The following is a 57,011-nucleotide window of genomic DNA, read 5'->3' as shown; positions in this document are numbered from 1 at the left end:
CCTGGCCCTCGGCGGCTGGCATCTCAGGAACCGCCGCCACCCCAACTGGCGAACCAATTCGCTGGCCCGCTTCTACGTCACCCTGGGCTATCCGCTGGTCGCGGTCGCGGTGTACCTGCTGGTGGTCGCGACCGGCACGGACAGCTGGGACTGGGCACTGGGCAGCCTCTGGGCGTTGATCGCCGCGGTGTGTTTCGTGCTGGGCTTCCAGCACCTCAACGCCCCGCCGCCCGCTGACACCGCGACGTCGACGCCAAGCGGGATCAGTGCCGAGCGGGCCGCAGGTGTGTCACGTCCCCGGCAGCCACGGTGATCCGCTCTCCCGCCGTGTCGATCAGCAGCCGGCCGAACTCGTCGACGTCGACGGCGCGCCCGACCACCTGCTGATCGCCGGGCAGCAGCGCCTTGACCTCGGTTCCCAGCGTCGCACTGCGGCGCCGGTAGTCGGCGAGCAGCTCCTCGTCGGCCCCCTCGGCGTCCCGCCATGACCGGACCCGGCCGGCGAGTTGAGCGAGGAATTCGATCAGCAGTGCCGTGCGGTCGACGGCCGAGGCTCCCAGCATGGACAGCGAGGCCGCGACCGGATCGGGCACCTCGTCGGCGGACAGCGTCACGTTGATTCCAGTGCCGATCACCACGATGGGCGCCGGTGAAGCCACCTCGGCCAGGATTCCGGCGAGTTTCCCGGTCTCGGCGAGAACGTCGTTGGGCCACTTGAGTTTCACCTCGATGCCGGTGACGGCGGCCACCGCGTCGACGACGGCCACCCCGGTCGCGAGCGGCAGCAGACCCCACGCCGAGGACGGCACGCCCGCGGGGTCCACCCCCACCGACACCGCGACCTGCGATCGCGGCGGGGTTGACCACTGCCGGCCGTTGCGGCCGCGGCCCGCGGTCTGATGTTCGGCCGCCAACACCGCCCCGGCGATGTCCTGCCCCGCTCTGGCCCGGGCCAGCAGATCCGCGTTCGTCGATCCGGTCTCGGTCACGACGTCGAATCGGCGCCACAGCTTGTCCGGCCCGACGATCCGGGCCCGAACCGTGTCGGCGTCCAGGGCGGGGCGATCACTGAGGTCCACGCTCCGCAGAGTACTGCGGGGACCGGCAGGCCTTAACAAGCACCGTCGCGGGTCAGCACGGCCCGCACGGTCTGCCACACGATCCGCAGGTCCTGCACCCAGGACCAGTTGTCGACGTAGGAGTGGTCAAGCCGGATGCGCTCCTCATCCGAGACGTCGGAGCGCCCCGACACCTGCCACAACCCGGTGATGCCCGGCTTCACCAGGGCCCGGCGTTGGACGAAGTGCTCCACCGTCTCCCCCTCCCCGGGGACCAGCGGACGCGGGCCGACGATGCTCATCGATCCGGCCAGGACGTTGAACAGCTGCGGCAGTTCATCGACGCTGGTCGTGCGGATGACCCGGCCCACGCGGGTGATCCTCGAGTCCGAGGCCGATTTGAAGAACACCGCGTCAGACCCACCGGAGCCCGTGGCGCCCCGCTCGGAGGCCTTTCTGGCCTCGGCGTCGACAACCATGCTGCGGAACTTGATGATCCGAAACCGCCTGCCGTGCTGGCCCACTCGCAGTTGGCGGAAGAACACCGGGCCGCCGTCCTCGAGTTTGATCGCGAGTGCGGTGGCCGCCAGCAGCGGAAGCACGACCGACAGGGCCGCGGCGCCGAACACCAGATCGAAGACGCGCTTGCCGTACATCGACGGACCGTCGCGGCGGGGTCGTTCGATGTGGAACAACGGCAGGTTGTCGATCGGGCGCACCTTCAGCCGTGGACCGGCGATGTCGGTCATGCCCGGGACGACGATGATGTCGACCCCCAGGGAGTCCAACCGCCACGCCAGCTGGCGCATCTTCTCGTGCCCGAGATGCTCCACGGCGGTGACGGCCAGCGTGTCGGCGCCGGTGAGGCGCAACGCGACCTCCACCGAATCCTCGTCCCCCAGCACCGGCAGCGCTCCGGACTCGGTCACCAGATCTCTGCCGGGGCCACCGTCGTAACCCGGGATGCAGACGCCGACGGCCGTGTACCCGCAGTCCTTGGACCGGACCAGGCTGGTGCACAGAACACGAACCTGTTCGGGCTTGCCGAGCACGAGGACTCGCGTGATGAACTGCCCACCGGCGCGGCGGCGAGCGAGGTCGTGGCGCAACAGCTTTCGACCGATGAGCAGACCGATCAGTCCGACCGGAAGCGCGATCAACAGGTATCCGCGCGAAAGCTGGGTCTGCAGAATCAGACTGGCGACGGCTGTGACGCCGAAGACCCACCCGGTGGCCGAGACCACGCGCCGGTACTCCTCGCCACCCACACCGATCAGCGAGACGTCGCGCGACTGCAGCACCCCCAGGGTGATGAGCCATGTGCCGGCCAGGGCCACCGACAGAACCGTCGCGCGCTGCCAGCTCACGTGGCCGGAGTGTTCGGTGCCCAGGACATGGAATCGGCCCACCTGCGCCAGTGCGACCGCGGCGATCACCACGACCGCGTCGACGGCCACGACACGTCGGCGATGAGTGACCTGCCACGTGCGCGCCTCGCCCGAGCCCGAGGTCGCGGTCGTGAGCTGCTGTCGCACTCTCTGGGTGGGAAATGTCCCCACAGGATCGGCCCCCCAGATCGGGACGTCAGGAGGAAGAGCAGCCATGAGAGGAGGCGCTTTCATTCGCTGTGACAGATTCAGCTAATACTTACACGCACCTGAGAGGCGGTCCACGGCAGCAAACACGTAGTGATCGATGTCACAAATTGTCGTGTATGCATATTCGCTGTAATACATGCGTAAGCAATTAAATGCAGGCCAGACAGTTGTTCTCCAGCTAACTATTCATAACTGTTGATCCACTCTGTTCGACACTGATCCCACATGCCCACGGCGCAGCGATCCCGGAACGGGGATTCAAGCACTTTTCAATGAATGTGCGGAATGCGGTTTTCAGACCACCCGTGACGTGACGTCGTTGAGCACAGCCGCCATGCGCTCGCGGAACCGCTGCCGCGAGAAACCCTCGGCCCAGGCGCGCACCTGTCCCGGGTCGTAGGCTCTCGGGTCGAACTGCGCCATCGTCACCGCAAACCGCTCGACCACGCCGTCGTCGTCACCGTCGGCCACCAGCACACCGGTCCGTCCCGGGATGACGGTGTCCACCGCGCCCCCCGCGCCCAGTGCGATGACGGGTGTCCCGGTGGCCATGGCCTCGACGGGCACGATCCCGAAATCCTCCACGCCGGGCATGAGCAGCGCCCGCGCGCGGCGGTACAGGTCGAGCAGTTGCGCGTGCGGCACCCGCCCGAGGAAGACGGTGTCGGGTCCCGCGAGCGCACGGCAGGCGTTCATGGCGCGCCCGTCGCCGACGACCACCAATCGCACTCCTGCCGAACGCGCGGCCCGGATCGCCAGATCGGGACGCTTGTAGGGCACGAGGCGTCCTGCGAGAAGGAAGAAGTCCTCGCGCGCGATCGACGGGTCCGGGGTGAAGCCCGCGGTGTCGACGGGAGGCGGAACCACCACTGACTCGCGTCCCCACCACCGCTGAATCCGGTCGGCGACGGCGGTCGAATTGGCGACGATACTCGTCAGCCGCCCGGCTGCGGCCAGTTCACCGCGCCGCGCGATCCGGGCCAGTCCTGCGAGCATCATCGCGCCCGCGGCACCGCCGGCCTCCTGCGCGCGCAGCGTCGGATCCCAGGCCCACCGGGCAGGGCTGTGCACGTAGGCGATGACCGGCGCCGCGGTGGCCAGCGCGGCCTGAACCGCGAACGCGTGATGGCTCACGACCACCACGTCGGCCCGGCGCAGGTCCATGGTGCGGAAGGCCCGCGGCAGCAGGGGCGCGAGCGGGGCGTAGCTCCCGAGCATGCGGTAGGCGGCGTTGAGCCGGGTGGCCTCCGGAGTGCACGGAAGACCCTGCGGCACAGCAGACCCCCGTGCTATCGGGACGTGCACGCTGGCGTGCGGCCAGGTCAGCCAGAGCTGCTCGACGACGTGTTCTGATCCCGCGATCTCGGTGAATCGCTCGTGCACGATCGCGATGCGCGGTTCGGTCACGGCACCTGGCACCTCCGCGTCATCTCGGACACCAGGTGGTAGGCCGGCTTCTCCGAGAAGTCCAGCCGCAGAAGCCCGAAATGGTCCTCGACGTCGTCGGGGTCGGCGCCGCGGTCGCGCGTCTGGTGGATGAAGATCGGGCCGAAGTACGTCGCCGACCGGATCCGCTCGATCGCCTGTCTGATCGCTCGTGCCTGGTCAGCCTCCGAGACCGCGGCATCGCTCTGCCCGCCCGTCGGCGCACCGAACTCGGTGAGCCAGATCCTCTTGGCCCCGTCGCCGTGGTCCTCCATGATGCCCCGCATCAGCGAAATCCGCTGGAAGGCATTCCAATCGGCGGTGCCCGGCGAATCCGGAAGTGCCGGATAGGTGTACGGATGCATGCCGACGGCATCCCAGGCGCTGCGGTCGCCGACGCGATACAGCTGCTCGAGGAATGTCGTCGGCGCGATGCTCTGTCCGTCGTCCCCGGCCGGCGCGAGTCCGGCCGTGATGAGCGTGACGCCAGGCACCCGGCCCCGGATGTGCTCAGCGGCCGCCGAAAGCATCGCCGCGTACGCCGCGACGTCCGGTTTCGGACGCGCGAAGGTGGGGATGTTGGGCTCGTTCCAGATCTCCCATGCGGTGATCCGGCCCGCGTAGTGCGCAGCGGCGTCGCCCGCGAATCGCCCGAAGGTGGCGGGGTCGGCGGGCAGCGCCCACTGATCGCCACGCGCGGTGGGGTCCACAGCCCAACTCGGCGAGGACAGCACCACGCCGAGCACCTGCATGCCGCGCTCCAGCGCCGCGTCGACGACCCGGTCGGTCTGACTCCAGTCCTGCTGGCCTTCAACACGTTCCACCGTCGACCATTCGGCGCCCACCCGGATTCTGCGAACGCCGGCCGCCCGCATGAGGTCCAGTTCCCGGGCCAACTCGGCATCGGACAGTCTCATGAGTTCTGCGCCTCCGGCCACGCCGATGTCCTCTCCCGGAGCGGCGCAGTTCACCGGATCGGCCTGCGAAACCGGAACCACGGTGTCGGTGAGCAACAGCGTCGAGGCGATCAGGATCGCCAGGTGGCACACCGTCACCGAAGTCCGAAGCCGGCGCCGCTGCGGACTCACCGGGCCACCTCGCGGGGCGCGGATTCGCCGACGGCGGCGGAGCCCTCAGCACTGGAGCTCAGCGGAATACAGCCCACCGCGCCGAGCAGCAGCCACGTGAAGTAGTCCATCGGGAAGATCTCGAGATAGGTCGAGACCAGCGAGGCCACCGCGGCGGCGGCGCGCAGCGCACCCACCCCGACGGCCAGACCGGCGTCGGCCGGCCGCGCTGCGGAGCGGGCGACGTGAAGGGTCGAGACGGCCGCGGCGACCAGGAACATGACGAAGAACCACAGGCCGAGAGGACCCAGTTCGATGAGCATTTTCATGTAGTAGTTGTCGGGCTGATAGGGCAGCCCGATCGAGTACGCGACCGCGCCGTCGATTCGGGTGGCGAAGCTCTCCGGCAGTTGCAGGGCGTCGGTGACGATCTTCTGCGCGGCCGATCCGGCCGAACCCAGGCCCGCGCCGAGCGGACGATCCAGAATGAGCGACCAGGTGACCCCCCACCCCTGTGCCCTCGTACTGAAGCTGTCCGGGGAGAACACCGTCGCCAGCGCCCCGCGCGGTGCGAACACCAGCACCGCGGGCACGGCCACCACCGCGGCGGCGGCCGCCGCGGCCAGCAGTTTCCGGTGTCTGAGCACGCCAATCCACAGAAGCCCGACCGCCAGGCCGACGAAACTGGCCCGTACCACCGACGCCGCGAGGCCCGCGACAAGGACGGGCAGCAGCCACAGGAAGACCTGATTGCGTCGTCTTCGCGGATCGTCGAGTGCGACGGCGACCCCGATGAGGATCGTCAGCATCAGGAAGAGCCCGTAGCCGAACGGTTGGACGAATGTGCCGAAGCTCCGCAGCGAGTCCCCTGCGAACCGAACCTGCTGGCCGTACTCATAACCGAGGCCCAACAGGAACTCCGCGCCGAGAACCTGTTGGGCGACACCCCAGAGCGCGTTGAGCGTCCCGCCCACCATGATCACCGTGACCAGGCGGTCGCGGTCCGCCGCCGACAGCGGTGCGAACCACAGGGCCACGACGACCAGCAGGTAGCAGAAGGTGATCTTGATGGGGATCCAACCCAGGCTGCCGTGGGTGAGAACCGCTGAGACACAGCCGATCACGACGAGCACAGCGATCGCAGGCCACCACGGCACGTTGAGCCGCGCCGGTGCCCGCAACCCGCTCCTGGTCACTGCCGCGGCGACGGTCACCAGCAGCAGGGCCTCCTTCCACCATGCCGGGGCAGCGTCGGGCAGGATGATCAGCAGGCCGTTCAACGGCGTGAGCGCCGCCAGGATGAGCAGGCCTCTCTGCGGGCGATGCAGGATGAACAGGCTCGCGACGGCCAGCGCCGCCGACCCCACACTCAACACCGCAGTGCAAGCTGTTCGAGGTAGACGTCGACGTAGTCGGCAGTCATCCGCTGCACCGAGAGGCGATCGGCGCCGAATGCCGCGCGCGCTGCCAGATCACGCCGCACGTCGTCGGAATCCACCACTCGCCGAACACATTCGGCCAGAGCGGCGCTGTCCCCGACCGGGAACAGGAGTCCGGCCTCGCCACCGTCGAGCGCCTCCGGGATGCCGTCGACGTCGGACGCGATGATCGGCACTCCGCACTCTCGGGCCTCGGAGAGCACCAGCGGGAAGGGATCCCGTCGGGACGCCAGCACCATCACGGTGGCCGCGTTGAGGTACTTGGCCGGTTCGGCCTCCAAGCCCACGAAGTGGATTCGCCCCGCGCAGGGCAGCGTCCGGGCGTGCGCGACCAGGTCCGCCCAGTCCGGGTTCCCGACGAACCACAGGGACAGATCGTCGTACTCGTCGGCCAGGGTCGCGAAGGCCGCGACCACCACGTCGGCACCCTTGCGTTCGGAGACCGCGCCCAGCACGACGACGGACCGGGGTCCAAGGTCGATCGGCGCCACGTCGGCGGCCGACCGGCGTCGTGGTGTCCCGATGGTGCCGTTGTGGACCGTGCGGTTGCGGCTCACGGGAATTCCACGTCGGGCCATGGCGGTGCTCACCGCCCGACTGACCCCCACCGTGGCGTCGGCCAGACCCATCAGCGCTGCCCCACGCTGGTATTCGTTGTGCACCGTGGTGACCAGCCGCGCGGTCACCGAACGGCGGGCGACGATGTCGCGCCACCGCACCGCGTACGACAGCACCGCCGGCGTCAAGGTGTGCGAGTGCACGATGTCGGGGCCGAACTCGGTCAGCAGGGCCGCGACCGCGCGCCAGGCCCGCAGCAGCGCCACCGGAGTGCGCTCGAATCTCACCGTGTGGTGCCGCGCGCCGAACCCCTCGACCAGGGACACGAACGCCCCACCTCCGGACACGACCATCACCTCGTGACCGGCGCTGGCCTGCGCGCACGCGAGATCCACTGCGACGTTGACGATTCCGTTTCCGGTGTCGCAGAGTTCGTTGAGCAGGTGCACGATCCTCACGTGTCGGCGCCGATCTGCACCCCGGCCTCAGCCTCGCGCACCGAGGTCGCCTCCGAGGTGACCATCACCAGCCGGCGGGGAATGCCGAGTTCGGCCAGCGTGCGGGCGGCGTGGTCGACACCGACCCGCTCGCCCTCGCCGCTGCGGGCCACGATGATCACCAGGCCGATGGCATCGGTGAGTTTGGCGGGCCATCCGGAGTCGATGTGCTCGACGTCGACGAAGGCGACCTCGTCGCCGTCGTCCAGCCACGTCCGTACGGGTTCCTCGGCCTCCGGCGTCACGACGAGCATGGTCTTCTGGCCTCGCCCCGAGCGGCGTGCGAGGAGACCGGCTGTGACGGGCGGGAACCCCACCGCGGCGGCGTCGCGCACCTCGAGGGCGATCCGTCGTGTCCGTGCGATCCGGTCGGCGCTGGCCTCGGTGAGCCGACGGCCGAACCGGCCGCGCAGGAAGACCAGCGCCTCAGCGGTCACGATGAACACCACCACCACCGTGAACAGGACCACCGATGTCGACAGCGGAGCCGACGGCGCCACCGCGTCCACGTCGGGTGCCGAAAGCACCGACAGTCCGTTGACGCCGGCCTCCCGGATCCTGTTGATCTGCGCGCCCAGTTCGTCGGCACGCGCGGCCAGCGCCGCTCGTTGCGGATCGCCGTCCGCGGTCGGATCGCGGTAGCCCCAGGTGCGGAGGAACTCGTCGTCTATGGCGGCGATCTGCTGCGCCACGCTGGCCAGTTCCTCGCTGGGTGCCGCGATCGCGCGCTGCAGCTCGTCACGCCGTTGTGCGCGAGACTGCCCGTCGAGTGCACGCACGGTGGTCAGCGCGAGCCTCAGCGCCTCGGCGCGATCCGGCGAGGACCCGGAGACCTCAAGCAGCAGAGGGGACTTCGACACCGTGACCAGCACGCTGTCACGCACTCGATCAGGGTCCCAGTCGATGCCCATCTCATGCGCCGTGGCCTGACGAACCTCCTGCGACTCGGCGAGGGCCAGATACGGTGCGGTCATCTGATAGAGGTAGGCGTCGCCGCTGACGACGGGGATCTGCGCATCGATCTGCGCGATGACGGTCGCGGTGTAGGTCGGCTTCACGCTCAGCAGGTAGCCGACGGCCGCGAGTCCGACCACCGCCGCGACCACTCCGGCGGGCACAGCGGCCCGGACCAACCGGCGCAGATGCCCGATCACATCCGGCGCGCGTCCGTCGTCCAACGGGTTGATGACCACTGCCCCACCCCTCTCGTCATGCCCTCAGTCGTCGACTCCGCGCCCACGACTCCCCACCCAGCGACTTCAGGCGGCATCATTTTGTGCAGAGATGTGCAACTATGGCAAATTATTAGGCCATCTTGGCTGTCCGCCTCCGATGCCACTGTGCACCAGTAGGCGCGTGTAATGAACGGACGAGTCAGCTCCAGGCAAATTCTTCGGATCCCACGCACGCACGCCGCGACGAGCGGCCAGCGAAGCGTTATGATCGGCTCCGCGTCGCCGGGGAGGCCAGGACGCAGGCCCGTCACCACCAGAATCGGGGTGTTCCATGACTTCCGCCGACGCAATCGTGTTCGGCGCCCTGGCAATGCAACCCGGTGGCGGCGGCGTCAGTACGTATGCCAGGGAAATGCTGCGCCACCTCGCTCCGCGACTGCCCGCGTCAACCACCGCCCGCGCGGTCGTCCAGCATCGCTCGGCCGCTGACGTCCCCCGAGGCATCGCCGCGGACACCGTCGCCGACAGCCACGGCATCGGGCGCGCGGTCCGCGCGAAACTGCCCGTCGCGCGCGGTGCCCTGTTCCACAGTCTCGACGCCGACCTGCCTGCCTGGGGGCCGGCGGCGACCGTCTCCACGGTGCATGACCTGTCGGTGTTCGACACCCCGTGGGCGTTCTCCCGGATCCGGGCACGGGGTGAACGAGCGCTGGTGTCCGACGCGGTGCGCCGGGCCGACGTCGTGATCGCCGTATCGGACTTCACCGCGCAACGCATCGCCGACCGGTTCGGCCGGGACAGCATCGTGACCCCCCTGGCACCCGCGTCGTGGGCCTGCCCGCCGAAGGACTCCGCCGTCGAGTCGGTCCGGGCGCGGTACCACCTTCCCGATCGGTTCGTGCTGCAGGTCGCGACCGTCGAACCCAGAAAGCGCCCACACCTGGTCGCGGAGGCGGCTCGCCAACTCGGCGTCCCCTGCGTTCTGGCCGGGCAGGGGTCGGACGGCCCGCACGCCCCGCGCGACGCCATCGGGCTGGGATTCGTGCCCACCGAAGACCTTCCGGCGCTCTACGCGGCGGCGACGGTGGTGGCCTACGCCTCCGTGTATGAGGGGTTCGGGCTGCCCCCGCTGGAGGCCATGGCCTGCGGGGCGGTGGTGGTCGCCAGTGCCGTCGGCGCGCTGCCCGAGGTCGTCGGCGACGGCGCCGTACTGGTCGGCAGCCCGCGGCTGCGCGAGTGGGTCGCAGCGTTGCGTCCGCTGCTCCTCGACGCCGACGCCCGTGTCGCGGTGCAGGACAACGCCGTGCGCGCGGCGACCACGCTCAGTTGGTCGGCCACCGCGGCCGAGACACTGCGTGCCTACGACAAGGCCGGGGTGACGTTGTGACAGAGCAGGTCGACGCCTCTGTGCAGTCGGCACGTGCGGTGCGCAACACCATTTCAATGGTGCTGAGCCGCATCGCGATCGCCGTCATGGGGTGGGCCGGCACAGTGATCATCGCCCGGATGCTCTCGCCCGACGAGTGGGGGAAGTTCTCCTTCATCTTCGGCGTGCTGGGACTGATGTCGATAGTCACCGACCTTGGCGTCGGCCGGGTGGTGCTGGCCAAACTGATCGACGGCGAGGATGAGGACGAACGCGGTCGAGTGGCCACGTCGTTCATCGTCCTGCGCCTGCTGCTTGGTCTCGCCGGTTATCTGATCGCAGTGCTGTTCGTGCTGCTGTCCGGATACTCCGCGCACGTCGTGTGGGCGACCGCGGTCGCCGGAATCGTGGTGGTCATCTCCACGCCCAGTCACGCGCTCACGGTGATGTACCAGAGCAGGTTGCGGCTGACCTACGTCGCCGCCGCCGAAATGCTGGGCCAGTTGGTGCAACTGGTGTTCACGATCGTGGCCGCACTCGTGGCACCCATTCTGCTCGTGTTCGTGATTCCTGCGATCGCCAACGAGGTCGTCGGCATCGTGGCGAAGCTGCGTGGTCTGCGCAGCGGCCGGCTCGGGCCGAGTCCGACTGGGCGGCTTGAGGTCTGGCGGTGGAAGGAGATGCTGCTGGAGGCGGTGCCGCTGAGCATCGGCTTCGCCTTCATCGAGATGACCTCGAAGATCGATCTGGTCATGCTGGCCCATCTGGACAGCTTCGAGTCCGTCGGGCTGTACTCGATCGGGTACAAGTTCGCCGACTTCGTCCTGGTGTTCGCACTTGCGGTCGTCACCCCGTTCACGACGGTGATGGTGGCGTCGTGGCCCAGGGATCCCGCCGGGTTCCGGCACGCCGTGCACCGGGCCACCGCCATCATCGCGGTGTTGTGCGCGGCGGGCACGGCGGCATTCTGGCCGAGTGCGCAGAACCTGCTGAGCCTGCTCTACGGCGAACGATTCGCGGCCGCCTCGTTCTCGACCAAGCTGATGGTCATCGGCGCGTGCCTGGCGGCGCTGGCCCAGCTGGGCCTGATGGCCCTGGTCTCGGCGGGCCGGCATCGGATCTACCCGTGGGCGTCCCTGCTGGCACTGGCGGTCAATGTCGCACTGAATCTCGTTCTGATTCCGCGGTTCTCCTACCACGGTGCCGCATGGGCCACCCTGGCCAGCTCAGCGGTCCTGGTCATCGCGATCGGCGCGGTGCTTCGCGGCAGCGTCGACGTGCCCGGAGTGCTGCCGCTGCGCCCGATTCTGGGCACGTCCGCGATCACGGCGGCCGTCATCACCGTCAGCACCGTGACACCGACGTTCAACACGGCACCGTGGCTAGCCGTCGCGCTCGGCAACGCGGCCGCCACCGTGCTGGCGGCCCACGCCTTCGGCTTCACCGGCGGCCTGTCCCTCCGGCGACTGCTGGCGCGCAACGGATCACGGGCCGACGCATGACGGCCACCGTGGCGTTTATCTCGCACACCGACAGCGCATCGGGGGCCGAGGCCGTGCTGTTGGACCTGGCCCGCCGCGCCCAGGCTGACGGGCACGCGGTGGTCGTGGCCTGTCCGACCGGGGAGCTCAGCGCGCGACTGCCCACGGGCGTCGGCCATCTCCCCCTGCCGAAACTGGGTCTGTCGGCGGACACCGGGTGGCGCCGGGGTGTCGCGATGCTCGTCCTGCTGGCCCGATGGGTGCGGGCGGCCGTCGCGCTGCGCGGACTGTGCGCCTCACCGTCGACTGCTGTCGTGGTCAACTCCCTGTTCGCGCTCCCCGCCGTTCGGCTGACCCTGCGGCCCCGCAGCAGCACGTGGCTGGTCCATGACACCGTCACCGAGCGCAAGCAGCGGTTGATCGTGCGGTTCAGCGCCCGCGCTCTGCGGTCCGCCGTCGCGGTGTCGCATGCCACCGCGGAACCGTTGTGTGGCTTCGGTTTTCCGGTCAACGTGGCATACAACGGGGTGGCCGTCGGGCCGCGCGGCAACCTCACTCACTCCGATCCACCGGTGATCGGGGTGCTGGCCAAACTGACACCCTGGAAGGGGCATCGCGTGCTTCTGGCGGCACTGTCGGAGCTGCCAGGGGTGGAGGTGGAGTTCGCGGGCGACCACTTCCCCGGCGAGCAGGACTACGTCGACGAGCTGCATCGCCTCGCCGATGCTCCCGAGGTCGCCGGGAGGGTCCGCTTTCTCGGCCGCAGCGACGCGGTGGCCTGCCTGGCACGCTGGACGGCGCTGGTGTCACCCAGCACCGGACCGGAGGCCGGGCCACTGGGCGTCTTGGAAGCCATGGCCGCGGGCACGCCGGTGATCGCCACCGATCATGGCGGCTCAGCCGAATACCTCTCCGGCGGTGCCGGAGTGCTGGTGCCTCCCGGAGATCCCGGCGCACTGGCGGTCGCGATCCGCGCCGTGCTCGGCGACGCGGCACTGCGGGAGGCGTTGGCGGCCGAGGCGTACGCGCGGGTGCGGGACCGACACGATCACACCGTCACCGCCCCCGAGATGCTGAGGCTGCTGATCCCGGACCGTTCACCGGTCGCCACCATCACTGGAACGCCTTGACCCGCAGCCTGCGCAGCATCGCCGACGCCACGCGCAGATCCCCCGCGAGGACGTCCCGCAGCCGGATCTGCTCACGCAGTTCCCGGCCGATACCGTGGTTGAACCTGACGATGTCCCGGAACTTGCTGTACGAACTGCTCGAACTGGACGCGTTGTACGCGGAGGCTCGGTTGATGGCCAGGGAGTCGGACTGCCCGTACCAGGACCCATTGACGCACAGTCGAACCCACAGGTCGATGTCGAAGGTGTAGTGGAAGTCGGGTCGGAACCCCGCCGATCGGCGAAAGTCCTCGGTCCTGAACATCAACGCCGCACTCGGACCGATCTCATCGGGAAGCCTGCGCACCAGCTCGCGCATGGCCTCACGCCCGGTGTGGAACCCCAACAGCCTGCTCGCGCCCCGCGATTTGGACAACACCACTCCGTCGTCGTCCACCACGTCGAAGAACGAGCACGTGGCCGCGACCCCGGGTTCGAGCATGATCGGCACCTGACGCGAGAGGCACTGTGGCGCAATCAGATCGTCGGCGCACACCAGTTTGAAGAAGCGCCCACGCGCGGAGTCCACGGAGCAGTTCCAGTTCTGGGCCATCGGCAGCGTGGTGCTGTTGGTGCGTACCCGCAGTCGGGGATCCCGACAGCCCGCCAGGATCTCGGCGGTGCGGTCGGTGCTGTTGTTGTCCACCACCACGACCTCGAAATCGTCGAAGTCCTGCGCGAGGATCGAGTCCAGTGTGGCCTCGAGCGTGCGTTCGGCGTTGTAGGCCGGAACGCACACCGACACCAGCGGAGACCGCCCTCCGCCACTCACAGGTTCCCCCTGCCCATGTCGGTCCTCCCGAACCGCCGGCACCGTTGCCGAGCCGATGTCAGCTGACTGCCCCCTTCGGCGGGACGATACCGTGCACGGCGCCGAATGTCTCGGTATGCGTGCTCATTCGCGCGAAGCGCTGCGGCGCTTCGGGTCGATCAGACAGTGCCGGGCACTGGTTGCTGCCGCGCCGGCACCGGTGGCGTGCGCCGCAGAATCAGCGCAGCAGGGCGCGGCTCATGACGACGCGCTGGATCTGGTTGGTGCCCTCGTAGATCTGAGTGATCTTGGCGTCGCGCATCATCCGCTCGACCGGGAAGTCGACGGTGTAACCCGCTCCGCCGAACAGCTGCACCGCGTCGGTCGTGACCTCCATCGCGATGTCGGAGGCCAGGCACTTGCTCGCGGCGGAGATGAACCCGAGATTGTGCTCACCGCGCTCGGCGCGCGCCGCTGCGTGGTACACCATCAGGCGGGCCGACTCGACCTTCATCGCCATGTCGGCGAGCATGAACTGCACCGCCTGGAACTCGCTGATGCTCGTGCCGAACTGCTTGCGGTCCTTGGTGTATGCGATCGCCGCGTCCAGCGCGCCCTGCGCGATACCGACGGCCTGCGCGCCGATGGTCGGGCGGGTGTGGTCCAGAGTGGCCAGCGCGGTCTTGAACCCCGTGCCCGGGTCGCCGATGATCCGGTCACCCGGGATGCGGCAGTTCTCGAAGTACAACTCGGTGGTCGGCGACCCCTTGATACCCAGCTTGCGTTCCTTGGGACCGACGCTGAAGCCCTCGTCGTCCTTGTGCACCATGAACGCGGAGATTCCGTTGGCGCCCTTGTCCGGATCGGTGACCGCCATGACGGTGTACCAGCTGGACTTGCCGCCGTTGGTGATCCAGCACTTGGCGCCGTTGAGGATCCAGCTGTCGCCGTCGGCCTTGGCGCGGGTGCGCATGCCGGCCGCGTCGCTGCCGGCCTCGCGCTCGGACAGCGCGTAGGAGGCCAACGCCTCGCCGGAGGCCAGCTGCGGCAGCACCTGCTTCTTCAGTTCGTCGGAGCCGCGCAGGATCAGGCCCATGGTGCCGAGCTTGTTGACGGCGGGGATCAGGGACGCCGAGGCGTCGACCCGTGCGACCTCTTCGATGACGATGCACGCCGCGACCGAGTCCGCACCCTGACCGCCGTACTCCTCGGGGACGTGGACGGCGTTGAATCCCGAGGCGTTCAGCGCCTGGAGCGCTTCTTCGGGGAAGCGGGCGTTCTCGTCCACATCGGCTGCGTGCGGAGCGATCTCCTTCTCGGCGAGTGCGCGGATCGCGGCGCGCAGCTCCTGGTGCTCCTCGGGAAGTTGGAACAGGTCGAACGACGGATTTCCGCCCCATGCAGCCATGATGAACTCCTTAATACCAGCGGGTAACTTTACTCGCCCGCCTTCTGGAAGACCATTCCCGCTGCTCAGCGCAGATTCTCGGAGTCACCCTGATCCGGAGTCAGTCACCGCCGAGGAGACGCGCCCGCAACGCCGCGTCCTTCTCCAGCACCATCGCCTCGAGATCGGCCTGGAACGTCGTCATCTTGGCGCGCAACGCCGTGTCGCTCGCGCCGAGTATCCGCACCGCGAGCAGACCCGCGTTGCGCGCACCGCCGATGGACACCGTGGCGACCGGAACCCCGGCCGGCATCTGCACGATCGACAGCAGTGAGTCCAGTCCGTCGAGGCGTGCCAGCGGCACGGGGACTCCGATGACCGGGAGCGGCGTCGCCGACGCGACCATGCCCGGCAGATGCGCGGCCCCGCCGGCGCCCGCGATGATCACCTCGACACCGCGGTCGGCCGCGGTGCTGGCGTAGTCCAACATCCGGCCCGGCGTGCGGTGCGCCGAGACCACCCCGACCTCGAACGGCACCTCGAACTCCGCCAGCGCCTCAGCCGCGTCCGCCATGACGGTCCAGTCGCTGTCGCTGCCCATGATCAGCCCGACTCGGGGGCTGGTGCTCATTGCAACTCCGTTCCATGTTCGTTCCAGTTGTCGGTCCACTGCGCGTGCGAGAGCCAGTGCGATGCGCGGTTCGCGCGTTCGCGCACGGCGGCGATGTCCTCGCCGGGCCTGCCGACAAGGTTGACATGGCCCAGCTTGCGGCCCGGACGCTCCCCCTTGCCGTACATGTGGACCTTCGCGTCGGGCATGCGCGCGAACAGATGATGGATGCGTTCGTCGACGCTCATCGTCGGAGTCTTCGGCGCGCCCAGAACGTTCGACATCACGGTCACCGCCGCACGCGCCGAGGTCTCCCCCAGCGGGTAATCCAGCACCGCACGCAGGTGCTGCTCGAACTGGCTGGTCACGGCGCCGTCCATGGTCCAGTGGCCCGAGTTGTGCGGGCGCATCGCGAGTTCGTTGATCAGGATGTCGCCGTCGGCCGTCTCGAACAGTTCGACGGCCATGACACCGACGACACCGAGTTGCTCGGCCAGGCGCAGGCCGAGCTGCTGGGCCGCGGCGGCCACCTCGTCGGGCAGTTCCGGCGCCGGCGCGATGACCTCGACGCAGATCCCGTCGCGCTGCACGGTCTGCACGATCGGCCACGCCGAACCCTGACCGAACGCCGACCGGGCCACCAGGGCGGACAGTTCGCGGCGCATGGCCACCCGCTCCTCGATCAGAATCGGCACACCGTCGGCGAGATACCGCTGCGCCACCTCGCGCGCCTGCTCGGCAGTGTCGAGAAGCACCACACCACGGCCGTCGTAGCCGCCGCGGATGGTCTTGATGACCGCGGCACCGCCGACCTCGCTGCTGAACGCTGCCGCCTCGTCGGCGCTGGTGACCTCCGCGAAGCGCGGCACCGGAGCCCCCAGATCAGAGAGCCGCCGCCGCATGACGAGTTTGTCCTGCGCGTGCACCAGCGCCTCGGGCGGAGGGGACACTGTCGCGCCCTCGGCGACCAGCTTGTCCAGGTACTCGGTGGGGACGTGTTCGTGGTCGAAGGTGACCACGGTCGCGCCCGTGGCCACCCTGCGCAGGGCCTCGTAGTCGGTGTGCGAACCGAGCACCACATCGGGACTGACCTGGGCGGCGGGATCGGAGGGGTCCACGGCCAGGACTCGCAGGGTCTGGCCGAGGGCGATCGCGGCCTGGTGGGTCATCCGAGCCAACTGGCCGCCGCCGATCATGGCGACGACCGGAGTGGACGAAGAACGGGTTTCAGAAGCTCGTGGCACGTCAACCATGGTGGCATGACCTGCGTCGTAACCACGATTCCGCACCAGCCTGGGTGCTTCCGTACACTGGCTTATCGTGTCCTTTGCTGATGCCACGATCGCGCGCCTGCCGCGGCCGATTCGGCCGTTCGCCGAGCGCCATCACGAGCTGATCAAGTTCGCGATCGTCGGCGCAACGACTTTCGTGATCGACTCGGCGATCTTCTACACGCTCAAACTGACCGTGTTGGAGCCCAAACCGGTCACCGCCAAGATCATCGCCGGCATCGTGGCCGTGATCGCCTCCTACATCCTCAACCGCGAGTGGAGCTTCCGTAACCGAGGTGGCCGGGAGCGTCATCACGAGGCGCTGTTGTTCTTCGGCGTCAGCGGCGTGGGCGTGCTGCTGTCGATGGCCCCGCTGTGGATCTCGAGCTATGTGCTGATGCTGCGTGTACCGATGGTGTCGCTGGCCACCGAGAACATCGCCGACTTCATCTCGGCTTACATCATCGGAAACCTTCTGCAGATGGCCTTCCGATTCTGGGCGTTCCGTCGTTTCGTCTTCCCCGACGAATTCGCCCGCGACCCGGAGAAGGCGCTCGAGTCGACCCTGACCGTCGGTGGCATCGCCGAAGCTCTCGAGGACGAGTACGAGACCCGGCACCGGGATTCCGACGGGGTGGTGACGCCGCTGCGCCGAAGCCGACGCTGGCGCGCTCGTCAGCTGGGCGACTCCTCGGAACCGAGGGTGTCGAAGACTTCGTGATAGAGCAGGGCGTGCACCTGCTCCACCCGGGGGATGTCGTAGAACTCCAACGGGTCCTGGCTCGCTGACTCGATGATCAGCGTCCCGGTGCGGAGCATGCGGTCGAGCAGTCCGTGCCGGAACTCCACACTGTTGACGCGAGCCAACGGGATGTCGATCCCGCTGCGTGTCAGCAGGCCGTGCCGAAACATCACGCGCCGGTCGGTGATCACGAAGTGGGTGGTCCACCACGTCAGAAACGGCCACACCGACAGCCAGCCCACGATCACGAGCCAGATCGCCAGGATCACCAGCGAGACCACCAACGTGGCGGTGGGATCCCACTGCAGTGAGTTGACGTAGGCCGCCCCGAACGACGCCAGCGCGGTCATCACCAGCAGCACCAGAACGGGACCGATCAGGCGCTTCCAGTGCGGATGGCGGTGCAACACCACCTGCTCATCAGCGGCAAGGACGTTGTCCGGGTATCCCACGTGGGGAGTTTAGCCAGAGGACGGCGTCACCAGCAGTCGATGTGGGAACGGGTGACGCCGACACCCACCCAGGTGTCCGGCGTCACCGTCTCACCGGCCTCCGGTGCCTGCCAACAGACCTTCCAGAACTCGTAGACCTCCTGGTCCTGATGCACGCCGTTGATGTTCTCGGTGTTCAATTCGAACTCCGCTCCGGCAGCCGCCTCCTTCAACGCGTCGTCGGCGTCCTGAAGGTTCATCTCCTTGATGTCCGGCATCGTCCAACCGCTGTCTTCGGCCGCGGCGTCCTCCGGCTGCGCGTGCGCAACGGCCGACACCATGAGCGCGGCCGCCGCCGCACCCGCAATGGCACCGAGAATCCTCATCATTCGCGCCCCCCATAATCACTCGATCCGGCGCCAGCGCCCCCCAGCGCGGACAGGTGCACAGATCGTATCGGCTGGCCCGCCCCGGAACCACATTTCTAAGGGAGTGGTAAGGGCCAACCGCGACGGGCGATGACGGTCCCGATAACATCAACGGCTATGACGAGCGTTACCGAGCCTGAAAACGACACGGTCGATATCCACACCACGGCGGGCAAGCTCGCCGAACTGCGCAAACGCGCGGAGCAGGCGCAGCACCCCGTGGGTGAAGCCGCGGTCGAGAAGGTGCACGCCAAGGGCAAGCTGACCGCGCGCGAGCGCGTGCTCGCGCTGCTCGACGAGGGCTCGTTCGTCGAACTCGACGCGCTGGCCAGGCACCGCAGCACCAACTTCGGGCTCGAGAAGAACCGCCCCGTCGGCGACGGCGTGGTGACCGGCTACGGCACGATCGACGGGCGCGACGTCTGCGTCTTCAGCCAGGACGCCACGGTGTTCGGCGGCAGCCTCGGCGAGGTCTACGGCGAGAAGATCGTCAAGGTCCAGGAGCTCGCCATCAAGACCGGCCGCCCGCTGATCGGCATCAACGACGGCGCCGGCGCCCGCATCCAGGAGGGTGTGGTCTCGCTCGGCCTGTACAGCCGGATCTTCCACAACAACATCAAGGCCTCGGGCGTCATCCCGCAGATCTCGTTGATCATGGGTGCCGCGGCCGGTGGCCACGTCTACTCCCCCGCCCTCACCGACTTCGTCATCATGGTCGACCAGACCAGCCAGATGTTCATCACCGGCCCGGACGTCATCAAGACCGTGACCGGCGAGGACGTCACCATGGAGGACCTCGGCGGCGCGCACACGCACATGGCCAAGTCGGGCACGGTGCACTACGTCGCCTCCGGCGAGCAGGATGCGCTGGACTACGTCCGCGACCTGCTGAGCTACCTGCCGCCCAACAACTACGCCGAGCCGCCGCGCTACCCGGCTCCTCCGCATCCCGGTGCGGTCGAGGACAATCTCACCGACGAGGACCTCGAGTTGGACACGCTGATCCCGGACTCGCCGAACCAGCCGTATGACATGCACGAGGTCATCGCCCGGATGCTCGACGACGACGAGTTCCTCGAGGTCCAGGCGGGCTACGCGCAGAACATCATCGTCGGCTTCGGCCGGGTGGACGGCCGTCCGGTCGGCATCGTGGCCAACCAGCCCACGCAGTTCGCCGGCTGCCTGGACATCAACGCCTCGGAGAAGGCCGCCCGGTTCATCCGCACCTGCGACGCCTTCAACATCCCGATCCTGCTGCTGGTCGACGTTCCGGGCTTCCTGCCGGGCACCGATCAGGAGTACAACGGCATCATCCGGCGCGGCGCCAAGCTGCTCTACGCCTACGGTGAGGCCACCGTCCCGAAGATCACCGTCATCACGCGCAAGTCCTACGGCGGCGCGTACTGCGTGATGGGCTCGAAGGACATGGGTGCCGACGTCGTGGTGGCCTGGCCCACCGCGCAGATCGCGGTCATGGGCGCATCGGGTGCGGTGGGCTTCGTCTACCGCCAGGAGCTGAAGAAGGCCGCGGCCGACGGACAGGACGTCGACGCGCTGCGCCTTCAGCTTCAGCAGGACTACGAGGACACGCTGGTCAACCCGTATGTCGCGGCCGAGCGCGGCTATGTCGACGCGGTCATCCCGCCGTCGCACACCCGCGGCTACATCTCCACGGCGCTGCGCCTGCTGGAGCGCAAGATCGTCCAGACCCCGCCGAAGAAGCACGGCAACATTCCGCTGTGATGCGGAACGTTGCACCCTGACCGCTTGCGAGGCAAGGACTTTCACCATGGACCATGACGCCGACATCACCGAGGTCAGCGACGCCCGCGACCTGACGATCGACGATCCGGCACCGCCGGTTCCGGAGCTCAGGATCCTCAAGGGCAACCCCACCGACGAGGAGGTGGCCGCCCTGGCCACCGTCCTGGCCGCGGCCTCCGGTGGTCAGCACGAGCCGGGCCCCCAGGAACTCAACCTCTGGGGCCACCCGGTGGACAAGCTGCGGTACTCGATCACCAGCTGGCAGCGGGTCACGCTGCTGGAACGGACGCACATGCGCCGATGACCCGGGTCGTCCTGGGTTCGGCCTCAAGCGGGCGACTGTCGGTGTTGCGCAACGCCGGCGTCGACCCGTTGGTCATCGTCTCCGGTGTCGACGAGGACGCCGTCATCGCGGCCCTTCCCGACGCCACACCGCCCGCCGTGGTGGCTGCGCTCGCCGACGCCAAAGCCGACGAGGTGGTCACGCGACTGCCTGCCGATGTCGCAGCGGACTGCGTGGTGATCGGCTGCGATTCGATGCTGCTGCTCGACGGGCGCCTGTGCGGCAAGCCGGGCACGGCACAGGCCGCGCGCAGCCAGTGGGGCGCGATGGCCGGACGTTCGGGTGAGCTCCTCACCGGTCACTGCCTGATCCGCACCGTCGACGGCCATGTTCATTCGAGGTGCACCGAAACAGGCAGCACGACAGTGCATTTCGGAACTCCGAGCGAGGCCGACCTGGACGCCTACATCGACCACGGGGAGCCACTCGGCGTTGCCGGCGGGTTCACCCTGGACGGCCTCGGCGGCTGGTTCGTCGATCGGATCGACGGTGACCCGGCCAACGTCATCGGCCTGAGCCTGCCGCTGCTGCGGCGCCTGTTGCATCGGGCCGGGCTGTCGCCGTCGGCGCTGTGGCGGGTCGGCGACTGACCGCTTAAGCCCGCGGAACCCGCACCGTCACGGCCAGGGCTCGATGGTCCGAGCCGGGCACGTCCACCACCTCGACGGAACTCGCCCGGCATCCGCGCGTCAGGACGTGGTCGATCCCGGAGAAGGGCGGCATCGGCAGGTGGGCCGGAAAGGTCCACGCCACCCCCGAACCCGCCTGTCTCGCGGCGTCTTCGTAGCCGTCGGCCAGCAGCTGCCGAAAGTTGCGCATGTCCACGGTGGCGTTGAAGTCCCCGGCGACGATCACGCAGCGTCCGTCCGCGACGTCGGCCAGTCTCGAAAGTTCGGCCCGGATCTTCTCGAGATCGTCTCTCCACTCCCGGACCGACCTGGTCACGGGGTTGGCGGTGTGCACGACGAACAGGAGGACCGGCAGCCGCACACCGGGCACCGTCACCTGCGAGGTCAGCGCGGGCATCGTGAAGTTCGTCAGCAGCCTCGACTCGGCCATCCGCCCGCGGGCCCACAGGCCGACGCCGACCGACAGCGGGCCGGGATGCGTCGCGGCTTCCGGGAACTGTGCATCCATGCCCGCCGCCACCAGGGCATCACGCATCGGGCGCGTGAGCTCCTCCACCGCGACGACGTCCGCGCGGTCCCGCGCCACGGCCGCGAAGGCCCCGGCGTCGGCGCCGCCGCGACGGAGGTTGGCGGTCAGCACCCTGACCGGCACCCCGTCGTCCCCGTCCCGACCGTCAGGGATGTACAGCGGGGCGTAAGACGCCACCAGGACGGCCACCAGCACCCCGGCCGCCGCAGCCCACCACCACCGGCGCGCCGCCAGGAACAGAACGGTCGCCGGTACCGCAGCGGCCACCAGGATCGGCCAGAGGGCACACAGCACGGCCGCTGCGGCGCTGCCCACCGGGACGAATCGGAAGGGCACCGCCACGGTCGCGATGAGCAGCAGGACGGCCCCCGTCACCGTCAGGAGTGCACGCATACGCCTCGCCGTCTCGAGAAACCGGCCCCACCGTACTCGCGGCCCGCGGCACACGCAGACCGTCCACCGGTAGGCTCATTCCCGTGCCTCTGCCTGCAGATCCCAGCCCTGACCTCAAGGGCTATGCCCACCCCGAACGCCTGGTGACCGCCGACTGGCTCTCAGCCCACCTCGGCACCAAGGGCCTGGCCATCGTCGAGTCCGACGAAGACGTCCTGCTCTACGACGTCGGCCACATACCCGGCGCGGTCAAGATCGACTGGCACACCGACCTCAACGACCCGGCGGTGCGCGACTACATCAACGGCGAGCAGTTCGCGGCGCTGATGGACCGCAAGGGCATCAGCCGGGACGACACGGTGGTGATCTACGGCGACAAGAGCAACTGGTGGGCGGCCTACGCGCTGTGGGTCTTCACGCTGTTCGGGCACCCGGATGTGCGCCTGCTCAACGGCGGGCGCGACCTGTGGATCTCCGATGGCCGCGACACCACGCTGGACGTGCCGACCAGGACCTCGACGGGGTACCCCGTCGTCGAGCGCAACGACGCTCCGATTCGCGCGTTCAAGGATGATGTGCTGGCCTCGCTCGGTCGCGAGATCCTGATCGACGTGCGGTCGCCCCAGGAGTACACCGGCGAGCGCACGCACATGCCCGATTACCCCGAGGAGGGCGCGCTGAGGGGCGGCCACATCCCGTCCGCCGTCTCGGTGCCGTGGGCCAGGGCCGCCGACGACCACGGCCGGTTCCGTTCCCGCGCCGAACTCGACGAGATCTACCGCTTCGCCACCGAGGGCGAGCCCGGTCATCGCGTCACCGCCTACTGCCGCATCGGGGAACGGTCCAGCCACACCTGGTTCGTGCTGACTCACCTGCTGGGCCTGGACAACGTGCGCAACTACGACGGCTCGTGGACGGAATGGGGCAACACCGTGCGGGTGCCCATCGTGACCGGTGACCAACCGGGACAAGCACCGACGTCATGAGCATGCCTGCCGCCCTGGCCGAGGTCGTCTCCGACTTCGCCGAGGTCGACGGCCAGGACAAGCTGCAACTGCTGCTCGAGTTCGCGCAGGAGCTCCCCGCGCTGCCCGCCGACCTCGAAGAGGCCGCCATGGAGCCGGTCCCGGAATGCCAGTCGCCGCTGTTCCTGCATGTCGACGCCAGCGATCCCGCACGCGTCAGGCTGTATTTCAGCGCGCCCCCCGAGGCGCCGACGACACGTGGCTTCGCCTCGATCCTCGCCACCGGACTCGACGGGCACTCCAAGGACGAGATCCTGGCCGTGCCCGACGACTTCTACACCGATCTCGGCCTGGCGAAGCTGATCAGCCCGCTGCGGCTGCGGGGAATGTCGGCCATGCTGACCCGCATCAAACGCCGGCTGCGCGAGGCCTGATCCGCCCATCCGGACGTGGCGCGACACTGGCGCGTCGGTGTGTTCTGCGCCACAACCGAGTCGGTGGCGGGTCCGCGGCGAGAAGCGCGACACCGGTGCTCAGGACCATGGCGGCACCGAAATCGCGCCGAACCGACCGGCCGCTGAAGAAACCTACTCACCAGTAACCGGCACCGCCTCACCGGACACGATTCGCGGCGCTTAAACTGCCCCAGATAGATTCTTAAAGACGTTTCTTAGACATGTGGGCGGCCAGGCCCTAATCGTTGAGTCACAGTAGGAGGCACAGGTGCCCAGTCACGCCAGTTCGACCATCTCCAAGGTCCTGGTAGCCAACCGCGGCGAAATCGCCGTCCGTGTGATCCGTGCGGCCAAGGACGCGGGACTGCAGAGTGTCGCGGTGTACGCCGAACCCGACGCTGACGCCCCTCACGTCCGGTTGGCCGACGAGGCGTTCGCCCTCGGCGGGCAGACCTCCGCGGAGTCCTACCTGGTGTTCGAGAAGCTGCTCGACGCGGCCGAGAAGTCCGGCGCCAACGCGATCCACCCGGGTTACGGCTTCCTCTCGGAGAACGCCGACTTCGCCCAGGCCGTCATCGACGCCGGACTGATCTGGATCGGCCCCAGCCCGCAGTCCATCCGTGACCTCGGCGACAAGGTGACCGCGCGTCACATCGCCGCTCGCGCCCAGGCCCCGCTGGTTCCGGGCACCCCTGACCCGGTCAAGGACGCCGACGAGGTCGTCGCGTTCGCCCAGGAGTACGGCGTGCCGGTCGCGATCAAGGCCGCCTTCGGCGGTGGCGGCCGCGGCATGAAGGTCGCCCGCTCCATCGAGGAGATCCCCGAACTGTTCGAGTCGGCCACCCGTGAGGCCGTGGCGGCCTTCGGTCGCGGCGAGTGCTTCGTCGAGCGCTACCTCGACAAGCCGCGCCACGTCGAGGCCCAGGTGATCGCCGACAAGCACGGCAACGTCATCGTCGCGGGCACGCGTGACTGCTCGCTGCAGCGCCGCTTCCAGAAGCTGGTCGAGGAGGCCCCGGCGCCGTTCCTGACCGACGCGCAGCGCAAGGAGATCCACGAGTCCGCCAAGCGCATCTGCAAGGAGGCCGGCTACTACGGCGCCGGCACCGTGGAGTACCTCGTCGGTCAGGACGGCCTGATCAGCTTCCTCGAGGTCAACACCCGCCTGCAGGTGGAGCACCCGGTCACCGAGGAGACCGCGGGCATCGACCTGGTGCGTCAGCAGTTCCGCATCGCCAACGGCGAGAAGCTGGACATCACCGAGGATCCGACCCCGCGCGGTCACTCGTTCGAGTTCCGCATCAACGGCGAGGACGCCGGTCGCGGCTTCCTGCCCGCTCCCGGCCCCGTCAACCGCTTCGATCCCCCGACCGGCCCCGGTGTGCGCCTGGACTCGGGTGTGGAGACCGGTTCGGTCATCGGCGGACAGTTCGACTCGATGCTGGCCAAGCTGATCGTCACCGGCGCGACCCGCGAAGAGGCGCTGGAGCGCTCTCGCCGCGCCCTGGCTGAGTTCCACGTCGAGGGCCTCGCCACGGTGATCCCGTTCCACCGCGCGGTGGTCAGCGATCCGGCGTTCATCGGCGACGACAACGGCTTCTCGGTGCACACCCGGTGGATCGAGACCGAGTGGGACAACACCATCGAACCGTTCACCGGCGGCGGAGCCGTCGATGCCGAAGAGGCCGAGCCGCGGCAGAAGGTCGTCGTCGAGGTCGGCGGCCGCCGCCTCGAGGTCTCGCTGCCCGGCGACCTGGCGATCGGCAACGGCGGCGCGCCCGCCCACGGCGCGATCCGCAAGAAGCCCAAGGCCCGCAAGCGCGGCGCCCACGGCGGTGCGGCCGCCTCCGGCGACGCCGTGACCGCCCCGATGCAGGGCACCGTGGTCAAGGTCGCCGTCGAGGAGGGACAGACCGTCGCTGCCGGTGACCTCGTCGTGGTCCTGGAGGCCATGAAGATGGAGAACCCGGTGACCGCGCACAAGGACGGCACCATCACGGGGCTGTCGGCCGAGGCCGGCGCCGCGATCACCCAGGGCACCGTGCTCTGCGAGATCAAGGACTGACGGCACCACCGAACACCGCGACTGAGCCGCCCAGGGTCCGCCCTGGGCGGCTCAGTCATTGGAACCGGGTCGTGCCGAGCTCCGCGCCGTTGCCGGTGACCAGGCTCCGCTCCTGCAGCGTGGTGCCGAAGTACCGGGCCTCGGCGCTGACCGTCACGGGCGTGTCCGCGTGCTGACGGGCCAGCACGACCCGGGCCAGATCCGCAAAGCTCATCGTGTCCGGGCCCCCGATGTCGACCACGCCGTTGCGGGGGCTGTCCTGCGCAGCCCGGGCCACCGCGGCCGCCACGGCGGCCGCGGCGATCGGCTGAATCAGGGCGTCCGGCGCCCGAACCTCACCGTCGATCGTCATCTCCGCGACGATCGCCTCGGCGAACTCCTGGAACTGAGTGGCCCGCACGATGGTGTACGGCAGCCCCGATCCGGTGATGATGCGCTCCTGTGCCACTTTCGCGCGCATGTAGCCGCTGTCCGGCAGGCCATCGCATCCCACGATGGACAGCGCGACGTAGTGCCCGACGCCCTGGTCCGACGCGGTGGCCACGAGGTTGCGCGACGACCTGGTGAAGAAGTCCAGCACCGCGTCGTCGGCGAAGGACGGTGAGTTGGTGACGTCGACGAGCACGTCGGCGCCGGCCAGGGCGTCGGCCAGACCCGCCCCGGTGAGCACGTCGGCACCGGTGTTCCGGGAGGCCGCGACGACCTCGTGGCCGCTTCCCTTCAGGATGTCGACGACGCTGCCGCCGATGAGGCCGCTGGCCCCGAGCACCGTGATCTTCATGCCAGTCCCCCCTCACGGAAAAGCGCCCCGCCCCAGTGACGATACGACTCGAATCCGCATGAGACGCTGTCGTCCATGGATCCCGTCGAGATCAATGCCGGCGCTTGGTATCTGCGAGCACTGCGCGCCGACGATCGCATGGATGACCGACCGGCACTGGCCGAGATCGGAATCACGGACCCGGACTACGTCGCGCAGTCCGAACGGCACTGGTCGGAGGACTCTCGATACACCTGGGCCGTGTGCGAGCCGACCACCGGAGAGATGCTCGCCGAGGCCGCGCTCGACGTCCACACCGGCGAGATCGTCCTGCGGGCGCGCCCCGGACACGATGGGGTCGCCGACACCGCGACACAGGCCGTGGGGCGATTCGCCGGTGCGCTCGGCATAAGCTGACCCCCATGCCGCAACGACCGCACATCGTCACCGTCACAGGCGCCGCCGGTCAGATCGGCTACGCGGCGCTGTTCCGGATCGCCGCGGGCGCCATGTTGGGCCATGACACCCCCGTCCTGCTGCGCCTGCTCGAACTCCCGTCGGCGGTGCGCGCCGCCGAGGGCGTCGTGATGGAACTCGACGACGGCGCCTTCCCCCTCCTGGCCGGGACCGAGATCCACGACGACCCGCGCCGGGCCTTCGACGGGGTCGACATCGCGCTGCTGATCGGCGCCAAACCACGCAGCAAGGGAATGGAGCGGGCCGATCTGCTCAGCGCCAACGCACGGATCTTCGCCGCCGCGGGGGATGCGCTCAACGCCGGCGCCGCATCCGGCGTGCGGGTGCTGGTGGTGGGCAACCCGGCCAACACCAACGCCCTGGTGGCGGCCGCGCACGCACCCGACATCCCGGCGCAGCGGTTCACCGCGCTGACCCGGCTGGATCACAACCGGGCGGTGGCGGCCCTGGCCCGGCACACCGGTGAACCGGTCACCGAGATCTCGCGGATGACCATCTGGGGCAATCACTCCCCCACGCAGTACCCGGACCTGTTCCACGCCATCGTCGCGGGCCGCTCGGGGGCCGACTACGCGGCCGACACCCATTGGCTCACCGACGACTTCATCCCCACCGTGGCACGCCGCGGCACCGCGATCATCGAGGCCCGCGGCGCCAGTTCGGCGGCGTCGGCGGCGAACGGCGCCATCGACCACGTCGACGACTGGGTGCACGGCACACCCGACGGTGACTGGACGTCGGTCGCACTGCCATCGCCGGGCGCCTACGGCGTCGATGAAGGCCTGGTGTGCTCGTTTCCGTGCCGGTCGGTCAACGGGCAGTGGGAAATCGTGGAAGGCCTTGACATCAACGCGTTCTCACGGGCGCGCATCGACGCCTCGGTTGCCGAACTGCGCTCCGAACGTGACGCCGTGGCCGCGCTTGGTCTGCTGCCGACCTGACTACCGTTCGTCGATGTCTTGACCCGTGGCGATGTCGTCGCATCCGACTTCGACGACATCGCCACGCGCCCTGAGGAAGTCGCGAGCACCGTGGTCACCGTGCAGACTCCCGCACACCGCGGGCCAGTGCCGCGCCGCGATCACCACGGGATGTCCTGGGCGCCCGCCGAACACAGCGCGAGCCAACCCGGACTCACCCTGGCCGGCCCGCAGCACCCGGGCGACGACGTCGGCACCGACATCCGGTGTGTCGATGACGTGCAGCACCGCGACGTCCGCCCCATCGGCCGCGCGAAGCCCGGCGCGCACCGAGGCGCTCATGCCGTCCGCCCAGTCTGCCGCAGTGACGGCGCGCGCCGGGGCGGGGACGTCGACCTCGGCGGCGCCCAGCACCACGATCACGTCATCACAGCCACCACGAGCCAACGCACGCACCGCCCGCTGGAGCCAATCACCGTTTTCCGCAAGCACTTTCGGCATGCCGTAGCGTGTTCCCGCGCCCGCGGCCAGCAGTACGCCGGCGACCCGACTCACTCCAACTGCTCACGAAGCCGAGCCAACGCGCGGGCCAGCAACCGCGAGACGTGCATCTGGGAGACGCCCACCCGTTCGGCGATCTGGGTCTGGGTCATCGATTCGAAGAACCTCAGCACCACGACCGTGCGCTCGCGTTCGGGCAGGGATTCCAGCAACGGCCGCAGCGCCTCCCGGTTCTCGATCTGATCGAGCGCCAGATCGACGTCGCCGAGACTGTCCGCGATCGCCGGGGCGTCCTCATCGCCTCCGCCACCACCACTGTCGATGGACAGGGTGTTGTACGAACTGCCCGCGACCAGACCCTCGACCACCTCGTCGCGGTCCATCTCCAGTTCCGCGGCGAGTTCGCTGGCGGTGGGGGCACGGCCCAGCCGCTGAGACAGTTCCGCGGTGGCGCTGCCGAGTCGCAGGTGGAGTTCCTTGAGCCGGCGCGGGACCTTGACCGACCAGCTGTTGTCCCGGAAGTGGCGCCGGACCTCGCCCATGATCGTCGGCACCGCGAACGACACGAAGTCCGACCCGGCGTCGACATCGAAGCGGATGACGGCGTTCACCAGACCCACTCGGGCGACCTGCACCAAGTCGTCGCGGGGCTCGCCGCGGCCATCGAACCGCCGGGCGATGTGGTCGGCCAGGGGCAGACAGCGTTCGACGATGCTGTCGCGCTGACGCTGAAACTTCGCGGAATCGGCCTTCAGCTTCGCCAACTCCCGGAACATGTCGGGCACATCGGCATATTCAGAGGTCGATCGTGAAGACGATCCGCGGGATGCGGCTGGGCTCACCTGCCCGGGCTCACTCTTCTCGTGGTCAACGCGATGCCGAACACCTGCTCGGTCCCATTGACCGGACTGCCGTCGGTGAAGGTGCGCACGTCGTCGGTCAGCGAGGTCAGCACATGCCAGCTGAAGCTGCCCGGGGTGAGGATCTCCTCGACGTTGAGTGTCACGGTGGACACCTCCACCACCACCTCGTCGGGCAGGGGGTCGATGACCAGAACCAGAGTCGCGCCGGGGCCCGCCGACCTGATGAGACGCGTGCATGCCTCGTCGACGGCCAGCCGCAGATCGGCGACGGCATCGAGGTCGAGGTCCTCGAACGTGCCCATCGCACCGATCACTGTGCGCACGGCCGCGAGGTTCTCCAGCTGGGCGGCGACCCGCACTTCGATGGCGCTCGCACTGCGAGCGGAGCGGGTGTCGATGCGCGCCTCGGCGCCTTCGGCATTCGTCATGTGCTGGCCTCCCGGCGGTGTCGGGTTGAGGCTACCCCAGGCACTGGACCCGCCGGCCATACCTGTGACCTCGGGTTTTGGCGGGCATCTGAGTGGGTGTTGGGTGCGCGTGTCATCGTCGCATCACATACCCCGGATTCATGGGAGGCCAAACGCCGAATTCCGCGGTCTCGCTCACACCTTCGCGCTCAGCCTCCGAGGGCAGGACCGGCGATCGGCGGGAGCCCCATGGTCAGGGTCAGCAGCATGACCATCATCAGGAACCAGCCCGCGCCCTGCCAGCCCCACCACGTGCCCTCGGCACGCCAGACCCGGTAGGTGCGCACAAACGCCCACACCGCAGAACCGAACAGGATGGCCGGTGCGAGCAGCCCGAGCAGCGTCCGCTGCGTGGCTCCGCAGGCCACGGTGTCGACGTCGGCCGCCGGGCCGTTGCATGTGCTGGCCCACAGGGCCGCGATGATCAGGAGAGCGACGCCCGCAAGGGCCGCGACGACGGCGAACCTGATGGCGGACCGGACCTCATGGTCCTCCCTGCCCAGATTGTCGCTGCGCCAGCCCTGCTCTGTCCTGCGCATAGCATCCATTGTCCTCACCTTTTCTCAGGTGTTGGCGGATTCCCGAGCAGGCACGCACATAAACGTCGCCGACGTCACAACCCCCGCTTGGCGGTGCGCACGGCATCCACCGCGGCTGCGTCGCCCTCGAACTCCACCCGGGCTTCGTCCCTGCCGAACAGCCAGACCAGCAACTCCGCCGGCGCACCGGTGACCGTCACCTCGGGCCCCGAACCCACCCGGGCCAGCCTCTCGCCGTCAGAGGCGCGCAGGGTCAGCCGAGCGGGAACCTTCGACAGGGCCAGACGAGACAGCCTGGGCACCTGTCGTCGCAGCGCCGACTCGGTGGCCGTGTCGAGATCCCGGGGCTGCCACCCCGGCTGAGCACGCCGGACGTCCTCGTGGTGGACGAACATCTCGACCACGTTGACCACCGAATCCAGCAGCTTGAACGGTGAGAACAGGGGCGGCCCGGACGCCACCTGCTCGACGAGCCGATCCCACTCGGTCGTGGCCGCGATGCGGTCCTGAACCTTGGCGGTGTACCCCGCAAACGGCGCGAGCGCGATGCCGGGCGCGGCGTCGAGACGGTGTTCTCTCAGCACCAGATGCGCCGTGAGGTCGCGGGCGGTCCACCCCTCGCAGAGGGTGGGGGCGTCCGGCCCCACCGAGCGCAGCGTTTCGACGAGCCGGGCACGTTCGGACTGGGCCACCGTCATGACTCCATGCAACCACAGCCCGCCGGCGCCCGATCGGATGTCGGAGCAGCGGCCTACGATCCGGTGCGTGTTGCGGGTCAGGGTGTATGCGGCGTTGGCCGTCGCCGCGGGGCTGGCCGCCCTTCTCACCGGCGCCCGGTCGTGGGTCGCGCTCGTCGTGACCGTCGCGGTCCCTCTGGTCGCGATGGCGCTGCCGCGGTTCGTCAGCGGGGCAGTGGCGGGTCTGCGGACACCCGGTCGGCGAGAACGTCCTGCGGAGTCGATGTCTGGCCTGGAGTTCGAGGACTACGTGGCGCGGGTCGCCCGGGGCTGCGGTGTCCCCGTCATCATGACGCCGCTCACGGGTGACTGGGGCGTCGATCTGATCGTCGGCCGCCGCCCCAATCGGGTTGCTGTGCAATGCAAACGGCAGTCCCGCCCCGTCGGCCCGGGCGCCGTGCAGGAGGTGGTGGCCGGCGCCCCGATGCAGGACTGCGCCGCCACCATGGTGGTCTCGAATCAGCCGTTCACCCCGGCCGCGCAGAAGTTGGCCGACCTTCACGGCTGCGTGCTCGTCGGCGGCCCGGATCTGCCGTATCTGCACCACACGATCCGCAGGCTCACCTCAGGCTGACCGCGCGGTCTCCCCCAATTCGCCCAGCACCGCCCGCACCACCGCGACGGCCTCGTCGATCTCGGAGCGCGAGACCGTCAGGGCAGGCCGGAACCGTACGCTGTCGACACCGCTGGCCAGCATGAGCACACCGTGGACGGCCAGCCCCCGGACGAGGTCGTCGCGCAGGGCCGCGGTCGGCAGGCTGAACGCGCACATCAGCCCGCGTCCGCGGACGTCACGCACCAGCTGCGGCCAGTCGGCGGCCACCTTCTCCAGCCGCGCCAGCAGATGACGGCCCTGCTCGCCTGCATGGGCGAAGAGTTCCTCGGCCTCAATGGTTTCCAGAATGCGACGGCTGCGAACCATGTCCACCAGGTTGCCGCCCCAGGTGGAGTTGATCCGGGAACTGACGCGGAAGACGTTTCCCGCGACCTCGTCGACCCGGCCGCCGGCCATGACGCCGCACACCTGAGTCTTCTTGCCGAAGGCCACGACGTCGGGTCGCACGCCCAGCTGCTGGTATGCCCACGCCGAACCGGTCAGTCCGCATCCGGTCTGCACCTCGTCGAAGATCAGCAGCGCATCGAACTCGTCGCACAGCGCGCGCATCGCGGCGAAGAACTGGGGCCGGAAGTGCCGGTCGCCGCCCTCACCCTGGATGGGTTCGGCGATGAAGCACGCGATGTCATGCGGGTGGGCCTCGAACGCGGCGCGGGCCTGGCGCAGCGACTCCGCCTCCAGCGCATCCATGTCGGCTCCAGGACGCAGATACGGCGCGTCGATGCGCGGCCAGTCGAACTTCGGGAAGCGGGCAACCTTGTTGGGATCGGTGTTGGTCAGCGAGAGCGTGTAACCGCTGCGACCATGGAAGGCACCCCGAAGGTGTAACACCTTGGTGCCCAACGCCGCATCGATCCCGCGCGCCTCGTTGTATCGGCTCTTCCAGTCGAACGCGGCCTTCAGCGCGTTCTCGACCGCGAGCGCACCGCCGTCGACGAAGAACAGGTGCGGCAGCTCCGGGTCCCCGAGCACGCGTGCGAACGTCTCCACAAAGCGGGCCATGGGCACGCTGTAGACGTCGGAGTTGCTGGGCTTGTTGATGGCCGCGGCGGCGAGTTCGGCGCGAAACGCGGGGTCCTCGGCGAGGGCGGGATGGTTCATCCCCAGCGCCGAGGACGCGAAGAACGTGAACATGTCCAGGTGACTGCGCCCGGTGCGGGCGTCGACCAGTCGAGATCCTCGGGACTGCTCCAGGTCCAGGACGAGATCCATGCCGTCGGCCAGGATGTGCCGGGCCAGCACGCCGTGAACGTCGGCAGGGTGTACATCGCTGCGTCCGGAGCGCTGACAGGAGGCGATGTCGGCCGTCGCAAGTACTTCGGTCATGCGGCCATGCTATCGGAGATATTCTCCCCATGCGCCATCTGACAGGATAAATTACGGTACGAATCGCCTATCGCTGTAGAAATTCTGTAAGATGATCGTGCTGCGCGTCTTGACGTTGGCCGCGGTGCGGATCCGCTGAAGCAGACCCTCGAGCGCCCGCGCCGACTCGACGTGGACGAGCAGCACGTAACTGTCCTCACCGGCCACCGAGTGGCACGACTCGATCTCATGGAGGTGCTCCAGCCGTGCCGGCGCATCATCGGGTTCAGAGGGGTCCAGCGGCGTGATCGCGACGAAGGCCGACAACTGCTGGCCGACCGCCTCAGGCGCGACGCGTGCGGCATACCCGGAGATCACGCCGCGGGCCTCGAGCCTGCGCACCCGCGACTGCACCGCCGAGACCGACAGGCCCGCGGTCGACGCGAGATGCGCCAGCGTCGCGCGCCCATCGGCCACCAGTTCACGAAGCAGGGTCCGGTCGATGTCATCGAGCTCGTCGGCGACCATGGGCGGAGACTATCGCAGGAGCGCGCTGACATGAACGCCTCGCAGCACATCCCCTGCTGGCGGCTCCGGGCCATGTTCGCCGCGGCGCTGTCACACATGTACGGCACCGAGGTGCCCGCCTACACCACGCTCGTGCAGGTCAGCGCCGAGGTCAACGCCGCTCATGTCGCCGCCCACCCGGACGACCAGCGGCTGGGTTCGCTGGACCGCGTCACGGCCGAGCGGCACGGCGCCATCCGGGTCGGGACGCCACATGAGCTCGCCCAGGTCGCCGCGCTGTTCTCCGCCTTCGGGATGCACCCCGTCGGCTACTACGACCTGCGCACGGCCGCCGCGCCGGTTCCCGTGGTCTCCACGGCATTCCGGCCGGTGGACTCAGACGAGTTGGCCCGCAACCCCTTCCGGGTCTTCACCTCGATGCTGGCGACCGCCGACGCGCGGTTCTTCAGCGCCGACCTGCGCACCCGCGTGGAGCGGTTCCTGAGCACTCGGGCGCTCTTCGACCCGGAACTGATCGCCACGGCCCGGACCATCGCCGCCGATGGGGGTTGCGCCCCTGAGGCCGCCCAGGAGTTCGTGGCACGCGCCGTCGCGGCGTTCGCACTGTCCCGCGAGCCGATCGACCGGGCCTGGTATGACGAACTGTCGCGGGTCTCGGCCGTCGCGGCCGACATCGCGGGTGTGACCACGACGCACATCAACCACCTCACACCGCGGGTGCTGGACATCGACGAGCTGTACCGCCGGATGAGCAGTCGCGGAATCACGATGATCGACGCGATCCAGGGTCCGCCACGCGTGCACGGTCCCGCTGTTCTGTTGCGCCAGACGTCGTTTCGCGCGCTGGCCGAACCACGCCTGTTCGTCGACGAGCACGCCCGCGTGAGCGAGGGCAGCCTGCGGGTGCGGTTCGGCGAGGTGGAGGCGCGGGGCGTGGCGCTCACGCGCAAGGGACGCCGACACTACGACCTGGCGATGTCCGCACCAGACCCGGCCGCGGTGTGGCACCAGCACTTCCCCGCCACCGATGCGGAGTTCGCCGCGCAGGGGCTGGCGTACTACCGCGGCGGGAATCCCACCGAACCCGTTGTCTACGAGGACTTCCTGCCGGCGTCGGCGGCCGGGATCTTCCGCTCCAACCTCGACGCCGACGCCCACGTCGGCCACGCCGTCGACGACTCGGAGTACAGCGCGAGCTGGCTGTCCGGAGCCATCGGCACCGATCTCCTCGACCCTTACGACCTCTACGAGAAAGCGGCATCATGACCACCATGGAGTCCACATCGATCACCGTCCCCAGCGTCGAAGACCTGCGCGAGCGAGCCGAGGCCGCGTTACGCGCGGTCGGCGCGGACCTCACGCTCGGCGCGCCGGGTGCCGGTGGCGTCCAGGCCAGCACGCCCCTCACCGGCGACGTGCTGTTCTCGCTGACCGAGGCCGGTGCAGACGATGCCGACACCGCGGTCGCGCAGGCGGGACGGGCATTCACGACGTGGCGCACCACACCGGCACCGGTGCGCGGAGCGCTCGTCGGCCGACTGGGCGAACTGTTGGCCGAACACAAGGACGAGCTGGCGCAGTTGGTCACCATCGAGGCCGGCAAGATCACCTCCGAGGCGCTGGGCGAGGTTCAGGAGATGATCGACATCTGCGAGTTCGCCGTCGGACTGTCCCGGCAGTTGTACGGCAGGACCATCGCCTCCGAGCGCCCCGGCCACCGCCTCATGGAGACCTGGCATCCGCTTGGCGTGGTCGGTGTGATCACGGCATTCAACTTCCCGGTTGCGGTGTGGGCCTGGAACACCGCAATCGCCTTGGTCTGCGGCGACACCGTGGTGTGGAAACCATCGGAGCTGACCCCGCTGACGGCCGTCGCGTGCCAGACGCTGATCTCCCGGGCCGCACGGGATGTGGGTGCTCCCGTCGAGGTGAGCCGGCTGCTCCTCGGCGGCCGCGAGGTCGGCGAGGCCCTGGTGGACGATCCGCGGGTCGCGCTGTTGAGCGCCACGGGGTCGGTGCGCATGGGACGCGAGGTCGGGCCGCGGGTCGCGCAGCGGTTCGGACGGGTGCTGCTGGAGTTGGGCGGCAACAACGCCGCGATCGTCACTCCGTCGGCCGACCTGGATCTGGCGGTGCGCGGCATCGTGTTCTCCGCGGCGGGCACCGCGGGCCAGCGCTGCACGACACTGCGCCGGTTGATCGCGCACCGGTCGGTGGTCGATGAACTGGTGTCACGCATCGTCACGGCGTACCGCACTCTGCCCGTGGGGGATCCGTTCACCGAGGGCACGCTGGTGGGGCCGCTGATCCACGAGCGCGCCTACCGCGACATGGTGGGTGCGCTGGAGCAGGCCCGCGCCGACGGCGGTGAGGTGATCGGCGGGCAGCGTCACGGCGACGACGGCGACTCCTTCTACGTCTCCCCCGCCGTGGTGCGCATGCCGTCGCAGACCGCGGTCGTGCACAACGAGACCTTCGCACCCATCCTGTATGTGCTGACCTACGACACCCTCGACGAGGCGATCACCCTGAACAACGCTGTGCCGCAGGGGCTGTCGTCGGCGATCTTCACCACCGACATCCGCGAAGCGGAGCGGTTCATGGCCGCCGACGGTTCCGACTGCGGCATCGCCAATGTCAACATCGGCACCTCGGGCGCCGAGATCGGCGGCGCGTTCGGCGGCGAGAAGGAGACCGGCGGCGGCCGCGAATCCGGGTCGGACGCGTGGAAGGCCTACATGCGCCGCGCCACCAACACCGTCAACTACTCCTCGGACCTGCCGTTGGCGCAGGGCGTGCAGTTCGGCTAGTCCGCGTTCACTCCGGCATGGGCGCGTCACAGCGCGCGCGGAAATCCGCCGCGGGCTGCCTGAGGCCCCTCAGGTCGTTCTGCACCTGCGGGTTGGCCTCCAGGTACGCCGTGATCTGGTCGCGGCGTTCGTCGCGGTTGACGTTCTTGAGTCCGGTGAAGAACGCGTTGACGTCCGGGTGTGTGAACAGATAATCCGACGTCGCGGCCGTGACGCCCGACATGACGCTCGCCAGGTCGGCGGCCGAGCAGTTGGGCGGTTCAGCCAGCGCGACCGGTGCGCCGCCCAAGGCGACCACACCCGCGATGACCGCCGTGCCACACGCTCTACCGAAGAATCCCATCTTCAACTCCTTCACCCCGTCCTCACGACGCCGCCGCTGCCGGTCACAGTAGACCAGACAGTGCCCGAATGGGCCATTGCTGACAACCTGGTGATCTTCTGAACATTCTGCACCGCAGCATGTTTCGCGTTGTGCCCGTCATCTGCGGCCGCCACCCCGGCCGCCACCGCCGCCCCGTCCCGGCAGATCGTTGTTGGGCCGGGGCGGACGCGCCCCGGCGCCGGGGCCGTTGTCGCCGGGGTCGAGCACCACGCCGAAGGACCAGCCGTAATCATCGCAGTACCAGTCGAGATCGCACGGATAGGGCACCACCGGCCCCGAACCGGGCCCCTGCCCGGTGTCCGTGCCGCGCGCATCCCCCTGCGAACACAACGTCGTCCCTCCAGACGTGACGCAGTCCGCAGCAGCCTCGGGAACGGGGGCGGCCACCACCGATATCCCCACCGCGAGTATCGGCAACGACACCATCACTGCCACACGCATCGGCACCCGCTTCCCCCGGCGACCACAACTGATGCCGAAGATATGTCCGTTTATGACGCGTCGTCATCCCCCAGAACGGGGGAGGACACAGCTCGGTCGATCACGAAGTGCGCCGGCGAGTTCGACTAGTTGTGACCGTAGAGTGCGTCGCCGACTCCGATCCCGTAGTCGGTTTCGCAGAACCAGTCGATGGTGCACGGGTAGGGCGTGAACGAACCCCGCTGGGTGACCGAGGGCTGCTGCGGTCCGCTTCCGGTCACCTGGGGTGAGGGTTTCGGCGGCCCGCCGTCCGAGCAGATCATCGTCCCCCGGGTGAAGGTGCAGTCCGCCGAAGCCGCCGGAGCGACCCCCAGGCCTGCCGCGGCCACCGCGACGAATGTCACCAGAACTGTCGCGCTTCTTCTGTCCATCGCGCAGACTCCCGCCCGGCGCCGCAACAGTGCTCAATCATCGTGTGCAGGCCGAGCATCTCTCGGCGCCACAGCCTTTCAGCTTATTCCCAGGCGAGGCCCACACACCACCATTCGGGTCCGAAGCCTTGGCCGCCCCCGGTGTCCTCCCCCGAATTGGGGGACGTGGAGAGGGCAGCGCCGGTCGTAACATCCGAACCATCCACCACACACCCGGAGAGAGTGGACGATGCCCGACACTGAACCCGCCTGGTCCAGGCCCGCCGCGAAGGCCATTCCGCCGGAGGGGTATTTCGATCTTGAGCGGGGCCGGTACGGCCCCGTCTTCCCCCGCACCCCCGCCTGTTATGGGTTCTCGATCATCGCCAAGGTGAAGGAGGGCCGCGAGGAGGCGGTGCGGGCATACGGGAAGCAGATCGAGGAGGCCATCGCCGCCTCACCCGACGTGCTGGCTCCGCTGCGGCTGCACTACCTGCGCTGGGTGCTCTTCGACGTGGGCTCGGGACTGCATTTTCAATATCAGGGCATCTTCGACACCGACTTCGACAAATACACCGAGGACGCCGTCCGGCTGTTCAGTCAGACCGGCATCACCACGGTGTTCACCAACCTCGAGGGATTCCCCGAGGACTGGCAGACCAACCCGGAGGCCTTCATCGACTTCGTTCGGGCGCATCAGTGCCCGAGTTTCCTGGAATACGGCGAATACCCCTACGTCACGGCCGACGAGATCAAGAAGGCCCTGCGCCTCAAGGCCGCGTTCTCCGACATGCTCGATCAGATGCAGTGAACCTCGAACTCGACGACATCCAGCACATCCTGTTGACCCGGACTCCGGCCATGACGGGACGCTATGAGTTCCTGACCTTCGACTCGGCGACCGCGGGCCGGCAGTGGTTGTCCGAACTGCTGGACACGGCGCAGTCCGCGGCCGACGTCCGCGACACGATGGACCGGTCGAAACGCTGGGTCACGTTGGCGTTCACCCACAGTGGGTTGCGCGCGCTCGGCGTGCCCGAACGCGACCTCGCGACCTTCCCGGACGAGTTCCGGGAAGGTATGGCCGCGCGTGCGGACATCCTGGGCGACACCGGAGCCAACGCGCCGCAGCACTGGGTGGGTGGTCTGGCCGACGAGAATCTGCACGCCATCGCGATCCTGTTCGCCCGTGACGATGAGGAGTACCGACGCTGCGTCGGCGAGCATGACGGACTGCTGGCCCGCTGTCCCGGGGTGCGCAGCCTGTCGCACCTCGACCTCAACGCCAATCCCCCGTTCAACTACGCCCACGACCACTTCGGATTCCGCGACCGGTTGTCACAACCGGTCATCGCCGGCTCGGGTGAGGAGCCCACCCCCGGCTCCGGAGCGCCCCTGGCTGCCGGCGAGTTCATCCTCGGTTATCCCGACGAGGACGGACCCGTGACCACTCTGCCGCAGCCCGAGGTGCTCTCGCGCAACGGCAGCTTCATGGCGTATCGCCGCCTGCAGGAACATGTCGGCACGTTCCGGGAGTACCTGCTGTCCCATGCCGAGACACCCGACCAGCAGGAGCTGTTGGCCGCGAAGTTCATGGGCCGCTGGCGCAGCGGCGCACCGCTGGTGCTGGCCCCCACCGCGGATGACCCGGAACTGGGCGCAGACCCGATGCGCAGCAACGACTTCAACTACGGCGAGATGGATCCGCTGGGATACGCCTGTCCTCTTGGGTCACACGCACGTCGGCTCAACCCGCGCGACACCGCGCACTACATGAATCGGCGCAGGATGATACGACGCGGTGCCACCTATGGACCCGCACTCCCCGAGGGCGCACCGGACGACGGGGTGGACCGCGGCATCGCGGCCTTCATCATCTGCGCCAGCCTGGTGCGCCAGTTCGAGTTCGCGCAGAACGTGTGGATCAATGACAGGACGTTCCACGAGCTCGGCAATGAGCACGATCCGATCTGCGGCACCCAGGACGGCACGCTGGACTTCACCGTCCCGAAGCGTCCGATCCGTAAGGTGCACAAGGGCATCCCCGCATTCACCACGCTGCGCGGCGGCGCATATTTCTTTCTTCCGGGGATGCGGGCGCTGCGCCACCTCGCCGATCAGACACCCCGGGGGCAGTGATGACTCTCCGACCCGCCCGCACCTACAACCAGAACCACCAGCACCGCATTCACGACGGCCACCGCCGCATCAGCATCTACTGGACGTGGAGTTATCCGTGGGAGGCACAGCGGGATCCGGCTGCGATGGCCAATCGGTTCTCCACCATGACCGAAGTCCGCAACGTCGTGTACCCGTCGTATGAGACGCCCGAGTTCGAGGCCGCCAACTTCCTGCAGGGCGTCGCGGGCACCCTTGAACTGTTCCACCGCTCGACGTTGAGCTTCCAGGACCTCGTGGGGTCGGTCACCGGTCACCCGGTGGCGGTCTTTCAGCGCGTCGATCAGGCCGGCTACCCGCAGCCGATCGACGAGCGGATTCTCGCCGACACCGACACACTGATGGTGTTCGGTCTTGACCATCTGGTGTCAGGACTGCAGGCCGGCGCCGATGAGGTGGAGGCACTCCGGGACTGGCTGCGCCGCGACGGGACCTGCCTTCTGTTGGCGCCCCACCACGATGTGGGTTTCACCGACGACCTGGCGGTGCGCCAGATGGAGTACGAACACCACGGGGACCGCCTGGTGCCGCGCCAACAGCGGTTCAGCAGCTACACCAGGTCCCTGATGTCCGCCCTCAACGTGCCCGTGCGCAACATCTGGGGCCTGCGCCCCGCTGTGGTGCACGGCACGAAGGACATCGCACCCTTGACGGTGTTCGGTGATCTCGACGGACTCGGGCTGCTCAACGGCGTCCCGACGCTGAGCTTCCACCAGCACCTGCCGCACTACGAGGTGACCGCCGCCGAGGGCGAGCAGGTGCGGGTGCTCGGCCGACAGCGTGTCGACCCGCACCGCCCGCACCCGTTCACCGCCGCGGGCAACACCGAGTTCAACGCCGTCATCTGGCTGCCGCCCGGCGGCGACCGCGCGGGTGACATCGTGCTGATCGACTCGACCCATTTCACGACGCTGTTCGGCGGCACGGACAGCCTGCGGACTCTCTGGCGCAATCTGGCGACCATGGCCTGATCACTGCGGTGAGGCCGCACTGAGGGCGGGAGGTCGAGGGGGCTTCCCGCCCTCAGTGCGGTGTCAGCGGGGCGCGCGTCACCACCTGGGGCGCTAACCGGAGAGCAGCCCGGTCCGCCTGGCCTCGGCGACCGCCTCACCGCGGGACGCCACATCCAGCTTGCGGTAGATCGACGTCGCCTGGCTCTTGACCGTCTCCCGCCCGATCGTGAGCTCATCCGCGATGTGCTGCAGCGACAGATGCGTGGCCAGGTGGGGCAGCAGACGCAATTCGGCAGCCGTCAACGGCTGGCGGCGCCCACGCGAGGCCAGTGCGCGCACCCGGTCAAGCCTGCGGCTCAGACCCAGCGCGCCCGGCTCGCGACGGAGTGCGCGGTCACCCTCGGCGAGATGCCGCAGCATCGTGTCGCGATCCCCGATCACGGCCCCAGTCCACGCCAGCAGCCCGTGCCCCAACAGCGCGGTGCGGGCGGACAGACTGCCCAACCGGGCCAGCAGCCGCTCGGTGATCACGACGGCTTCCCGCGCCGCGCCGACGTCACCCACCCGCGCCGCGGTCACCGCGCTGGTGGCGTACACCACGACCATCGGGACGACGTCGCCGAGATCGTGGGTATCGGCGATGCGCCGGGCCGCGGCGCTGCGTTCGACGCAGCCGATGTCGTCACCGTCGCCGAGGTCGAGCAGCGCCAGGTGCGCCAGTGCGGCGGCCTCGAACCCCGGCAGCTCGGCCAGCGTGGGCAGGGCGGACTCCAACAGTTCTCGAGCGGCGGCGCTGTGGCCCAGCATCGCCTCGGCCGCCCCCTTCATCACCGTCGCCGCCCCCCACCACGGGTTCCCGATGTCCTCGCAGGCGCTGCGCACGGTCTCGGCGTGCCGCAGCACAGCGTGCACACCTGAAACCCCGACGAGTGAACCCACCAGGGCCACAGCGACACTCACCGACGGTGTGCCATCGGACATCGGCTGGCCACGATCGGCACGGACGGCCGACTGCAGTGAGCGCTGGATGAGTTCGGCGTCGCCCTGCAGGACACCGAGCCAGGCCGAGGCGATCGCGGCGTCGGGATACTCGGCCACCGTGCGCTCATCCAGAAGACCGATGCGCCGAGCGAGAATCGCTGTGTGCCCGTCGAATCCGAGTCGGATGGCATCACGGCCCACAAGTGCCGCCGCGTGCGCCCGATCCTGCGCCGCAAGGGATTGGCGCACCGCACCGTCGATGTCACCCTGCTCCGTCAGGAAGCGGCACGCCCTTCTGGCGAGGTCGCGGTACCGCACCGGGTCGCGGGCCAGCACGCGCGCACGGAGCAGATCAGCCAGCAGCCGGTGCCAGCGGTACCAGGCGCGTTCGCGGTCCAGAGGAACCAGCAGAGGGTGGCCCGCGACCCGAATGGCCTCCAGTCGCCTGGCACTGTCGACACGGTCGAGCACCTCGTCCAGCGCGGACGCGCTGAACCGCTCCAGGATCGACGATTCGATCATGAAGTCCACGGACTCGCCATCCAGGGATCCCAGCACCTCCTCGACCAGATAGTCCGCGACCAACGCGTCGCATCCGGTGACGGTCACGGGATCGGCGCCGCCCCGGGTCGCCATGCCGACCAGCGCGATTCCGGCGGGCCAGCCCTCACATCTGTCGAGCACCGTCGCGAGCATCGCCGCGTCGCATGGGCCCGCGACGCCGACGAAGGTCTCGGTCGCCTCCCGATCGGACATCGCCAGATCCTGCGCTCCGACCTCGACGACAGAACCCGAAAGCCGGCGCCGGGCCAGGTGGAGCAGCGGTGCGGCGCGCCCCACCAGGACCACGATCAACGACGCAGGGGGTGTGTCGACGAGCGCCTGCAGGGCCGCGACCGCACGCGTCGAGGTCAGCGTGTGCACATCGTCGATGACGACGACCCGCGTGCCGGCCTGAGCCAGTGACTCGATGTGCCGCAGCAGGTGGACGTACCCGTGGTCGACGGTGTCGGCCGGTACCCACGCGAAGACCCGATCGTCGGACTCGTCCCACTGCACCGTCACGGTGGTCTTGCCGTAGCCCGCGGGGGCCGTGACCACCACCAGATCCCCGTCTCGAGACGCCGACAGCTTCGCCAGCACGCCGGTTCGGCGCACGCTTCCCGCGGGCACCCCCGGACGGCCGGCTGTGACGGCCGCGATGCACGGCTGCCAGTCCCCCGCCACCACAGAGGGATCGTATACACGCAGGTGGGGCACCCGCTGGCGCAATCGCGCATCGATTTGTCGCACCCTGCGGGCACGATGGTGTGGTGGCCCGCTCCCCCGACGCGCTGTCCCGCTTCAGCACGCTGACGCGGAGTTGGTTCACGGGCACCTTCTCCGCGCCCACACCCGCGCAGGCGCAGGCCTGGGAAGCGATCGCCGACGGGCACAACACGCTGGTCATCGCCCCGACCGGGTCGGGTAAGACACTCGCCGCGTTCCTGTGGGCCATCGACGAACTGGCCCGCCACCCGCGTGAGGGCTCGCCCAAGACCAGGGTGCTCTACATCTCGCCGCTGAAGGCCCTGGCCGTCGACGTCGAACGCAACCTGCGCACACCGCTGACCGGTATCGCGCGCATCGCCGAGCGCAACGGCACCGAACCGCCCGCGATCAGCGTCGGAGTGCGGTCCGGCGACACTCCACCCAACCGCCGCCGGGAGCTGCTCACCAAACCGCCGGACATCCTCATCACGACACCGGAGTCGCTGTTCTTGATGTTGACCTCGGCGGCCCGCGAGACTCTCAGTGATGTCCGCACCGTGATCGTCGACGAAGTGCACGCCGTCGCCGCCACCAAACGCGGCGCACATCTGGCGCTGTCCCTGGAACGCCTCGACGCGATGCTGGAGAGGCCCGCGCAGCGGATCGGACTGTCGGCGACGGTGCGGCCCCCCGAGGAGGTGGCGCGCTTCCTGGCCGGGACGGCGTCGGCCACCCCGGCCATCGTCGCGCCACCCGCGGCCAAGACGTTCGAACTCGCAGTGCAGGTGCCCGTACCGGACATGGCCAACCTGACGGACAACAGCATCTGGCCGGACGTCGAGGAGCGCATCGTCGACCTGATCGAGGCGCACAATTCGTCGATCGTGTTCGCCAATTCGCGCCGGTTGGCCGAGCGGCTCACCGCACGCCTCAACGAGATCCACGCCGAGCGCACGGGCACCGAACTGGGCTCGCACAATCCGACCGTCGCAGGCGGCGCCCCCGCGCACATCATGGGCAGCGGACAGACGTTCGGCGCGGCACCGGTGCTGGCGCGGGCACACCACGGGTCGGTGTCCAAAGAGGCCCGCGCCGAGGTCGAGGACGCACTCAAGAGTGGCCAACTCAAGGCCGTCGTCGCGACCTCGAGCCTCGAACTCGGGATCGACATGGGCGCGGTCGATCTGGTCATCCAGGTGGAGACCCCGCCATCGGTGGCCAGCGGCCTGCAACGGATCGGCCGCGCGGGCCATCAGGTCGGCGAGATCAGCCAGGGCGTGCTGTTCCCCAAGCATCGCACCGACCTGATCGGGTGTGCGGTGAGCGTGCAGCGCATGCTGGCCGGTCAGATCGAGACCATGCGGGTGCCGGCCAACCCCCTCGATGTGCTGGCCCAGCACACGGTCGCGGCGTGCGCGCTGGAACCGATCAGCGCCGACGCATGGTTCGACACCGTGCGACGATCGGCCCCGTTCGCGGCGCTGCCGCGCAGCGCCTTTGAAGCCACCCTGGACCTGCTCAGCGGCAAGTACCCGTCAACGGACTTCGCCGAACTTCGTCCACGCATCGTCTACGACCGCGACACCGGGACGTTGACGGCCCGGCCCGGCGCACAGCGCCTGGCGGTCACCTCCGGTGGGGCGATCCCCGACCGTGGCCTGTTCACGGTGTACCTGGCCAGCAGCGCGGACTCCGAGAAGCCTTCGCGTGTCGGAGAACTCGACGAGGAGATGGTCTACGAGTCCCGTCCCGGCGATGTGATCTCCCTGGGCGCCACCAGTTGGCGCATCACCGAGATCACTCACGACCGGGTGCTGGTGGTCCCGGCGCCGGGAGAACCGGCACGGCTGCCGTTCTGGCGCGGCGACGGTGTGGGCAGACCCGTCGAACTGGGCGCGGCGATCGGGGCCTTCACCGGAGAACTGTCGGGCCTGGATCGGGACGCCTTCGAGCAGCGTTGCCGGACAATCGGTTTCGATGCATACGCCACAGACAACCTGTGGCAGCTCTTCGACGAACAGCGCACCGCGACCTCCGTGGTGCCGTCGGACACCACACTGGTCGTCGAGCGGTTCCGCGACGAGCTCGGCGACTGGCGCATCATCCTGCACTCGCCGTACGGCCTTCGGGTGCACGGGCCATTGGCGCTCGCGGTCGGCAAACGGTTGTACGACCGCTACGGCATCGACGAGAAGCCGACGGCGTCCGACGACGGCATCATCGTGCGACTGCCCGACACCGACGACGTGGCGCCCGGTGCCGACATCTTCGTCTTCGACGCCGACGAGATCGAACCGGTGGTGACGGCGGAGGTCGGCGGGTCGGCGCTGTTCGCCTCGCGCTTCCGGGAGTGCGCCGCACGGGCCCTGCTGCTGCCGCGCCGGCATCCCGGCAAGCGTTCACCTCTGTGGCACCAACGGCAGCGCGCCGCACAGCTTCTCGACATCGCGCGCCACCACCCGGACTTCCCGATCGTGCTGGAGGCGGTCCGGGAGTGCCTGCAGGACGTCTACGACGTGCCGATGCTCACCGACCTGATGAGCCGCATCGCACAGCGGCGGGTGCGACTGGTGGAGGTCGAGACCACGACACCCTCACCGTTCGCGGCCTCGCTGCTGTTCGGTTACGTCGGAGCGTTCATGTACGAGGGCGACAGCCCGCTGGCCGAGAGGCGTGCCGCCGCACTGGCATTGGATCCCACGCTGCTGGCCGAACTGCTGGGCCGCATCGAACTGCGCGAACTGCTCGACGCCGACGTCATCGCCTCGACCACCCGCCAGCTGCAGCACCTCACGCCTGAGCGGCAGGCGCGCGACGCCGAGGCGGTCGCAGACCTGCTGCGGCTGCTGGGACCGCTGACCAGCACCGAAATCGCCGATCGGTCCACCGCCGCTGACGTGGGCGGCTGGCTCGAGGGGCTTCGCGCCGCGCGGCGCGTGCACACGGTGTCCTACGCGGGTGAGCACTGGTGGGTTGCGGTGGAGGACATCGCGCGTCTGCGTGACGGGGTCGGCGTGGCCGTGCCGGTCGGCGTGCCGATCGCACTCCTGGATCCGGTCGTCGACCCACTGGGTGAACTGCTCGGACGCTATGCCCGTACCCGGGGGCCCTTCACCACCGCGGCGGCGGCCGCCCGGTTCGGTCTCGGCGTCCGGGTCGCCGCCGACGTGCTCGCCCGCCTGGCCGTCGACGGCAGACTCGTGCGTGGCGAATTCACCGATGTGCCCACCGATGCCGCAGGCGGCGAACAGTGGTGCGACGCCGAGGTTCTCAGGATTCTGCGCCGCCGGTCGCTGGCAGCGCTGCGCGCACAGATCGAACCGGTGAGCACCGCGGCGTATGCGCGATTCCTTCCGGCCTGGCAGATGGTGGGCACCGACGGCGTCTCGGGCACCGATGGCCTGGCCGCGGTGATCGACCAACTGGCGGGCGTGCCGATGCCCGCCTCGGCTGTGGAGCCGTTGATCTTCGGTCAACGGGTGCGGGACTATCAGCCCGCCATGCTCGATGAACTCCTCGCCTCCGGAGAGGTGCTGTGGTCGGGTGCCGGATCGCTGGGCACCTCCGACGGCTGGGTGGCGTTCCACACCGCCGACACCGCACCGTTGACACTGGCCCCACCCGTCGAACTCGACCTCACCGAAACCCATCGCGCCCTGCTCGACGCACTGCACGGCGGCGGGGCCTACTTCTTCCGCCAGCTTTCGGTCGACGGTGTCAGCGCCTCGGAACTCAAAGAAGCACTGTGGCAGTTGATCTGGGCAGGACATGTCACCGGTGACACGTTCGCACCGGTTCGGGCGATGCTCACCGGGGAGCGACGGCCCGGCACGCGCAGGCCCACCGCGCCGGCACACCGGCACCGGCGCGCACCGCGGTTGAGTCGCTACAGCATCGCCCACGGTCAGGCCCGCGACGTCGACCCGACAGTGGCCGGGCGGTGGTCTGCGCTGCCCGAAGCCGAACTGGACACCACGGTGCGCGCCCACTTCCAGGCCGACCTGCTGCTGGGCCGGCACGGCGTGCTGACCAAGGGCGCGGCCACCGCCGAGAATGTTCCGGGTGGATTCGCGATGCTCTACAAGGTCCTGACCGCGGCCGAGGACGCGGGCCGATGCCAACGCGGATATTTCGTCGAATCCCTCGGCGGCGCACAGTTCGCCACCGCCACCACGGTCGACCGCCTTCGCAGTCACGCCGACAGCATCGATGAGGAGCACCGGGTCGGCACCGCGGTCGCACTCGCCGCCACCGACCCGGCCAACCCGTATGGCGCTGCCCTGCCGTGGCCGGCCCGGGCGTCCGAGGGCGACTCGGCTCATCGTCCGGGCCGTAAGGCCGGTGCGCTCGTCGTGCTCGTCGACGGCGCGTTGACCTGGTTCGTCGAGCGGGGTGGACGGTCGCTGCTGAGCTTCACCACCGACCCCGGTGTGCACCACGCCGCGGCTGCGGCGCTGGCCGATCTGGTCCAGACCCGCCGCGTGCCTGGGCTGCTGGTGGAGCGCATCGACGGCGTCAACGTCCTGGAGGACCGCGGGTCAGCAGCCGCCACGGCGCTGGTCTCCGCGGGCTTCTCGCGCACCCCCCGCGGTCTCCGGTTGCGCTGATGCCCGAAGGCGACACCGTGTTCCGCACCGCGGCGAAACTGCGTGAGGCGCTGGTCGGCCGGACCCTGACCCGTTGCGATGTCCGGGTGCCGCGGTTCGCCGCGGCCGACCTCACCGGCGAGACAGTCGACGAGGTGCTCTGTCGCGGCAAGCATCTGTTCATCCGCGTGGGCGCTGCCAGCATCCACTCGCACCTGCTGATGGACGGCAGCTGGCAGATCGGCTCGCGTCCCCGCATCGATCACCGGGCCCGCATCGTGCTGGAGACCGCCGACACCCGCGCCGTCGGCGTCGACCTCGGCGTGTTGGAGGTGCTCGACCGTGCCGGCGACCTCGACGCAGTCGCGCACCTGGGCCCCGATCTGCTGGCCGAGGACTGGTCGGCGGAACAGGCGTGCGCCAACCTCACCGCGGACCCGGCGCGGCCGTTGGCTCAGGCGCTGCTGGACCAGCGGGTGATGGCGGGCATCGGCAACGTCTACGCCAACGAGTTGTGCTTCCTGTTCGGTCTGCGGCCGACGTCCTCGGTGGGTGAGCTGACCAATCCACGCCGCCTCGTCGACCAGGCCCGAAAAATGCTCATGCTCAATCGCATGCGGGTCAACCGCACCACGACGGGTGACACCCACCGGGGCAGGGAGCTGTGGGTGTACGGCCGAGCGACCCAGCCGTGCCGCCGGTGCGGGACACTCATCGACGCCGACCGATCGGCCGAGCGGGTCAGCTACTGGTGTCCTTCCTGTCAACGCTGACCCGCCGGTGGAGGACAATGACGACGTGGAGTGTCAGGTGGCCCGGGAGTCGCTGTCGGCCCGCATCGACGGCGAGCGCGAACCCGTGCCCTCGATGCGGGTGGACGAACACCTGGACTCATGCCCGGACTGCCGCGCCTGGTATGGCCAGGCTCAGCAGATGAACTCCCTGGTCAGCTCGCTGCTCGACTCGGAACCGGCCCGCAGCCTGCAGGCGGGTGCACAGGATCTGCCGCCTGCCACACCGCCGGTCCGGCACCGCGTGCTCGCCTGGGCGCTGGGCGTCACGGGTGCCGTCCAGGTTGCCCTGGCCCTGGGGCAGGCATTCGGCCTGGACTTCGGCATGGTCTCCACCCACCACGGCGGCGCGACGGCGGCCCATCTGCTCAACGAGTCCACCGCATGGTCGGCGGCCACGGGCGTGGTGGCCATCGCCGCCGCGGTCCGGCCCCGGCTGGCACCCGGCCTGGCCTGCGTGCTGAGCGTGTACGTCGCGCTGCTGGTCTACTACGTCATCGTCGACGACGCGATCGGACAGGTGACCGCGGCCCGCATACTCAGCCACCTGCCCGCAGTCCTCGCGGCGGCGCTCGCGCTGCTGGTGTGGCGTCAGCACAGCACACACAGAAACCCGCCCGGCGCCCACGCCACGTCCGGCGCGCGGGTCCGCCTGATTCGCTAAAGCATCACGCCGAACATGATCGCCATGCCCGCGGCGATCATGGCCTGACACAGTGTGCCGAAGTGCGCCATGGACATTCGGCCACCGGCCCGCTGCCGGCCGGCGAAATAGCGGTGCGTCCAACCGACCGCCGCAACCGCGAAGCCGACGGTCCAGAACCAATTGACCGCGGCGATCCACGCCGCATACCCGTGGGCGTGCTCATGGCCCCCGTGACCGGTCGCCTGCCCCGGCAGCACAGTGCCGTTCATCACGGCGTACATCCACGCCATCGCCAGCATCATCACCGCGTGATAGGCGTTGACCAGACGCGCCCACGATCCGCCGGACCGCAACATCACAGCGAGAAACCAGGCCGCGGCGGCCGTGAAGAACACCATCGGACCCGTGGTCGGAAGCTCCGCACCGCGCGGCCACGCCATCACGGCCATGGCGACCGCCATCACCAGGTGCAGCACATGCCCGGTGGCCGTGCCGGGCCGGCGGCGGCTGATGGCGACCGCGTACCCGCATTCGAGCGCACTGAGGCTGAACAGGATGGTCACCACCCAGCGCAGCCAGAGATCGGCGATCACCGCCGCACCGTATCGGCGCGCCGTCCGCGCCACCAGCCGAGGGCGACGTCGACGGCCACGAACGCCGCCAGCGAGAGCCCGAACAGCGGCGCGAACCACCCCACGGCCGCGAGCACCGCGACCACGACGACGGCCTCATGCGGTCGAAGCGCCCCCAGCGCACCACGGCGAGGCCCGGTGGGTGGACCACCGCGAACGGGCCTGCGCCGCCACCACATCCGGTAGCCGAGCACGATCATCACGATCAGGGCCAGCGCCACCAGGGCCAGCACGATCTGGTTGACCAGACCGAACAGCACCCCCATATGGGCGTCGATCGCCCAGTCGGTCAGCTTGGCCAGGGTCGGCCACGACGCGAAGTCGACGCGGTCGGTCACGGCGCCGGTCGCAGGATCCACGACCACGGCGTCGGCCCGGGTGGGCCAGTCGCGTTTGCGCTCGGCGACCTTCCAGCCCTGGTCGGGGCTGGTCGGCGGATACAGCCACATCGGGTCACGCAGGCCCGCGGCATGCGCGGCGCGCAGAACCGTGTCGACGCCGGCAAGGGCCTGGGGCTCGGGCAGCTCGGGTGCCTCGGCGAACCCGCCGCCATGGTGGTGGCCCGCGTGCCCGGCCGCGGCCTCAGACGACCCGGTCAACGTCGTGTCGACCACCGGCGCCCGGGTGTGCAGCGCGCCCTGAATCGCGTCGATCGACTCACCGGCGTGTTTCGACCAGGTCATCCCGGTGATCGCCAGGCCGAGCAGACCGACGATCACCCAGGCGCCGAGAGCGCCGTGCCAGGACAGCAGCCGTCGACGTCCGGAGCTTCCGCGGTCCGGGAGCAGGACCCGGCGAAGCCGTCCCGTGTCCGCGCGATGGCCGATCCACAGCAGCAGGCCCGCCAGCGCGACCACCCAGAGCCAACTGGCGGCCAGTTCGGAGTAGTTGCGCCCGAGCGCGCCGAGGTGAAGGTTGCGGTGGAACTCGTCGAACCAGGCCCGCACCGGCATCCACTCGCCGTAGGTGGTCAGCGCACCGCGCACCTGGCCGGTGTAGGGGTCGACGAACACGGTGCGGCCGTAGTCGGGCGCCACGTCGTCGACCGCCAGGGTGATCCGGGTGGTCTCCTCGGGTGTGGCGGGAGGCCGGACGCTCTCGACCGTGCCCTCGGGGTGCGCCGCGCGGGCCGCGGCCACCTGGTCGGACAGCGGCAGCGTCGTCTCCCCCACCACCTCGACGAGGCGCTGGTCACGCGTCAGAGCCTTGTCGAGCTCGGGAACCAGCGCGTACAGCAGCCCGGTGATGGCCGCGATCAGGATGAACGGGCCGACGAACACTCCCGCATAGAAGTGCAGCCGAACCAGCAGGGGACGCACCCGCGCCCACGCGGTCTCGGACACGCTCACGGTCTCGACGGGATCTTCAGGCTCAGCTGTCGGGGCTTGGCTCACGGTCGATTGGTCGGGGCGTCGCGGGCAGAAGTTCCCGCCGATTCTGTTACTACGACGGAGGGTCGTAGACTTCTGCTGGTCACGGGAAGGCAACGATGACACACGACTCACACCCTCGGGCAATCGCGGCGGTACTCGTCGGCGCCGCGGCAGCGGCCCTGGCGGTGGCCGGCTACGGCCTGGCCAGCGGGCCTGAGCGGTTCGTCGCCGCCGGGACGGCGTATCCCGGCACCGTCACCGATCTCGTCAACTTCACCGGCTTCTTTCTGGCCACACTGGCCGCGATGATCACCCTCGGCGCGCTCGTGCACATCGTGACCACCGCGACGCCCGACGACGACGGTCGAATCGATCCCGCGACGTTCCGCGTGCACCTGTTCGTGGAGCGCCTCGCTCCGGTGTGGGCGCTGGGCGCGGCGGCGATGGCGATCACCACCGGTGCCGCCGCAGCGGGCGTGCCCGTCACCCGGCTGGTGGCCAGTGGTGCCGCCCTGGACGCGATCGCCGCCTCCGAGCAGGCCCGAGGTTGGTGTGCGGCAACACTTTTCGCGGTCATCGTGGCGTTCGGTGTGCGATTCACGGTGCGCTGGCTGGGCCACGCCGTGCTGATGCTGCCCGCCGCGCTCGGCGTGCTGGCCGCGGCGGTGACGGGCAATCCCGGGCAGGGTCCCGACCACGACTTCGCCACCAGCGCGGTGATCGTCTTCGCCGTCTCCGCAGCGGTGCTCGTCGGCGCGAAGACCGCGGCCCTGCTGAGCCCGCCGCCGCTGGATCTGCGCCACCGGGTGCTGCTGACCCACGCCATCGCAGGCGCGGTGACGATGGCATTCGGCGTCGTGCTGGCGGCGGTGTTCGTGCCCGTTGGTGCGCTGTTCGACACGCTGTACGGCCGGGTGACGCTCGGCACCGCGGTGCTCCTGACGGTGATCCTGGTCGCCGACGTGGCCCAGCTGCGGGGGTGGACCCGGTCGTGGCTGCCCGCGGCCACCACGGTGGCCACGATCGGCGTCGTCGGCGGACTCAGCGCACTGGCCGTCGACGCACCACCCCGCTTCCTCACCCACGAGTTCACGGTGTGGGACGTGTTCCTGGGCTACGAACTGCCCGGAGGGCCGTCGCTGGCCAACCTCGTGACGGTGTGGCGGTTCGATCCGCTGCTGGGCACCGCCGCACTGGTGCTCGCGGCCGCCTACCTCTACGGCGTGCACCGCCTCAAGCGGCGGGACGACGCGTGGCCGGTGGGCCGGACCGTGGCGTGGATCTCAGGATGTGCGGCCCTGCTGATCGCCACCAGCTCGGGCGTGCGCGCCTACGGGTCGGCGATGTTCTCGGTGCACATGGGCGAGCACATGGCGCTCAACATGTTCGTCCCGGTGCTGCTGGTGCTGGGCGCTCCCGTGACGCTGGCGCTGCGGGTGCTGCCCCCGGCCGGTGCCGGCGGCACGCCTGGCCCACGCGAATGGGTGGTGTGGTTCGTGCACTCCCCCATCACTCGATTCCTGTCGCATCCGATCACGGCGTTCAGCCTGTTCGTCGGCTCGCTGTACGCCGTGTACTTCACGCCGTTGTTCGACACGCTGATTCGCTACCACTGGGGCCACGAGTTCATGAGCGTGCACTTCCTGCTCACGGGCTACCTGTTCTACTGGGGCATCATCGGGGTCGATCCCGGCCCGAGCAGGCTGCCGTTCCTGGGTCGGCTGGGCCTGCTGTTCGCGGTGATGCCGTTCCACGCGTTCTTCGGCATCGCGACCATGACCATGTCGACCAATCTCGGCGACTACTTCTACCGCAGCCTGGCTCTGCCGTGGGTCGGCGATCTCTCCGACGACCAGCATCTGGGCGGCGCAATCGCCTGGGGGTCAAGCGAGTTGCCGGTGATCCTCGTGGTGGTGGCGCTCGTCGCGCAGTGGGCGCGCCAGGACCGCCGGGACGGTGCCCGCAAGGACCGGCACAGCGACAGCGGGTACGACGACGACCTGGACGCCTACAACGCGATGCTCGCCGAACTGCAGCGCCAGCGCCGCTGATTCAGCGCCTTGACACGCCGGTCAGCCGACGAGGGCTATGCGACGACGGCGTAGTCACCCTCCTCGCGCAGCGCCGCGGCGACGTCGTCGACGTTGAGCGGGCTGTGCGCCTGCACGGTCACCACCGACGGCTCACCGAGTTCGACCTCGACGCCGCTGACGTCCGGCAGCGCGCCGAGCGCGTCCTTCACCGCCCCGACGCAGCTTGTGCAGTGCAGTCCGTCGACATGGAAAACCTGCTGGGTCATCGTTGTCCCTTCTGGTCAAAGTTACGCAGCCGCAGGCTGTTCGACACCACGAGGAACGAGGAGAACGCCATCGCGGCGCCCGCAATCAGCGGGTTGAGCATACCGGCGGCGGCGATCGGGATGGCCGCCACGTTGTACCCGAACGCCCACACCATGTTGGTGCGGATGGTCCTCATGGTGGCGCGCGCCAAACCAAGGGCGGTCGGCACGGAATCGAGGTTGTCCCGGACGAGGATGATGTCGGCCGCACCGATCGCGACATCGGTGCCGCGACCGATCGCCAGGCCGAGGTCCGCGCCCGCCAGTGCGGGACCGTCGTTGATGCCGTCGCCAACCATCGCGACCACCCTGCCCTGTTCGCGCAGGCCCGCGATCACCTCGACCTTGCCCTCGGGCAGCACCTCGGCGATGACCTCGTCGATACCGACGGCCTTCGCGATGGCGTCGGCCGTCGCGGCGTTGTCCCCCGTCAGCAGCACCGTCCGCAGGCCCTCGCGATGCAGGGCGGCCACGGCGTCGGCCGCGGAATCCTTGACGGCGTCGGCGATCGTCACCACACCGCACACCGCATCCTCGACGGCGACGAAGACGACGGACTCGGCACGCGCCTCACCCGTCCTGCGGGCCGCGGCGAGGCTTGCGGGCACCACGCGCCCGCGCGACACCCAGGACGGCCGCCCGACCGTGATGCACTGCCCAGCCACCTGCGCGGTCACGCCGCTGCCGGTGACGGCGCGAAACTCCCGCGCCTCCGACAGTTCCTCGGCCGGCACCGCGGAGACGATCGCCTTTCCCAGCGGATGCTCGGAATCGGCCTCGGCGGCCGCGGCGAGGCGCAGCACCTCGTCGGCCTCCCAACCGGGTGCGACGATGACGCCCGTGACCGCCGGCCGTCCCGTGGTCAGCGTTCCGGTCTTGTCGAACACCACGGTGTCCACGGATCGAATGGCCTCCAGGGCGCGGTGGCCCTTGAGGAAGATGCCCAACTGGGCGCCTCGCCCGGAGGCCACCATCATCGCCGTCGGCGTCGCCAGGCCCAGCGCGCACGGGCACGCGATCACCACGACCGCGAGCGCGGCCGCCACCGCCCGGTCGAGGTCACCGGTGATGGTCAGCCAGGCCGCGGCGGTGAGCACCGCGATGACCAGGACCGCCGGCACGAACACCGCCGCGATCCGATCCGCGATGCGCTGTGCGTCGGCCTTCTCGGCCTGAGCCTCCTCCACCAGTCGCACCATGCCCGCGAAACGGGTGTCCTCGCCGACAGCGGCGGCCTCCACCAGCAGTCGGCCGTCGAGCACGACGGTGCCGCCCACGACACCGGCCCCTGGGCCGGCCTCGACCGGCTTGGACTCCCCGGTCATGGCGCTGACGTCGACAGCCGCCTCGCCCTCGATGACCAGTCCGTCGGCCGCGATCGCCTCGCCCGGACGGACGACGAAGCGCTGCCCCTCCTTCAGTTCGGTCGCCGGGATCACCATCTCGCCGCCGTCGGGCATCAGCACCGTGGCGGTCTTGGCGCTCAACGCCGCCAGGGCCCTCAGCGCGCCGCCGGCCTTCGACTTGGCGCGCGCCTCGAAGTAACGGCCCGCGAGCACGAACACCGTCACACCCGCGGCGACTTCGAGATAGATCGCATCGCTGTGGGTGAGCGCCTGCCAGATGCCGTCGGCCTGCCGGGTCGCGGATGCGGTGAAGAACGCGGTGTAGATCGACCATCCGGTGGCCGCCGCGACGCCGATCGAGATCAACGTCTCCATCGACGCGGTTCCGTGACGGAGATTACGCAGCGCGGCCCGATGGAACGGCCACGCCGCCCACGTCACGATCGGCGCGGCCAGTGCCGTCAGCACCCATTCCCATCCCGTGAACCGCGTCGACGGCACCACGGCGAACATCACCGACAGGTCGGCCAAGGGGATGAACAGAATCGCTGCGACGACGAGGCGCCGCAGCAGGCTCCGTGCGGTGCGGGCGTCGGGATCGACGCCGTCGCGGGGCCGTTCGATGCGGGGTTCGGCCTGGTAGCCGGCCTTTTCGACCACTGCGCACAGGTCATCCACCGCGACGTCGGCGGCGGCGTCGATGGTCGCCACTCGGGTCGCGAAGTTCACCGAGGCGCGCACGCCGTCGATCCTGTTCAGCTTGTTCTGCACGCGGGCGGCGCACGCCCCGCAGGTCATCCCGCCCACGTCGAGCTGCACCCGGCGGGTCTGCTCGGCCTCACTTTCGGGCACGACTGTTGTCGTCACAACCAATCCTCGATCACTGCTGGCGACTCGTGCCGCTCACCTCAGTAGTCGGCCAGGGGCCGAGATGAGTTCCCGGCCGGCGTCGAATAGTCTCACTGGCGTGACCGCCGCCGACGATGACCAAGTTACCGCCTTGGCGTTGGCGGCCGGTCGGGGCGACCGTGACGCCCTGGACCGCTTCATCCGGCTCACTCAGCGTGACGTCCTGCGCACGGTGGTCTACCTCGGTGACGACCCCGGTGCAGCCGAGGACCTCACGCAGGAGACCTTCCTGCGGGCACTGTCGGCGCTGCCCCGCTTCGCGGGTCGGTCATCGGCGCGCACCTGGCTGCTGTCGATCGCGCGTCGCGTCGTCGTCGATCACATCCGGCACAAGCAGTGCCGTCCGCGCTCACACGGCGCGGCCGACGTCGAACGCATCCTCGAGGCGCAGCGTCCCCTGGCGGGGTTCGAGAATCTGATCGAGATCCAGATGCTGCTCGACGGCCTCGATGAGGACCGCAGGCACGCACTGCTGCTGACGCAGGTGCTCGGCCTGTCCTATGCCGAGGCCGCCGAGGTCTGCGGATGCCCGGTGGGCACCATCCGGTCGCGCGTGGCGCGGGCCCGGGAGGACCTCGTGGCCGCCACCGCGCGCCGCGACCTGACGGGCTGAGACCCGGCGGTCAGACCGTGCAGTCGGTGCCCGCCACCTGGGTGGCGATCACGCACGCCGACGCATTCGACAGCTTCCACGTGCCGCCGTCGTTGACCCAGAAGATGTTGTGGGTCTTCGTCCCCATGATCGGGACCGTCACCGCAAGCTGCGCGTCAAGCTGCTCGCCGTGCAGTTCCGGGTTCTGCACCCGCCACGAGAACATCGACCGGTAGCGGTCGAGTTGGCCGGCGATGTTGTTCGCGGTCGGCACGGCGGACTGCCCGCCCTGCAGTCCCGCAGCGCGTTCGGCATCCGGGGTCGAGGTGTTCAGCACCCGCTGCAGCTGCGAGGTCAGGTCGTCGGCGCTGGGCACCGGCGGTGTCGGCGCGGCCACGGCCACCGCGGTCCCAGTCCATGCCCCCGCAGCCAACACCGTCATCGCCACCATCGCCGCACGCATGCGCCGCCACCTTCCGTCCCGGGCCCTCTCGGCCGATCGTCGGCTCACCCAACCACCTCGACACCTCCCCCACAAGACCTACGTCTTATGTCAAAAGTGACAAAACAGGCCCTCAATCTGGCGATACTGAGCGCATGGTCTCACTGGTCGTTCATCTGGTTCTCGGTGTGGCGGTGGTCGCCTGGATCGTCCGGGCCAACCCCAAGGTCTTCTCCCGTGTGCCGGGCGGTCCCCCACTGTCGGCAATGGAGATCACCTTCTACGTGGTCGGGGTGGCCTCGATCGCGCTCGGCTACTGGTTCAATCACCAGTTCGTCGCGCAGTACGCCGTCGAGGGCGGCAACCCGATCTGGGGCGAGGGCAGTTGGCAGCAGTTCATCGCTCTGGGCTACACCAACCCGGCGGCGGCCTCAGCCAGCCAGGATTACACGATCATCAACGTGATCCTGCTGCCGCTGTTCACGATCGCCGACGGCTTGCGGCGCGGGATCAGGCATCCGTGGCTGTTCTTCGTGTCCAGCCTGTTCACCAGTTGCGCCTTCGCCTACGCGTTCTACTTCGCGACCGTGGAACGGCAGCACCGTCAGGAGAACGCGCAGGCGCTTGCGCCAAGCGTGGGCTGAGGCGCAGGCGCTTGC

56 protein-coding genes (1 of these 56 running past the window's edge) are annotated in these 57,011 nt (G+C 69.2%); 25 read left to right on the top strand and 31 right to left on the bottom strand.

Features of this window, described 5'->3' with window-relative positions:
• On the top strand, nt 1-313 hold the 3' portion of the coding sequence (locus A5727_RS04250) for a hypothetical protein (RefSeq protein WP_068244977.1). 38 nt of this gene lie to the left of the window's left edge; 313 of the gene's 351 nt are visible here — the last part of the coding sequence; its start codon lies beyond the left edge, outside the window; it ends in the stop codon at nt 311-313.
• Here the strand turns inward: A5727_RS04250 and A5727_RS04245 are convergent.
• The 7 genes from A5727_RS04245 to A5727_RS04215 form a co-directional block, all read right to left on the bottom strand.
• Nucleotides 264-1,079 (bottom strand): biotin--[acetyl-CoA-carboxylase] ligase, encoded by an 816-nt coding sequence (locus tag A5727_RS04245; protein WP_068244973.1) that lies wholly within the window; start codon nt 1,077-1,079, stop codon nt 264-266. The genes A5727_RS04250 and A5727_RS04245 overlap by 50 nt on opposite strands.
• A 32-nt stretch (nt 1,080-1,111) precedes the next feature.
• Nucleotides 1,112-2,593 (bottom strand): sugar transferase, encoded by a 1,482-nt coding sequence (locus A5727_RS04240; protein WP_068244967.1) that lies wholly within the window; start codon nt 2,591-2,593, stop codon nt 1,112-1,114.
• 357 nt (nt 2,594-2,950) lie between these two features.
• Entirely contained in the window at nt 2,951-4,063 is a 1,113-nt protein-coding gene (locus A5727_RS04235; RefSeq protein ID WP_068244964.1) for a glycosyltransferase, read from the bottom strand.
• The gene (locus A5727_RS04230) at nt 4,060-5,169 is read right to left on the bottom strand and encodes a glycoside hydrolase 5 family protein (RefSeq protein WP_082949589.1); all 1,110 of its coding nucleotides are present in this window, start codon (nt 5,167-5,169) and stop codon (nt 4,060-4,062) included. The genes A5727_RS04235 and A5727_RS04230 overlap by 4 nt, the downstream gene beginning before the upstream one ends.
• Nucleotides 5,166-6,515 carry an O-antigen ligase family protein gene (locus A5727_RS04225; protein WP_082949588.1) on the bottom strand — a complete coding sequence of 450 codons (1,350 nt, stop codon included), beginning with the start codon at nt 6,513-6,515 and terminating at the stop codon, nt 5,166-5,168. Before A5727_RS04225 ends, A5727_RS04230 begins: the two co-directional genes overlap by 4 nt.
• Nucleotides 6,516-6,517: 2 nt before the next feature.
• Nucleotides 6,518-7,603, bottom strand: a complete 1,086-nt coding sequence (locus A5727_RS04220) for a glycosyltransferase family 4 protein (RefSeq protein ID WP_068244961.1) — start codon at nt 7,601-7,603, stop codon at nt 6,518-6,520.
• The gene (locus tag A5727_RS04215; RefSeq protein WP_068244958.1) at nt 7,600-8,835 is read right to left on the bottom strand and encodes a GumC domain-containing protein; all 1,236 of its coding nucleotides are present in this window, start codon (nt 8,833-8,835) and stop codon (nt 7,600-7,602) included. Before A5727_RS04215 ends, A5727_RS04220 begins: the two co-directional genes overlap by 4 nt.
• A gap of 313 nt (nt 8,836-9,148) precedes the next feature.
• Between A5727_RS04215 and A5727_RS04210 the strand changes: the two genes are divergently transcribed.
• Genes A5727_RS04210 through A5727_RS04200 form a run of 3 tightly spaced genes read left to right on the top strand, consistent with a single transcriptional unit; the run spans nt 9,149 to nt 12,794 of the window.
• Entirely contained in the window at nt 9,149-10,204 is a 1,056-nt protein-coding gene (locus A5727_RS04210) for a glycosyltransferase family 4 protein (protein ID WP_068244955.1), read from the top strand.
• A complete protein-coding gene (locus A5727_RS04205) occupies nt 10,201-11,685 on the top strand; it encodes a flippase (RefSeq protein WP_068244950.1) in 1,485 nt (494 codons plus the stop codon). Before A5727_RS04210 ends, A5727_RS04205 begins: the two co-directional genes overlap by 4 nt.
• A complete protein-coding gene (locus tag A5727_RS04200; RefSeq protein ID WP_068244947.1) occupies nt 11,682-12,794 on the top strand; it encodes a glycosyltransferase family 4 protein in 1,113 nt (370 codons plus the stop codon). Before A5727_RS04205 ends, A5727_RS04200 begins: the two co-directional genes overlap by 4 nt.
• Here the strand turns inward: A5727_RS04200 and A5727_RS04195 are convergent.
• The 4 genes from A5727_RS04195 to A5727_RS04180 form a co-directional block, all read right to left on the bottom strand.
• Entirely contained in the window at nt 12,778-13,605 is an 828-nt protein-coding gene (locus tag A5727_RS04195) for a glycosyltransferase family 2 protein (RefSeq protein WP_082949587.1), read from the bottom strand. The two genes, A5727_RS04200 and A5727_RS04195, sit on opposite strands and share 17 nt — an antisense overlap.
• Before the next feature lie 217 nt (nt 13,606-13,822).
• Nucleotides 13,823-14,992 carry an acyl-CoA dehydrogenase gene (locus A5727_RS04190; RefSeq protein ID WP_068244945.1) on the bottom strand — a complete coding sequence of 390 codons (1,170 nt, stop codon included), beginning with the start codon at nt 14,990-14,992 and terminating at the stop codon, nt 13,823-13,825.
• Between the two features lie 100 nt (nt 14,993-15,092).
• On the bottom strand, nt 15,093-15,602 hold the full coding sequence (gene purE / locus A5727_RS04185) for a 5-(carboxyamino)imidazole ribonucleotide mutase (protein WP_068244943.1): 510 nt from the start codon (nt 15,600-15,602) through the stop codon (nt 15,093-15,095).
• Nucleotides 15,599-16,834, bottom strand: coding sequence for a 5-(carboxyamino)imidazole ribonucleotide synthase (locus tag A5727_RS04180; protein ID WP_082949586.1), 1,236 nt, complete (start codon nt 16,832-16,834; stop codon nt 15,599-15,601). The genes purE and A5727_RS04180 overlap by 4 nt, the downstream gene beginning before the upstream one ends.
• A 67-nt stretch (nt 16,835-16,901) precedes the next feature.
• Between A5727_RS04180 and A5727_RS04175 the strand changes: the two genes are divergently transcribed.
• Entirely contained in the window at nt 16,902-17,573 is a 672-nt protein-coding gene (locus A5727_RS04175) for a GtrA family protein (RefSeq protein ID WP_068244936.1), read from the top strand.
• On the opposite strand, the gene A5727_RS04170 is transcribed toward A5727_RS04175, so the two are convergent.
• Both A5727_RS04170 and A5727_RS04165 read right to left on the bottom strand, forming a co-directional pair.
• Nucleotides 17,528-18,046 (bottom strand): PH domain-containing protein, encoded by a 519-nt coding sequence (locus A5727_RS04170; RefSeq protein WP_068244933.1) that lies wholly within the window; start codon nt 18,044-18,046, stop codon nt 17,528-17,530. The two genes, A5727_RS04175 and A5727_RS04170, sit on opposite strands and share 46 nt — an antisense overlap.
• Nucleotides 18,047-18,072: 26 nt before the next feature.
• Nucleotides 18,073-18,414: a PASTA domain-containing protein gene (locus tag A5727_RS04165; protein WP_068244930.1), complete on the bottom strand. Its 342-nt coding sequence runs from the start codon at nt 18,412-18,414 to the stop codon at nt 18,073-18,075.
• Between the two features lie 156 nt (nt 18,415-18,570).
• Here A5727_RS04165 and A5727_RS04160 point away from each other — a divergent pair, with 156 nt between their 5' ends.
• Genes A5727_RS04160 through A5727_RS04150 form a run of 3 tightly spaced genes read left to right on the top strand, consistent with a single transcriptional unit; the run spans nt 18,571 to nt 21,150 of the window.
• Entirely contained in the window at nt 18,571-20,196 is a 1,626-nt protein-coding gene (locus A5727_RS04160) for an acyl-CoA carboxylase subunit beta (protein WP_068244927.1), read from the top strand.
• Between the two features lie 46 nt (nt 20,197-20,242).
• Nucleotides 20,243-20,521 (top strand): acyl-CoA carboxylase epsilon subunit, encoded by a 279-nt coding sequence (locus tag A5727_RS04155; protein WP_068244925.1) that lies wholly within the window; start codon nt 20,243-20,245, stop codon nt 20,519-20,521.
• Entirely contained in the window at nt 20,518-21,150 is a 633-nt protein-coding gene (locus tag A5727_RS04150; protein WP_068244919.1) for a Maf family protein, read from the top strand. The genes A5727_RS04155 and A5727_RS04150 overlap by 4 nt, the downstream gene beginning before the upstream one ends.
• 4 nt (nt 21,151-21,154) lie before the next feature.
• Here the strand turns inward: A5727_RS04150 and A5727_RS04145 are convergent, their stop codons facing one another.
• Entirely contained in the window at nt 21,155-22,111 is a 957-nt protein-coding gene (locus A5727_RS04145; protein ID WP_068244917.1) for an endonuclease/exonuclease/phosphatase family protein, read from the bottom strand.
• Nucleotides 22,112-22,194: 83 nt separating this feature from the next.
• On the opposite strand from A5727_RS04145, the gene A5727_RS04140 reads away from it, so the two are divergent.
• From A5727_RS04140 to A5727_RS04130, 3 genes are all read left to right on the top strand, one after another.
• Nucleotides 22,195-23,097 (top strand): sulfurtransferase, encoded by a 903-nt coding sequence (locus tag A5727_RS04140; RefSeq protein WP_068244914.1) that lies wholly within the window; start codon nt 22,195-22,197, stop codon nt 23,095-23,097.
• Nucleotides 23,094-23,510: a SufE family protein gene (locus tag A5727_RS04135; protein ID WP_068244911.1), complete on the top strand. Its 417-nt coding sequence runs from the start codon at nt 23,094-23,096 to the stop codon at nt 23,508-23,510. Before A5727_RS04140 ends, A5727_RS04135 begins: the two co-directional genes overlap by 4 nt.
• Before the next feature lie 289 nt (nt 23,511-23,799).
• On the top strand, nt 23,800-25,596 hold the full coding sequence (locus A5727_RS04130) for an acetyl/propionyl/methylcrotonyl-CoA carboxylase subunit alpha (RefSeq protein WP_068244909.1): 1,797 nt from the start codon (nt 23,800-23,802) through the stop codon (nt 25,594-25,596).
• 55 nt (nt 25,597-25,651) lie between these two features.
• Here the strand turns inward: A5727_RS04130 and A5727_RS04125 are convergent, their stop codons facing one another.
• A complete protein-coding gene (locus tag A5727_RS04125) occupies nt 25,652-26,377 on the bottom strand; it encodes an SDR family oxidoreductase (protein ID WP_068244907.1) in 726 nt (241 codons plus the stop codon).
• A gap of 75 nt (nt 26,378-26,452) precedes the next feature.
• Between A5727_RS04125 and A5727_RS04120 the strand changes: the two genes are divergently transcribed.
• Nucleotides 26,453-26,773, top strand: coding sequence for a hypothetical protein (locus A5727_RS04120; protein ID WP_068244905.1), 321 nt, complete (start codon nt 26,453-26,455; stop codon nt 26,771-26,773).
• A gap of 5 nt (nt 26,774-26,778) precedes the next feature.
• Nucleotides 26,779-27,774, top strand: coding sequence for a malate dehydrogenase (locus tag A5727_RS04115; protein WP_068244901.1), 996 nt, complete (start codon nt 26,779-26,781; stop codon nt 27,772-27,774).
• Here the strand turns inward: A5727_RS04115 and A5727_RS04110 are convergent, their stop codons facing one another.
• From A5727_RS04110 to A5727_RS04090, 5 genes are all read right to left on the bottom strand, one after another.
• A complete protein-coding gene (locus tag A5727_RS04110; protein ID WP_068244899.1) occupies nt 27,775-28,308 on the bottom strand; it encodes a nucleotidyltransferase family protein in 534 nt (177 codons plus the stop codon). It abuts the gene before it with no gap.
• Nucleotides 28,305-29,030: a SigB/SigF/SigG family RNA polymerase sigma factor gene (locus A5727_RS04105; RefSeq protein ID WP_502687652.1), complete on the bottom strand. Its 726-nt coding sequence runs from the start codon at nt 29,028-29,030 to the stop codon at nt 28,305-28,307. Before A5727_RS04105 ends, A5727_RS04110 begins: the two co-directional genes overlap by 4 nt.
• Before the next feature lie 62 nt (nt 29,031-29,092).
• Entirely contained in the window at nt 29,093-29,545 is a 453-nt protein-coding gene (locus A5727_RS04100) for an ATP-binding protein (protein ID WP_068244894.1), read from the bottom strand.
• Between the two features lie 188 nt (nt 29,546-29,733).
• Nucleotides 29,734-30,123 carry a hypothetical protein gene (locus tag A5727_RS04095; RefSeq protein ID WP_068244890.1) on the bottom strand — a complete coding sequence of 130 codons (390 nt, stop codon included), beginning with the start codon at nt 30,121-30,123 and terminating at the stop codon, nt 29,734-29,736.
• A gap of 74 nt (nt 30,124-30,197) precedes the next feature.
• Nucleotides 30,198-30,821: a TIGR03085 family metal-binding protein gene (locus A5727_RS04090; RefSeq protein ID WP_068244888.1), complete on the bottom strand. Its 624-nt coding sequence runs from the start codon at nt 30,819-30,821 to the stop codon at nt 30,198-30,200.
• A gap of 37 nt (nt 30,822-30,858) precedes the next feature.
• Here A5727_RS04090 and A5727_RS04085 point away from each other — a divergent pair, with 37 nt between their 5' ends.
• The gene (locus A5727_RS04085) at nt 30,859-31,434 is read left to right on the top strand and encodes a restriction endonuclease (protein ID WP_068244885.1); all 576 of its coding nucleotides are present in this window, start codon (nt 30,859-30,861) and stop codon (nt 31,432-31,434) included.
• On the opposite strand, the gene lat is transcribed toward A5727_RS04085, so the two are convergent.
• Together lat and A5727_RS04075 are read right to left on the bottom strand one after the other, a co-directional pair.
• Complete coding sequence (gene lat / locus A5727_RS04080) at nt 31,426-32,802, bottom strand: L-lysine 6-transaminase (RefSeq protein WP_068244883.1); 1,377 nt, start codon at nt 32,800-32,802, stop codon at nt 31,426-31,428. The two genes, A5727_RS04085 and lat, sit on opposite strands and share 9 nt — an antisense overlap.
• 51 nt (nt 32,803-32,853) lie before the next feature.
• Nucleotides 32,854-33,309 carry an Lrp/AsnC family transcriptional regulator gene (locus tag A5727_RS04075; RefSeq protein ID WP_068244880.1) on the bottom strand — a complete coding sequence of 152 codons (456 nt, stop codon included), beginning with the start codon at nt 33,307-33,309 and terminating at the stop codon, nt 32,854-32,856.
• 30 nt (nt 33,310-33,339) lie between these two features.
• Between A5727_RS04075 and hglS the strand changes: the two genes are divergently transcribed.
• Both hglS and amaB read left to right on the top strand, forming a co-directional pair.
• On the top strand, nt 33,340-34,575 hold the full coding sequence (gene hglS / locus A5727_RS04070) for a 2-oxoadipate dioxygenase/decarboxylase (protein WP_068244877.1): 1,236 nt from the start codon (nt 33,340-33,342) through the stop codon (nt 34,573-34,575).
• Nucleotides 34,572-36,119: an L-piperidine-6-carboxylate dehydrogenase gene (gene amaB / locus A5727_RS04065; RefSeq protein WP_068244874.1), complete on the top strand. Its 1,548-nt coding sequence runs from the start codon at nt 34,572-34,574 to the stop codon at nt 36,117-36,119. Before hglS ends, amaB begins: the two co-directional genes overlap by 4 nt.
• A 7-nt stretch (nt 36,120-36,126) precedes the next feature.
• On the opposite strand, the gene A5727_RS04060 is transcribed toward amaB, so the two are convergent.
• From A5727_RS04060 to A5727_RS04050, 3 genes are all read right to left on the bottom strand, one after another.
• Nucleotides 36,127-36,462 (bottom strand): heme-binding protein, encoded by a 336-nt coding sequence (locus A5727_RS04060; protein ID WP_068245333.1) that lies wholly within the window; start codon nt 36,460-36,462, stop codon nt 36,127-36,129.
• Nucleotides 36,463-36,600: 138 nt separating this feature from the next.
• Nucleotides 36,601-36,945 carry a hypothetical protein gene (locus tag A5727_RS04055; protein ID WP_157521204.1) on the bottom strand — a complete coding sequence of 115 codons (345 nt, stop codon included), beginning with the start codon at nt 36,943-36,945 and terminating at the stop codon, nt 36,601-36,603.
• A gap of 125 nt (nt 36,946-37,070) precedes the next feature.
• Nucleotides 37,071-37,355: a hypothetical protein gene (locus A5727_RS04050; RefSeq protein ID WP_157521203.1), complete on the bottom strand. Its 285-nt coding sequence runs from the start codon at nt 37,353-37,355 to the stop codon at nt 37,071-37,073.
• Between the two features lie 229 nt (nt 37,356-37,584).
• Here A5727_RS04050 and A5727_RS04045 point away from each other — a divergent pair, with 229 nt between their 5' ends.
• From A5727_RS04045 to A5727_RS04035, 3 genes are read left to right on the top strand one after another with little or no spacing between them, the layout of a single operon-like run.
• A complete protein-coding gene (locus A5727_RS04045; RefSeq protein ID WP_068244864.1) occupies nt 37,585-38,145 on the top strand; it encodes a hypothetical protein in 561 nt (186 codons plus the stop codon).
• A complete protein-coding gene (locus A5727_RS04040) occupies nt 38,142-39,473 on the top strand; it encodes a Dyp-type peroxidase (RefSeq protein WP_068244862.1) in 1,332 nt (443 codons plus the stop codon). Before A5727_RS04045 ends, A5727_RS04040 begins: the two co-directional genes overlap by 4 nt.
• Nucleotides 39,473-40,483: a hypothetical protein gene (locus A5727_RS04035; RefSeq protein WP_068244858.1), complete on the top strand. Its 1,011-nt coding sequence runs from the start codon at nt 39,473-39,475 to the stop codon at nt 40,481-40,483. Before A5727_RS04040 ends, A5727_RS04035 begins: the two co-directional genes overlap by 1 nt.
• Nucleotides 40,484-40,576: 93 nt before the next feature.
• Here A5727_RS04035 and A5727_RS04030 read toward each other — a convergent pair whose 3' ends face one another.
• Nucleotides 40,577-42,676: a winged helix-turn-helix domain-containing protein gene (locus A5727_RS04030; RefSeq protein ID WP_068244851.1), complete on the bottom strand. Its 2,100-nt coding sequence runs from the start codon at nt 42,674-42,676 to the stop codon at nt 40,577-40,579.
• Between the two features lie 83 nt (nt 42,677-42,759).
• Here A5727_RS04030 and A5727_RS04025 point away from each other — a divergent pair, with 83 nt between their 5' ends.
• From A5727_RS04025 to A5727_RS04015, 3 genes are read left to right on the top strand one after another with little or no spacing between them, the layout of a single operon-like run.
• Nucleotides 42,760-47,304, top strand: coding sequence for an ATP-dependent helicase (locus tag A5727_RS04025; protein WP_068245330.1), 4,545 nt, complete (start codon nt 42,760-42,762; stop codon nt 47,302-47,304).
• Nucleotides 47,304-48,056, top strand: coding sequence for an endonuclease VIII Nei2 (gene nei2 / locus A5727_RS04020; protein WP_068244846.1), 753 nt, complete (start codon nt 47,304-47,306; stop codon nt 48,054-48,056). The genes A5727_RS04025 and nei2 overlap by 1 nt, the downstream gene beginning before the upstream one ends.
• A 7-nt stretch (nt 48,057-48,063) precedes the next feature.
• A complete protein-coding gene (locus A5727_RS04015; RefSeq protein WP_068244843.1) occupies nt 48,064-48,738 on the top strand; it encodes a DUF2275 domain-containing protein in 675 nt (224 codons plus the stop codon).
• Here the strand turns inward: A5727_RS04015 and A5727_RS04010 are convergent.
• Nucleotides 48,735-49,313, bottom strand: a complete 579-nt coding sequence (locus A5727_RS04010) for a DUF5134 domain-containing protein (RefSeq protein WP_068245327.1) — start codon at nt 49,311-49,313, stop codon at nt 48,735-48,737. The two genes, A5727_RS04015 and A5727_RS04010, sit on opposite strands and share 4 nt — an antisense overlap.
• Nucleotides 49,310-50,701: a PepSY-associated TM helix domain-containing protein gene (locus A5727_RS04005; protein WP_068244840.1), complete on the bottom strand. Its 1,392-nt coding sequence runs from the start codon at nt 50,699-50,701 to the stop codon at nt 49,310-49,312. Before A5727_RS04005 ends, A5727_RS04010 begins: the two co-directional genes overlap by 4 nt.
• 140 nt (nt 50,702-50,841) lie before the next feature.
• On the opposite strand from A5727_RS04005, the gene A5727_RS04000 reads away from it, so the two are divergent.
• A complete protein-coding gene (locus A5727_RS04000; protein ID WP_068244837.1) occupies nt 50,842-52,776 on the top strand; it encodes a cytochrome c oxidase assembly protein in 1,935 nt (644 codons plus the stop codon).
• A gap of 35 nt (nt 52,777-52,811) precedes the next feature.
• Here the strand turns inward: A5727_RS04000 and A5727_RS03995 are convergent, their stop codons facing one another.
• Together A5727_RS03995 and A5727_RS03990 are read right to left on the bottom strand one after the other, a co-directional pair.
• Nucleotides 52,812-53,024 carry a heavy-metal-associated domain-containing protein gene (locus tag A5727_RS03995; protein WP_068244834.1) on the bottom strand — a complete coding sequence of 71 codons (213 nt, stop codon included), beginning with the start codon at nt 53,022-53,024 and terminating at the stop codon, nt 52,812-52,814.
• Nucleotides 53,021-55,276, bottom strand: a complete 2,256-nt coding sequence (locus tag A5727_RS03990) for a heavy metal translocating P-type ATPase (RefSeq protein ID WP_068244827.1) — start codon at nt 55,274-55,276, stop codon at nt 53,021-53,023. Before A5727_RS03990 ends, A5727_RS03995 begins: the two co-directional genes overlap by 4 nt.
• A 64-nt stretch (nt 55,277-55,340) precedes the next feature.
• Between A5727_RS03990 and sigC the strand changes: the two genes are divergently transcribed.
• Nucleotides 55,341-55,931: an RNA polymerase sigma factor SigC gene (gene sigC / locus A5727_RS03985; RefSeq protein ID WP_068244825.1), complete on the top strand. Its 591-nt coding sequence runs from the start codon at nt 55,341-55,343 to the stop codon at nt 55,929-55,931.
• Nucleotides 55,932-55,941: 10 nt separating this feature from the next.
• Here the strand turns inward: sigC and A5727_RS03980 are convergent, their stop codons facing one another.
• Nucleotides 55,942-56,373 (bottom strand): MTB12 C-terminal domain-containing protein, encoded by a 432-nt coding sequence (locus A5727_RS03980; protein WP_068244822.1) that lies wholly within the window; start codon nt 56,371-56,373, stop codon nt 55,942-55,944.
• Nucleotides 56,374-56,507: 134 nt separating this feature from the next.
• Between A5727_RS03980 and A5727_RS03975 the strand changes: the two genes are divergently transcribed.
• Nucleotides 56,508-56,996 carry a DUF2834 domain-containing protein gene (locus A5727_RS03975; RefSeq protein WP_068244820.1) on the top strand — a complete coding sequence of 163 codons (489 nt, stop codon included), beginning with the start codon at nt 56,508-56,510 and terminating at the stop codon, nt 56,994-56,996.
• The last annotated feature ends 15 nt before the right edge of the window (nt 56,997-57,011 follow it).

The sequence above is a fragment of the Mycobacterium sp. ACS4331 genome, from assembly GCF_001667265.1.
Lineage (GTDB): Bacteria > Actinomycetota > Actinomycetes > Mycobacteriales > Mycobacteriaceae > Mycobacterium.
Note: the sequence above shows the minus strand (reverse complement) of the source record. Positions and strands in the feature narration are given on the sequence as shown.

Coding starts and splice junctions, on each gene's coding strand:
- A5727_RS04210 (WP_068244955.1), top strand. CDS start 9,149: ATGACTTCCGCCGACGCAATCGTGTTCGGCGCCCTGGCAATGCAACCC.
- A5727_RS04200 (WP_068244947.1), top strand. CDS start 11,682: ATGACGGCCACCGTGGCGTTTATCTCGCACACCGACAGCGCATCGGGG.
- A5727_RS04190 (WP_068244945.1), bottom strand. CDS start 14,992: ATGGCTGCATGGGGCGGAAATCCGTCGTTCGACCTGTTCCAACTTCCC.
- purE (WP_068244943.1), bottom strand. CDS start 15,602: ATGAGCACCAGCCCCCGAGTCGGGCTGATCATGGGCAGCGACAGCGAC.
- A5727_RS04180 (WP_082949586.1), bottom strand. CDS start 16,834: ATGGTTGACGTGCCACGAGCTTCTGAAACCCGTTCTTCGTCCACTCCG.
- A5727_RS04165 (WP_068244930.1), bottom strand. CDS start 18,414: ATGATGAGGATTCTCGGTGCCATTGCGGGTGCGGCGGCGGCCGCGCTC.
- A5727_RS04160 (WP_068244927.1), top strand. CDS start 18,571: ATGACGAGCGTTACCGAGCCTGAAAACGACACGGTCGATATCCACACC.
- A5727_RS04155 (WP_068244925.1), top strand. CDS start 20,243: ATGGACCATGACGCCGACATCACCGAGGTCAGCGACGCCCGCGACCTG.
- A5727_RS04150 (WP_068244919.1), top strand. CDS start 20,518: ATGACCCGGGTCGTCCTGGGTTCGGCCTCAAGCGGGCGACTGTCGGTG.
- A5727_RS04145 (WP_068244917.1), bottom strand. CDS start 22,111: ATGCGTGCACTCCTGACGGTGACGGGGGCCGTCCTGCTGCTCATCGCG.
- A5727_RS04135 (WP_068244911.1), top strand. CDS start 23,094: ATGAGCATGCCTGCCGCCCTGGCCGAGGTCGTCTCCGACTTCGCCGAG.
- A5727_RS04125 (WP_068244907.1), bottom strand. CDS start 26,377: ATGAAGATCACGGTGCTCGGGGCCAGCGGCCTCATCGGCGGCAGCGTC.
- A5727_RS04120 (WP_068244905.1), top strand. CDS start 26,453: ATGGATCCCGTCGAGATCAATGCCGGCGCTTGGTATCTGCGAGCACTG.
- A5727_RS04115 (WP_068244901.1), top strand. CDS start 26,779: ATGCCGCAACGACCGCACATCGTCACCGTCACAGGCGCCGCCGGTCAG.
- A5727_RS04105 (WP_502687652.1), bottom strand. CDS start 29,030: ATGTTCCGGGAGTTGGCGAAGCTGAAGGCCGATTCCGCGAAGTTTCAG.
- A5727_RS04100 (WP_068244894.1), bottom strand. CDS start 29,545: ATGACGAATGCCGAAGGCGCCGAGGCGCGCATCGACACCCGCTCCGCT.
- A5727_RS04095 (WP_068244890.1), bottom strand. CDS start 30,123: ATGCGCAGGACAGAGCAGGGCTGGCGCAGCGACAATCTGGGCAGGGAG.
- A5727_RS04090 (WP_068244888.1), bottom strand. CDS start 30,821: ATGACGGTGGCCCAGTCCGAACGTGCCCGGCTCGTCGAAACGCTGCGC.
- A5727_RS04085 (WP_068244885.1), top strand. CDS start 30,859: ATGTCGGAGCAGCGGCCTACGATCCGGTGCGTGTTGCGGGTCAGGGTG.
- lat (WP_068244883.1), bottom strand. CDS start 32,802: ATGACCGAAGTACTTGCGACGGCCGACATCGCCTCCTGTCAGCGCTCC.
- A5727_RS04075 (WP_068244880.1), bottom strand. CDS start 33,309: ATGGTCGCCGACGAGCTCGATGACATCGACCGGACCCTGCTTCGTGAA.
- hglS (WP_068244877.1), top strand. CDS start 33,340: ATGAACGCCTCGCAGCACATCCCCTGCTGGCGGCTCCGGGCCATGTTC.
- amaB (WP_068244874.1), top strand. CDS start 34,572: ATGACCACCATGGAGTCCACATCGATCACCGTCCCCAGCGTCGAAGAC.
- A5727_RS04060 (WP_068245333.1), bottom strand. CDS start 36,462: ATGGGATTCTTCGGTAGAGCGTGTGGCACGGCGGTCATCGCGGGTGTG.
- A5727_RS04055 (WP_157521204.1), bottom strand. CDS start 36,945: ATGCGTGTGGCAGTGATGGTGTCGTTGCCGATACTCGCGGTGGGGATA.
- A5727_RS04050 (WP_157521203.1), bottom strand. CDS start 37,355: ATGGACAGAAGAAGCGCGACAGTTCTGGTGACATTCGTCGCGGTGGCC.
- A5727_RS04045 (WP_068244864.1), top strand. CDS start 37,585: ATGCCCGACACTGAACCCGCCTGGTCCAGGCCCGCCGCGAAGGCCATT.
- A5727_RS04035 (WP_068244858.1), top strand. CDS start 39,473: ATGACTCTCCGACCCGCCCGCACCTACAACCAGAACCACCAGCACCGC.
- nei2 (WP_068244846.1), top strand. CDS start 47,304: ATGCCCGAAGGCGACACCGTGTTCCGCACCGCGGCGAAACTGCGTGAG.
- A5727_RS04000 (WP_068244837.1), top strand. CDS start 50,842: ATGACACACGACTCACACCCTCGGGCAATCGCGGCGGTACTCGTCGGC.
- A5727_RS03995 (WP_068244834.1), bottom strand. CDS start 53,024: ATGACCCAGCAGGTTTTCCATGTCGACGGACTGCACTGCACAAGCTGC.
- sigC (WP_068244825.1), top strand. CDS start 55,341: ATGAGTTCCCGGCCGGCGTCGAATAGTCTCACTGGCGTGACCGCCGCC.
- A5727_RS03980 (WP_068244822.1), bottom strand. CDS start 56,373: ATGCGTGCGGCGATGGTGGCGATGACGGTGTTGGCTGCGGGGGCATGG.
- A5727_RS03975 (WP_068244820.1), top strand. CDS start 56,508: ATGGTCTCACTGGTCGTTCATCTGGTTCTCGGTGTGGCGGTGGTCGCC.